55 protein-coding genes, 1 pseudogene and 1 riboswitch (2 of these 57 running past the window's edge) are annotated in these 56,478 nt (G+C 70.8%); of the genes and pseudogenes, 35 read left to right on the top strand and 21 right to left on the bottom strand.

All coding sequences use genetic code 11. The features are described 5' to 3' along the window. Positions 1-90, bottom strand: the start of a protein-coding gene (locus B9S57_RS29860) for an ABC transporter permease (protein WP_103760292.1). Its footprint begins 879 nt before the window's first position; 90 of the gene's 969 nt are visible here — the first part of the coding sequence; it begins with the start codon at positions 88-90; the stop codon falls past the left edge of the window. After that, the gene (locus tag B9S57_RS29855) at positions 87-1,031 is read right to left on the bottom strand and encodes an ABC transporter ATP-binding protein (protein ID WP_103760291.1); all 945 of its coding nucleotides are present in this window, start codon (positions 1,029-1,031) and stop codon (positions 87-89) included. Before B9S57_RS29855 ends, B9S57_RS29860 begins: the two co-directional genes overlap by 4 nt. A 147-nt stretch (positions 1,032-1,178) precedes the next feature. Here B9S57_RS29855 and B9S57_RS34770 point away from each other — a divergent pair, with 147 nt between their 5' ends. Then, complete coding sequence (locus tag B9S57_RS34770) at positions 1,179-1,316, top strand: hypothetical protein (RefSeq protein ID WP_181011530.1); 138 nt, start codon at positions 1,179-1,181, stop codon at positions 1,314-1,316. 284 nt (positions 1,317-1,600) lie between these two features. Then, positions 1,601-2,626, top strand: coding sequence for an NlpC/P60 family protein (locus B9S57_RS29850; RefSeq protein WP_103760290.1), 1,026 nt, complete (start codon positions 1,601-1,603; stop codon positions 2,624-2,626). Here B9S57_RS29850 and B9S57_RS36020 read toward each other — a convergent pair. The 4 genes and pseudogenes from B9S57_RS36020 to B9S57_RS36560 form a co-directional block, all read right to left on the bottom strand. Next, positions 2,575-2,898 (bottom strand): hypothetical protein, encoded by a 324-nt coding sequence (locus tag B9S57_RS36020; protein ID WP_258036698.1) that lies wholly within the window; start codon positions 2,896-2,898, stop codon positions 2,575-2,577. The two genes, B9S57_RS29850 and B9S57_RS36020, sit on opposite strands and share 52 nt — an antisense overlap. Before the next feature lie 31 nt (positions 2,899-2,929). Then, positions 2,930-3,076, bottom strand: a complete 147-nt coding sequence (locus B9S57_RS36015; protein ID WP_258036697.1) for a hypothetical protein — start codon at positions 3,074-3,076, stop codon at positions 2,930-2,932. 640 nt (positions 3,077-3,716) lie between these two features. Next, positions 3,717-3,860, bottom strand: a complete 144-nt coding sequence (locus B9S57_RS34765; protein ID WP_181011529.1) for a hypothetical protein — start codon at positions 3,858-3,860, stop codon at positions 3,717-3,719. Between the two features lie 70 nt (positions 3,861-3,930). Beyond that, positions 3,931-3,987 (bottom strand): annotated as a pseudogene (locus B9S57_RS36560) (hypothetical protein); the annotation flags it as partial. 197 nt (positions 3,988-4,184) lie between these two features. Here B9S57_RS36560 and B9S57_RS29835 point away from each other — a divergent pair. Both B9S57_RS29835 and B9S57_RS29830 read left to right on the top strand, forming a co-directional pair. Beyond that, positions 4,185-5,495, top strand: coding sequence for a hypothetical protein (locus B9S57_RS29835; RefSeq protein ID WP_103760289.1), 1,311 nt, complete (start codon positions 4,185-4,187; stop codon positions 5,493-5,495). A 43-nt stretch (positions 5,496-5,538) separates the two neighbouring features. Then, positions 5,539-6,183 (top strand): hypothetical protein, encoded by a 645-nt coding sequence (locus B9S57_RS29830; protein WP_103760288.1) that lies wholly within the window; start codon positions 5,539-5,541, stop codon positions 6,181-6,183. A 269-nt stretch (positions 6,184-6,452) separates the two neighbouring features. Here B9S57_RS29830 and B9S57_RS29825 read toward each other — a convergent pair whose 3' ends face one another. From B9S57_RS29825 to gcvT, 6 genes are all read right to left on the bottom strand, one after another. Then, positions 6,453-7,352 (bottom strand): nucleotidyl transferase AbiEii/AbiGii toxin family protein, encoded by a 900-nt coding sequence (locus B9S57_RS29825; protein ID WP_103760287.1) that lies wholly within the window; start codon positions 7,350-7,352, stop codon positions 6,453-6,455. Next, on the bottom strand, positions 7,352-7,966 hold the full coding sequence (locus tag B9S57_RS29820; protein WP_103760286.1) for a type IV toxin-antitoxin system AbiEi family antitoxin domain-containing protein: 615 nt from the start codon (positions 7,964-7,966) through the stop codon (positions 7,352-7,354). Before B9S57_RS29820 ends, B9S57_RS29825 begins: the two co-directional genes overlap by 1 nt. Before the next feature lie 570 nt (positions 7,967-8,536). Continuing rightward, a complete protein-coding gene (locus B9S57_RS29815) occupies positions 8,537-9,922 on the bottom strand; it encodes an L-serine ammonia-lyase (protein ID WP_103760285.1) in 1,386 nt (461 codons plus the stop codon). A gap of 156 nt (positions 9,923-10,078) precedes the next feature. Then, on the bottom strand, positions 10,079-11,338 hold the full coding sequence (gene glyA, locus B9S57_RS29810) for a serine hydroxymethyltransferase (protein ID WP_103760284.1): 1,260 nt from the start codon (positions 11,336-11,338) through the stop codon (positions 10,079-10,081). Positions 11,339-11,357: 19 nt separating this feature from the next. Further along, positions 11,358-11,735, bottom strand: a complete 378-nt coding sequence (gcvH, locus tag B9S57_RS29805) for a glycine cleavage system protein GcvH (protein WP_103760283.1) — start codon at positions 11,733-11,735, stop codon at positions 11,358-11,360. 89 nt (positions 11,736-11,824) lie between these two features. Beyond that, the gene (gene gcvT / locus B9S57_RS29800) at positions 11,825-12,952 is read right to left on the bottom strand and encodes a glycine cleavage system aminomethyltransferase GcvT (RefSeq protein ID WP_103760307.1); all 1,128 of its coding nucleotides are present in this window, start codon (positions 12,950-12,952) and stop codon (positions 11,825-11,827) included. Positions 12,953-13,119: 167 nt separating this feature from the next. After that, a riboswitch (glycine riboswitch) is annotated at positions 13,120-13,217 on the bottom strand. 174 nt (positions 13,218-13,391) lie between these two features. Here gcvT and B9S57_RS29795 point away from each other — a divergent pair. The 11 genes from B9S57_RS29795 to B9S57_RS29745 all read left to right on the top strand — a co-directional run bounded on the left by B9S57_RS29795 (position 13,392) and on the right by B9S57_RS29745 (position 25,303). Continuing rightward, on the top strand, positions 13,392-14,081 hold the full coding sequence (locus B9S57_RS29795) for an AAA family ATPase (RefSeq protein ID WP_103760282.1): 690 nt from the start codon (positions 13,392-13,394) through the stop codon (positions 14,079-14,081). A 218-nt stretch (positions 14,082-14,299) separates the two neighbouring features. Beyond that, entirely contained in the window at positions 14,300-15,073 is a 774-nt protein-coding gene (locus B9S57_RS29790) for an enhanced serine sensitivity protein SseB (RefSeq protein WP_103760281.1), read from the top strand. Between the two features lie 268 nt (positions 15,074-15,341). Beyond that, positions 15,342-16,094 carry an enhanced serine sensitivity protein SseB C-terminal domain-containing protein gene (locus tag B9S57_RS29785; protein WP_181011528.1) on the top strand — a complete coding sequence of 251 codons (753 nt, stop codon included), beginning with the start codon at positions 15,342-15,344 and terminating at the stop codon, positions 16,092-16,094. Positions 16,095-16,450: 356 nt separating this feature from the next. Then, positions 16,451-17,443, top strand: coding sequence for an ABC transporter permease (locus tag B9S57_RS29780; RefSeq protein ID WP_103760279.1), 993 nt, complete (start codon positions 16,451-16,453; stop codon positions 17,441-17,443). A gap of 44 nt (positions 17,444-17,487) precedes the next feature. After that, complete coding sequence (locus tag B9S57_RS29775; protein ID WP_103760278.1) at positions 17,488-19,248, top strand: ABC transporter substrate-binding protein; 1,761 nt, start codon at positions 17,488-17,490, stop codon at positions 19,246-19,248. 90 nt (positions 19,249-19,338) lie between these two features. After that, positions 19,339-20,328, top strand: coding sequence for an ABC transporter permease (locus B9S57_RS29770; protein ID WP_103760277.1), 990 nt, complete (start codon positions 19,339-19,341; stop codon positions 20,326-20,328). Next, on the top strand, positions 20,325-21,410 hold the full coding sequence (locus B9S57_RS29765; protein WP_103760276.1) for an ABC transporter ATP-binding protein: 1,086 nt from the start codon (positions 20,325-20,327) through the stop codon (positions 21,408-21,410). Before B9S57_RS29770 ends, B9S57_RS29765 begins: the two co-directional genes overlap by 4 nt. A gap of 14 nt (positions 21,411-21,424) precedes the next feature. Continuing rightward, the gene (locus B9S57_RS29760) at positions 21,425-22,702 is read left to right on the top strand and encodes an ABC transporter ATP-binding protein (protein WP_258036696.1); all 1,278 of its coding nucleotides are present in this window, start codon (positions 21,425-21,427) and stop codon (positions 22,700-22,702) included. A gap of 18 nt (positions 22,703-22,720) precedes the next feature. After that, positions 22,721-23,392 (top strand): trimeric intracellular cation channel family protein, encoded by a 672-nt coding sequence (locus tag B9S57_RS29755; protein WP_103760274.1) that lies wholly within the window; start codon positions 22,721-22,723, stop codon positions 23,390-23,392. 51 nt (positions 23,393-23,443) lie between these two features. Next, complete coding sequence (locus tag B9S57_RS29750) at positions 23,444-24,310, top strand: thioesterase family protein (protein ID WP_103760273.1); 867 nt, start codon at positions 23,444-23,446, stop codon at positions 24,308-24,310. Between the two features lie 21 nt (positions 24,311-24,331). Next, the gene (locus B9S57_RS29745) at positions 24,332-25,303 is read left to right on the top strand and encodes a YafY family protein (RefSeq protein WP_103760272.1); all 972 of its coding nucleotides are present in this window, start codon (positions 24,332-24,334) and stop codon (positions 25,301-25,303) included. Here the strand turns inward: B9S57_RS29745 and B9S57_RS29740 are convergent. Both B9S57_RS29740 and B9S57_RS29735 read right to left on the bottom strand, forming a co-directional pair. Next, positions 25,275-26,108 carry an alpha/beta fold hydrolase gene (locus B9S57_RS29740; RefSeq protein ID WP_103760271.1) on the bottom strand — a complete coding sequence of 278 codons (834 nt, stop codon included), beginning with the start codon at positions 26,106-26,108 and terminating at the stop codon, positions 25,275-25,277. The genes B9S57_RS29745 and B9S57_RS29740 overlap by 29 nt on opposite strands. A gap of 9 nt (positions 26,109-26,117) precedes the next feature. Next, positions 26,118-26,741, bottom strand: a complete 624-nt coding sequence (locus B9S57_RS29735; protein WP_103760270.1) for a TetR family transcriptional regulator — start codon at positions 26,739-26,741, stop codon at positions 26,118-26,120. 104 nt (positions 26,742-26,845) lie between these two features. Between B9S57_RS29735 and B9S57_RS34760 the strand changes: the two genes are divergently transcribed. Further along, positions 26,846-27,001 (top strand): hypothetical protein, encoded by a 156-nt coding sequence (locus B9S57_RS34760; protein WP_181011527.1) that lies wholly within the window; start codon positions 26,846-26,848, stop codon positions 26,999-27,001. A gap of 16 nt (positions 27,002-27,017) precedes the next feature. Further along, a complete protein-coding gene (locus tag B9S57_RS29730; protein WP_103760269.1) occupies positions 27,018-27,404 on the top strand; it encodes a hypothetical protein in 387 nt (128 codons plus the stop codon). Positions 27,405-27,440: 36 nt separating this feature from the next. Here B9S57_RS29730 and B9S57_RS29725 read toward each other — a convergent pair whose 3' ends face one another. Next, positions 27,441-28,034 (bottom strand): TetR/AcrR family transcriptional regulator, encoded by a 594-nt coding sequence (locus tag B9S57_RS29725; RefSeq protein ID WP_103760268.1) that lies wholly within the window; start codon positions 28,032-28,034, stop codon positions 27,441-27,443. A 484-nt stretch (positions 28,035-28,518) separates the two neighbouring features. On the opposite strand from B9S57_RS29725, the gene B9S57_RS29715 reads away from it, so the two are divergent. Next, positions 28,519-29,688 (top strand): cysteine desulfurase family protein, encoded by a 1,170-nt coding sequence (locus tag B9S57_RS29715; RefSeq protein ID WP_103760266.1) that lies wholly within the window; start codon positions 28,519-28,521, stop codon positions 29,686-29,688. On the opposite strand, the gene B9S57_RS29710 is transcribed toward B9S57_RS29715, so the two are convergent. Then, entirely contained in the window at positions 29,681-30,367 is a 687-nt protein-coding gene (locus B9S57_RS29710) for an N-acetylmuramoyl-L-alanine amidase (protein WP_103760265.1), read from the bottom strand. The genes B9S57_RS29715 and B9S57_RS29710 overlap by 8 nt on opposite strands. 61 nt (positions 30,368-30,428) lie before the next feature. Between B9S57_RS29710 and mnmA the strand changes: the two genes are divergently transcribed. Further along, the gene (mnmA, locus tag B9S57_RS29705) at positions 30,429-31,562 is read left to right on the top strand and encodes a tRNA 2-thiouridine(34) synthase MnmA (RefSeq protein WP_103760264.1); all 1,134 of its coding nucleotides are present in this window, start codon (positions 30,429-30,431) and stop codon (positions 31,560-31,562) included. 105 nt (positions 31,563-31,667) lie between these two features. Here mnmA and B9S57_RS29700 read toward each other — a convergent pair whose 3' ends face one another. Then, positions 31,668-32,468 (bottom strand): alpha/beta fold hydrolase, encoded by an 801-nt coding sequence (locus B9S57_RS29700; protein WP_103760263.1) that lies wholly within the window; start codon positions 32,466-32,468, stop codon positions 31,668-31,670. A gap of 61 nt (positions 32,469-32,529) precedes the next feature. Continuing rightward, positions 32,530-32,865: a DUF427 domain-containing protein gene (locus tag B9S57_RS29695; protein WP_103760262.1), complete on the bottom strand. Its 336-nt coding sequence runs from the start codon at positions 32,863-32,865 to the stop codon at positions 32,530-32,532. A 65-nt stretch (positions 32,866-32,930) separates the two neighbouring features. On the opposite strand from B9S57_RS29695, the gene B9S57_RS29690 reads away from it, so the two are divergent. The 15 genes from B9S57_RS29690 to B9S57_RS29625 all read left to right on the top strand — a co-directional run bounded on the left by B9S57_RS29690 (position 32,931) and on the right by B9S57_RS29625 (position 53,252). Beyond that, positions 32,931-33,470 (top strand): TIGR00730 family Rossman fold protein, encoded by a 540-nt coding sequence (locus tag B9S57_RS29690; RefSeq protein ID WP_103760261.1) that lies wholly within the window; start codon positions 32,931-32,933, stop codon positions 33,468-33,470. 15 nt (positions 33,471-33,485) lie between these two features. Beyond that, positions 33,486-34,175, top strand: coding sequence for an SDR family oxidoreductase (locus B9S57_RS29685; RefSeq protein WP_103760260.1), 690 nt, complete (start codon positions 33,486-33,488; stop codon positions 34,173-34,175). 83 nt (positions 34,176-34,258) lie between these two features. After that, positions 34,259-35,284 carry a methionine synthase gene (locus B9S57_RS29680; protein ID WP_103760259.1) on the top strand — a complete coding sequence of 342 codons (1,026 nt, stop codon included), beginning with the start codon at positions 34,259-34,261 and terminating at the stop codon, positions 35,282-35,284. A 39-nt stretch (positions 35,285-35,323) separates the two neighbouring features. After that, the gene (gene ligA / locus B9S57_RS29675) at positions 35,324-37,519 is read left to right on the top strand and encodes an NAD-dependent DNA ligase LigA (protein ID WP_103760258.1); all 2,196 of its coding nucleotides are present in this window, start codon (positions 35,324-35,326) and stop codon (positions 37,517-37,519) included. A gap of 316 nt (positions 37,520-37,835) precedes the next feature. Continuing rightward, the gene (locus B9S57_RS29670) at positions 37,836-39,971 is read left to right on the top strand and encodes a bifunctional diguanylate cyclase/phosphodiesterase (protein ID WP_103760257.1); all 2,136 of its coding nucleotides are present in this window, start codon (positions 37,836-37,838) and stop codon (positions 39,969-39,971) included. A 198-nt stretch (positions 39,972-40,169) separates the two neighbouring features. Next, positions 40,170-40,466 carry an Asp-tRNA(Asn)/Glu-tRNA(Gln) amidotransferase subunit GatC gene (gatC, locus tag B9S57_RS29665; RefSeq protein WP_014153935.1) on the top strand — a complete coding sequence of 99 codons (297 nt, stop codon included), beginning with the start codon at positions 40,170-40,172 and terminating at the stop codon, positions 40,464-40,466. 5 nt (positions 40,467-40,471) lie between these two features. Beyond that, on the top strand, positions 40,472-41,974 hold the full coding sequence (gatA, locus tag B9S57_RS29660; protein ID WP_103760256.1) for an Asp-tRNA(Asn)/Glu-tRNA(Gln) amidotransferase subunit GatA: 1,503 nt from the start codon (positions 40,472-40,474) through the stop codon (positions 41,972-41,974). Then, positions 41,971-42,213, top strand: a complete 243-nt coding sequence (locus B9S57_RS29655) for a hypothetical protein (RefSeq protein WP_014153933.1) — start codon at positions 41,971-41,973, stop codon at positions 42,211-42,213. The genes gatA and B9S57_RS29655 overlap by 4 nt, the downstream gene beginning before the upstream one ends. Positions 42,214-42,229: 16 nt before the next feature. Beyond that, positions 42,230-43,738 carry an Asp-tRNA(Asn)/Glu-tRNA(Gln) amidotransferase subunit GatB gene (gatB, locus tag B9S57_RS29650; protein ID WP_103760255.1) on the top strand — a complete coding sequence of 503 codons (1,509 nt, stop codon included), beginning with the start codon at positions 42,230-42,232 and terminating at the stop codon, positions 43,736-43,738. 180 nt (positions 43,739-43,918) lie between these two features. Then, positions 43,919-46,030: a phosphocholine-specific phospholipase C gene (locus B9S57_RS29645; protein WP_103760254.1), complete on the top strand. Its 2,112-nt coding sequence runs from the start codon at positions 43,919-43,921 to the stop codon at positions 46,028-46,030. 247 nt (positions 46,031-46,277) lie between these two features. Next, positions 46,278-48,497 (top strand): MMPL family transporter, encoded by a 2,220-nt coding sequence (locus B9S57_RS29640; protein ID WP_103760253.1) that lies wholly within the window; start codon positions 46,278-46,280, stop codon positions 48,495-48,497. Between the two features lie 28 nt (positions 48,498-48,525). After that, positions 48,526-49,080 (top strand): GNAT family N-acetyltransferase, encoded by a 555-nt coding sequence (locus B9S57_RS29635; protein ID WP_103760252.1) that lies wholly within the window; start codon positions 48,526-48,528, stop codon positions 49,078-49,080. Positions 49,081-49,130: 50 nt separating this feature from the next. After that, entirely contained in the window at positions 49,131-49,805 is a 675-nt protein-coding gene (locus B9S57_RS29630; protein WP_374935994.1) for a hypothetical protein, read from the top strand. A 181-nt stretch (positions 49,806-49,986) separates the two neighbouring features. After that, positions 49,987-50,160 (top strand): hypothetical protein, encoded by a 174-nt coding sequence (locus tag B9S57_RS34755; RefSeq protein ID WP_181011526.1) that lies wholly within the window; start codon positions 49,987-49,989, stop codon positions 50,158-50,160. A 2-nt stretch (positions 50,161-50,162) separates the two neighbouring features. After that, positions 50,163-53,252 carry a helix-turn-helix transcriptional regulator gene (locus B9S57_RS29625; protein ID WP_103760250.1) on the top strand — a complete coding sequence of 1,030 codons (3,090 nt, stop codon included), beginning with the start codon at positions 50,163-50,165 and terminating at the stop codon, positions 53,250-53,252. Between the two features lie 165 nt (positions 53,253-53,417). Here B9S57_RS29625 and B9S57_RS29620 read toward each other — a convergent pair whose 3' ends face one another. The 3 genes from B9S57_RS29620 to B9S57_RS29610 all read right to left on the bottom strand — a co-directional run bounded on the left by B9S57_RS29620 (position 53,418) and on the right by B9S57_RS29610 (position 55,944). Then, positions 53,418-53,645: a DUF6191 domain-containing protein gene (locus B9S57_RS29620; protein WP_103760249.1), complete on the bottom strand. Its 228-nt coding sequence runs from the start codon at positions 53,643-53,645 to the stop codon at positions 53,418-53,420. A 70-nt stretch (positions 53,646-53,715) separates the two neighbouring features. After that, the gene (locus B9S57_RS29615; RefSeq protein ID WP_103760248.1) at positions 53,716-54,894 is read right to left on the bottom strand and encodes a sorbosone dehydrogenase family protein; all 1,179 of its coding nucleotides are present in this window, start codon (positions 54,892-54,894) and stop codon (positions 53,716-53,718) included. A 93-nt stretch (positions 54,895-54,987) separates the two neighbouring features. Continuing rightward, a complete protein-coding gene (locus tag B9S57_RS29610) occupies positions 54,988-55,944 on the bottom strand; it encodes an aldo/keto reductase (protein ID WP_181011533.1) in 957 nt (318 codons plus the stop codon). 129 nt (positions 55,945-56,073) lie between these two features. Between B9S57_RS29610 and B9S57_RS29605 the strand changes: the two genes are divergently transcribed. Continuing rightward, positions 56,074-56,478, top strand: the 5' end (the start) of a protein-coding gene (locus B9S57_RS29605; RefSeq protein WP_103760246.1) for a 2-hydroxyacid dehydrogenase. It continues 546 nt past the right edge of the window; 405 of the gene's 951 nt are visible here — the first part of the coding sequence; the start codon lies at positions 56,074-56,076; its stop codon lies beyond the right edge, outside the window.

Genomic DNA, 56,478 nt, shown 5'->3' with positions numbered 1-56,478 from the left:
GTGCTGGCGCAGGACCAGCCAGGTCAGCCCGCGCAGCAGCCTCGGACGGGCCGTGCGAGCGGTCGGTGTACCGGTCAGGGTGGTGCTCATGCGGTCCGGTTCCCTTCGGTCTCGATGTCCGCGCCGGGTGTGTACAGCGCGGGCGCTTCCGGTGAGCGCAGATGCGCCAGCAGCACTTCCTCCAGGCTGGGCTCGGTCACCTGCCAGTCCCCCGACAGCGGGCCGGACGGCCGCACCATCGCCCGGAACTGCCGTCCCTGCACGCGCTTCTCGACGACCGTGTGGGCGGTCAGAGCGGCGGGCAGCTCCCCGTCCCTGGTCACCCCGGTCACCAGGGTGTGCGCGGGGACGAGGGCATCGGCGTCACCGGCCATCCGGATCCGGCCGTCGGCGAGGACCAGCAGGTAGTCGCACATGTCCTCCAGCTCGGCCAGGTTGTGGGAGGACATCACCACCGTGGTGCCGCGCTCGACGGCCTCCGCCATCAGCAGGGCGCCCATCTCGTCCCGGGCCAGCGGGTCGAGATCCGCCATCGGCTCGTCGAGCAGCAGCAGATCCGGCCGCTTGCCGAAGGCCAGCGCGAGGGCGACCCTGGTGCGCTGGCCGCCGGACAGCGCCCCCACCGAGGCGTTCATCGGCACCGAGCCCGAGCGTACGATGCGCTCCGCCGCCGCCGCGTCCCAGCCGGGGTTGAGCTCGGCGCCCATCCGCAGCGTCTCACCGACCGTGAACCGCTTGAACAAGGCCTTGTCCTGCCCGAGGAAGGCGAACCTCGGCATCACCCGGGGGTCGTCCACCGGCACCCCGAACACACGCAACTCGCCCTGACTGGAAGCCACCTGGCGGGACACCAGGCCCAGCAGGGTGCTCTTCCCCGCTCCGTTGGGCCCGACCAGGCCGCAGATCCGTCCGGTCGGCAGCCGGAAGGAGCAGTCGCGCAGCGCCCAGCCGCGTCGGTAGCGCTTCCCCAGTCCGCGGGCCTCCAGGGCCCACGCGCCCGGGCCGCCGCCCGGATTGCTCGTCTCCGCCACGCGCCTCGCCTCAATTCCATTAGTCAATTAATGGAATCATTGTCTTGGGGGGGTATGGCTGTCAAGCGCGGACTCCGGGGCCCGCGCCATGAAGGCCGCGAGCCCCGGAGTCCAGGTGCTTCCCGCCGGTTTCCTTCGGCCCGAGAGGTGCGCACACCCGTCCGCCACCAGGGCGTCCAGCCCCTGGCCGCCCGCCTGTTCTGCGATCAGAGGGCCGCACCGACCGTCGGCTCGGACCTCATGCACATCCTGGTGGAGATCGACGTCGTCGCCCTGCGCCGGTAGGTGCGCCGGGCCGGCGCGGTCCCGGCCCCGCTGCCGCAGGACGGTCCGTCAGTTCGCGGCTACGCGCCGTGTGGCGGGAGTAAAGAACTACCCAGGATGTCGACAATCTTCACCGAGACATTGAACTGGTCACAGGATGGTCACTAAGGTCGGCCCTCGAACCTTCGTACGGTTGATCGCCCATTCGGGGTGACGGCGAAGGAACCGCCGAGTCCGTGACGTGCGCGGCGCCGTGGCCTCTCCGAAGCCCGGTAGGCGGCTCTAGGAAGAAGGAGCTCGCCTCCGTGGCGTCCCACCGTCGTCCCAAGCAGCCGAGCCGCACCCGCGTGACCGTGCTCACCGCGACCGCCGCCGCGGCCGTGGCCCTGACCTCCCAGGCCGCCCACGCCGACCCCAAGCCGACCAAGAGCGAGGTCAAGGCGAAGGTCGACAAGCTCTACCACGAGGCCGAGGTCGCCACCGAGAAGGCGAACGGCGCCAAGGAGCAGCAGGACGAGCTCAAGAAGCAGGCCGACGCCCTCCAGGACAAGGTCGCCCGCGGCCAGGACGAGCTCAACACCCTGCGTGGCGAGCTGGGTTCGCTGGCCACCGCGCAGTACCGCTCCGGCGGTCTCGACCCGTCGGTCCAGCTGCTGCTCTCCTCGGACCCGGACAGCTTCCTCGACCAGGCCTCCGCGCTCGACCAGCTGACGGCCAAGCAGGCCGAGTCGCTGCAGAAGATCCAGGCGAAGCAGCGCACCCTCGCGCAGCAGCGCACGGAGGCGCAGGCCAAGCTCGCGGATCTGACCGAGGTCCGCACGACGCTTGGCGAGAACAAGAAGAAGTTCCAGGGCAAGCTCGCCGAGGCCCGGAAGCTGCTGAACACCCTCACCGCCGCCGAACGCGCCAAGATGGCCGAGCAGGAGCAGCGCGCCAGCCGTTCCGCGGGAGACCGGGTCGAACTCGGCAACGAGGTCCCGGCCTCCGCCCTCGGGGCGGCCGCGCTCGCCGCCGCCGACACACGGGTGGGCAAGCCCTACGTCCGCACGGCCACGGGCCCCGACTCCTTCGACTGTTCGGGCCTGACCATGTGGGCGTACGCCCAGGCGGGTGCCGGCATCACCCGCACCACGTACACCCAGATCAACGAGGGCACCCGCATCGGCCGCGGTCAGCTGAAGCCGGGTGACCTGGTCTTCTTCAACAACACCTCGCACGTGGGCCTCTACGCGGGCAACAACACCGTGCTGCACGCGCCGTACCCGGGCGCCCACGTCCGCTACGAGTCGATGAACACCATCGGCAGCTTCCAGGCCGCGGTACGCATCTGACCGGGCGGTGCCCGCGCTGCGAGGTCGGTGATCGCGGCGCTGAGGGGCTTCAGCTCGATGCCACGGTATGTGGCGGTGGCAGTCAGTGCTGCGGCCGGTTCTTCGCCGTTGAGATTGTTGAGCGTCAGCAGGCCGTAGAGGTCCGCGTCATCCCTCTCTCGGGTGTTGAGATCGCCGAGCGAGATGGCGGTGGTGAGCCCGGGAGTGACGGGGGCGCCGAAGCTGATGTCCAGTTGGAGCTTGAGACGCTCACGGGCGATCGATGCGGCCATGGACAGCCGTACGCCGTGATACTCGTCCTCCTCACGGATGGGTACGGTTCTGAGCGTGGCGGAGTCGTATGCGGACGCCGTCGTCGACCTCAGCGGTGGCGATCGCGGCGATTCTGCGGATGATCTCGGCTTCGTCGCCGGAGAACGCGCGGCCAAGGATGTCGATGTCACGGGTCATCCGGCGGGCGCCGAACTGGGCGAGCAGAAGGCCGCCTTGAGGATGACGTGCTCGCGGCCGAGGGGGGATGCTGCCAGGCGGTAGAGGAATCGTTCGAGTACGTACTCGACCGTGACCTCGTCCGTTGAACGGCCGAAGGCCCTGACAGCGCTGAAAGATATAGACGCGCTGGTCAGGGCCCACCACCTCAGCACTCGATGATGTTCACCGCGAGCCCGCCGTGCGCGGTCTCCTTGTACTTCACGCTCATGTCGGCCGCTTTTGATCAAGGGTGTGACCTGCGGGTTTGGCGTAAGCAGGTCCGACCGGCGTCACGCCAGGGGCTTTTCAGGGACTTTCATGCCGACAGTTGCCCACAGAAGTCCGGAGTAGGTGCACGTGAGCGGGTTGGTAGGGCGCCGGTGTGTCTCCCCCTACTGGCGCCAAACGGTCATAGGGGTATGTGCTGCTCATTCCGGGATCCGAGGACCAACGCGAACGGTGGTGCGCTGGTAGGTATACAGGTCGGCCCCTTCCTGCCCGATCGGCGAGACCCTGTAGGCGGCATTGCCCATGCACCATGTTTCACGGGCATTCGGCCCACAGCACATGCCCCGTCCGCGCTACTGAACTTGAATGTGTGATGTCGGCTTGACCCTGGTCAGCTGCCTATGGTCAGGCCGGTGCCCATGAGGCAGCCGTCGATGAGGTGCGGTCGGTACTGGGTCTTCTTGAGACTGCGCTTCACGGCGGCGGCGAGCTGGTCGAGGTTCGCGGCGGCGAGGTTGCCGATGGTCCGTTTCACGAGAGACCAGATGCCTTCCTGCCTCCACCGACCGCTCGCTCACCCTCAGCGCGGCCGCGATCTCCCTGTTCTTCCTGCCATCCTCGAAACGGCCGACCGCCTCCAGCCGGATCCGTTCCCTCGCCACCCTCTTGGCATCGGTCAAGCCGCCGCCCTGCGCGTATCTCACACCACACAGCTACCGACCCGGCTCAGCCGCCGTCAGGCGAACGACCCGACATCACCCAATCAAGTTCAGTAGCCGATCTGCCCTGCTGCGCCCTGCAATTCCTGCGGCTCGAGAACGACCACGCCGATGAATGGCTCGGACTGGAGAAACGGGACATGCGCGCCTGGGCCGGCGTCCTGTCGCTGTCGCTGCTCGACGACGCGGGTCGGCTGGACGACCTCGAACCAGACCGGTGGAGTGCCTGGGTGGGCGCAATCGCTGACCCGTGGTACGTCCTCTCGTCCACGACATGGGCGCTGCTGCTCCAGAGGGCGGCCGTCAATGACCCCCAGGGCCTTGCTCGTGCGATCGGGACAGCTGCCAGGGCGCAACTGGCCCACGGCGTACAACCATTGGTTCTGGAACGCATCGAGGCGACCTGGACCTTGGTCGTCACCGAGATATGGGAAGAGTTCCTGGCGGCGCTGTCCGCTGCCCTCCTGCCCGACTTCCGCTCGGCGGGTGCGTGGTCGGTGGCCGCGGAGGCATTCGAGAAGGGAGAGGAGGCTCGGGCGGCGCTGGTTCGTACGTGGTCCGGACTCCTCGCCAGCCTTCTTACCGTGGAGAACACCCTCGCACGGTCTGTCGCCGAGTTCGCACTCATGGCAGTGGAGCGGGACGGCGAAGCCGGGGATCTCGAGCTCCCGGTGCTCGTCGCCTGCGTTCTGGTGGAGGTCGACGGCTTCGAGGCGTGGACCGGTCTCAGAGAGCTCATTGACGCATCGGCCCGCTTCAGCCGGGATCTCGCTCTGAAATGCGCAGGGCGCTCCGAGCGTGGGCATGTCGAGGTACACGCAGATGAAGAGGGGCTGAGCGCGCTCTATCGGTGGCTGAACACGGTCTTCCCTCAGGACCGGAACAGCCGACCGCTCGGGGTACATACCGTGACTCCCGAAATGGAGGCGCTGGACTGGCGTGAGGCGTTGCCCGGGACGCTGAGCCGCCGCGGCACTCCGGAGGCGGTCGACCAGCTGAAGGCGCTGGCGGCCGAGTTTCCCGCGCGCTTGAACCTGCGAGCCGCGCTGGTGTCGGCACGGGCCAACTGCCTTGCGGCGACGTGGACTCCAGTCGACCTCGACGAGGTCGTCGCCCTCCTGGCCGGGGTCGCCGCCTCGTCTGAGTCCACGCTCGTCGAAGCCCGACTCGTCGACGTGTTGGAAGCCTTCCAGGACATGGGCAGCCATGAATTCCGTGGGGGGATCGTGCGGGACATGCAGCGGCTCATGAATGCGGACCGACTCCTGCCCATCGCGGACCACAACATGGCGCGTGATCATCTGCGAGCGATCGCCGGGTATGCCTACGGCGCGGGCGGCCCGGAGGCCCGGCTCGCCCTGCTCGCGGCACTGGAACAAGCCCGTCCCGATGAGGAAGCTGTGGAACGCCTCAGGGATCTGCTCGCGGTGCGCGAGAGCTGGTTGGCTTGAAACGCCGACCGGGTGGAACGAGTGGTGGCAACGGGGATGAGGAATGGAATTTCTACGCGATATCGGCACGTCACTGCTTGCCAGCGCTCTCTTCTTGGCGCTGGTATGGGCATTCTCGAAGACTGCCCGTCGCCTTATGCGTGGCCTTGCTGCCCATCTACTGCACCTGGATGTGGAAGAGGTCTTCGCCAACAGTCGAGATGCGGCACACGACATCAAGCGGGAACTGGGTCGGGCGAGGGAGGTGTCCGTTCTGACAGGCCGCGGTTCTGAACTACAGCGCGACTTGTTCGAGGAGCTGTTCCTTCGCTGTCGGGCTCGCCGCTCCCGCTGCCGCATACTGCTGCCGAGACTTGATGTTCCCGCAGGTGAGCCGGACTGGATCACCGACCGGGAGGAGGAGATCCAGGTCTTCGACTCCGCTTTCGGCGCCGGTCTGCTGCGCCGCCAGATCGCGGCGACCTACGACTACCTTGCTCCGCTCACGGTGGAGGGACACCTCGAAGCACGTGGTTATGGCGTTCCACACATCGGCCGGATCATCGCAACCGAACGGGTCGTCTATCTGACTCCGTACTCGGCGGACCGGCATGGCAGGGAATCTCCCGTGATCAAATACCGGCGTGGAGAGACATATGATGTCCTGCTGCGTCTGATTGACAAGTTGTGGGTGGGCGGGCCGGCCTGACCGCCTGGCCGAATGGGTACTCCTTGCTTCCTGCTCGCGCCCGCAGCCTCCTTGCCTTGGCCGCCGGGCTCCGGGCACATTGTTCCGAACCCACGTAGCCCCGGTTCGTGACGTGGGCCTACGGATGGGAAGTTCCCGCATTCCCTGGCGTCACGAGCGACCGGGCATCCACCACTCCGTGTGTCGGGCGCACCTCCGACAATCAGTGACGGGATGTCATTGACGCTTCGGGGTATGGGGCATCTCCTGCGGTTTGTGAGGGAGTCGGATCACGTCCACGTACTGGCTGAGCTGTTCCAACTACGTGTGGCGGCGGTGCCTGCGAGCAGTGGGTCCGCGAATGCGATGACTAGGCCGACCACGTCAGTGAAGAGATTCGGATAGCCGGCCGAGGAAGGTCCCTGTCGGCGGCGCCAGGCGGCGTAGGAGGATTGGCGGCGCTCGGCGAGGTCGGTGATCGCTGCGCTGAGGGGCTTCAGCTCTATGCCGCGGTGTGTGGCGGTGGCGGTCAGCGCTGCGGCCAGCTCTTCGCCGTTGAGACTGTTGAGTGTAAGGAGGCGGTAGAGGTCTGCGTAGTCGCGGTCGCGGGTGTTGAGGTCGCCGAGCGAGACGGCGGTGGAGAGCTTTTCGGCGATGACGGTGGCGATCGGGTAGCCGAGGAGCTGGAAGCTCTCTGTGGTGAGCTGCTGCCGGTAGTTGATCGTCCGGGGGTTTGGGGTGACAGGGTCGCCGAAGCTGACATCCAGTTGAAGTTTGAGTCGGGCCCGGGCGATGGATGCAGTCATGGACAAGCGAAGGCCGTGGTACTCGTCCTCCTCGCGGATGGCGATGCTCTTGAGCGTTGCGGGGTCGAAGACCACTCCGTCGTCGATCTCGGTGGCGGCGATGCCTGCGATCCTGCGGATGATCTCGGCTTCGTCGCCTGGGAACGCGCGGCCGAGGATGTCGATGTCGCGGGTCATCCGGCGTGCGCCGAACTGGGCGAGCAGCAGGCCGCCCTTGAGGACGAAGTGTTCCTGGCCCAGGGGCGATGCGGCCAAGCGGTAGAGGAACCGTTCCAGGACGTACTCGACCATGATCTCGTCCGTGGACCGGTTGTTGCGGCGGGCCAGATTGCGCAGGTCGTTGTAGACGCGGCCGGCGGTGGTGCCGCGTGTTGGGTTGGTCATCAGGCGAGCACCGCCTCTACGGCGGGGCGGATGACGGAGAGTGCGCCCAGCTCGCGCGCGACGTGCTGGAGTTCGCTGACCCCGCCACGTCCGTTCCGGCGCAGGTATCGGCTGAGTGCTGACAGGGCCAAGGTCTCGCCAATGCGGTTGCGGTGGCGCATCGCGTCGACGACGCTGCGGGCCGCGTCGTACACGGGGATGGTCTCTCCTGGGGCCGCTTCGAATCGTTCGACGCCGAGAGCGAAGGTCTTCGAGGTGTACTGCGCCACTACTGTCGGCGGGTAGGAAATCGTGGGGCGGCGTGAACCGCGCGGCACGGCGATGTGTACTGCTGCGGGGATGTCGTCGATCAGCTCATGCAGGGCCAGGGCGGACTCACCGCACACGACAGCGCGAGGAGCGCGAGAGCACACGGCCAGCAGATCGGCGTGCGCGGTCTCCGGGGCGTCTGACCGCCGGTACACCCCACGGGACAGTTCGTCTATCTCGCCTTCCGCGACCAAGGACGCCAGATCGCGGGGGGAGAGCAGGGCCTGACGTGCCTGCGCTGTCGTGAACGTGGGGGAGAGGCCTGCCAGGCGTTGCTCCAAGCGAGAGTTTTCCGCAGCACTCATGTATCGAATGGTACCCCTTCGCTGGAATCAGGGGATCGATTTAATGCATCCTCGTAGCGGCCGACGGATAGCCGTCCGTCGACGGTCCGGCGTGGTTAAGGTGTGGACGGGCGCCTTGGGCGGGGGCTCGGTGTCGTGGATCGGCGTACCTCACGAGTCCCAGCGAGGCGTTTGCACGGAGGCACTGCATGGCACTCCGAGTCACGATCGCTCGCAGACTCGCCATGGGCAGGTTGCTGGTTCGAATCTGCAGGCGGCCTCGTGGGAGGACCACAGGGTTCGCCGCACTGCGGCGCGGCGAACATCGCGTCTACCCTGCCGCCTCGGAGGCGGGCCATCGCAGTGTCGAGGTTCCGCGATGAGCCACCGGGCGGCTTGCCCGAGGGACATCCGTCGCTGAGCGCATGCCACGAACCCCCAGGCCAGAGGCCTGCCCCGTGGGATTTCCCAGGGACTTTTCAGGGACTTTCACGCCTGTCCCAGGGAGAATCCAGGGACTTTCCGCCGAGTAAGCAGGGAAGGCCCTGACAGCGCTGAAAGATGCGAACATGCTGGTCAGGGCCCACTTCCCTAGCACTCGATGATGTTCACCGCGAGCCCGCCGCGCGCGGTCTCCTTGTACTTCACGCTCATGTCGGCCCCGGTCTCCTTCATGGTCTTGATGACCTTGTCCAGGGAGACCTTGTGGCTGCCGTCGCCGCGCAGGGCCATCTTCGCCGCCGTGACCGCCTTGACCGCCGCCATGCCGTTGCGCTCGATGCAGGGGATCTGGACGAGGCCGCCGACCGGGTCGCAGGTCAGGCCCAGGTTGTGCTCCATGCCGATCTCGGCGGCGTTCTCCACCTGCTCGGGGGAGCCGCCCAGGACCTCGGCCAGGGCGCCCGCCGCCATGGAGCAGGCGGAGCCGACCTCGCCCTGGCAGCCGACCTCGGCGCCGGAGATGGAGGCGTTCTCCTTGAACAGCATGCCGATCGCGCCGGCGGCCAGGAGGAAGCGGACGACGCCGTCCTCCTTCTCGGCCTCGGTGCAGCCGTCCGCCGCGAAGTTCATCCAGTAGTGCAGGACGGCGGGGATGATGCCCGCCGCGCCGTTGGTCGGGGCGGTGACCACGCGGCCCCCGGCGGCGTTCTCCTCGTTGACGGCCATGGCGTAGAGGGTGATCCACTCCATCGCGTGCGCCAGGGGGGCGCCCTCGGCGCGCAGCTGCCGCGCGGAGTTCGCGGCGCGACGGCGGACCTTCAGGCCGCCGGGCAGGATGCCCTCGGTGGTCATGCCGCGCGCGATGCAGGCCTCCATGACGCGCCAGATCTCCAGCAGGCCGGCCCGGATCTCGTCCTCCGTGCGCCAGGCCTTCTCGTTCTCCAGCATCAGGGAGGAGATGGACAGACCGGTCTCCCCGGCGAGCCGCAGCAGCTCGTCACCGGTGCGGAAGGGGTGCTTGAGGACCGTGTCGTCCGGGATGATCGGGTTCTCGCCGGCCACCGCGTCCTCGTCGACGACGAAGCCGCCGCCCACCGAGTAGTACGTCTTCTCCAGCAGCGGGGCGCCGTCACGGTCGTACGCGAGGACGGTCATCCCGTTGGCGTGGTACGGCAGGGCCTTGCGCCGGTGCAGGACCAGCTGCTCATCGGCGTCGAACGGTATGTCGTGTACGCCGAGCAGGTTGATGCGCCCCGTGGAGCGGATCTCCTCGACGCGGGCGTCCGCGCCCTCGATGTCGACGGTGCGGGGCGACTCGCCCTCCAGGCCCAGCAGGACGGCCTTGGGCGTGCCGTGCCCGTGGCCCGTCGCGCCGAGCGAGCCGTAGAGCTCGGCACGTACCGACGCGGTGTGGACCAGCAGCCCCTCGTTCTTGAGGCGGCGGGCGAACATGCGGGCCGCGCGCATCGGGCCGACCGTGTGGGAACTGGACGGGCCGATGCCGACCGAGAAGAGGTCGAAGACCGAGAGGGCCACGGGAGTACTCCTAAGGCGTTGGTGGACGTCGTTGTCCGCCGGGTGGTGCGGGACGGGCCGGATGGGCCCGGGTGCGCGGGGCAAAGGGATGGGGGCACCGCGCGCACTCTGTTCAGTGTGCGCGGTGCCCCCACCCGGCGTGCAAATCGCGGGTGACTACTTGACGCCGGGGTACAGCGGGAACTTCCCGGCCAGCGCGGCCACGCGGGCCTTGAGGGCCTCCGCGTCGTACGCGGGCTTCAGCGCGGCCGCGATGATCTCGGCGACCTCGGTGAAGTCCTCGGCACCGAAGCCGCGGGTGGCGAGCGCCGGCGTGCCGATGCGCAGGCCCGAGGTGACCATCGGGGGCCGCGGGTCGTTCGGGATGGCGTTCCGGTTGACCGTGATGCCCAGCTCGTGGAGCCGGTCCTCGGCCTGCTGGCCGTCCAGCTCCGAGTTGCGCAGGTCGACCAGGACCAGGTGGACGTCGGTGCCGCCGGAGAGGACGGAGACGCCCACCTCGGTGACGTCCGGCTGCACAAGGCGCTCGGCGAGGATGCGGGCGCCGTCCAGGGTGCGCTGCTGGCGCTCCTTGAACTCGTCGGTGGCCGCGACCTTGAAGGAGACGGCCTTGGCCGCGATCACGTGCTCCAGCGGGCCACCCTGCTGACCGGGGAAGACCGCGGAGTTGATCTTCTTGGCGAGCTCCTGCGTCGACAGGATGACACCGCCGCGCGGGCCGCCGAGGGTCTTGTGCGTGGTGGTCGTGACGACGTGGGCGTGCGGCACCGGGTTGGGGTGCAGGCCCGCGGCGACCAGGCCCGCGAAGTGGGCCATGTCGACCATCAGGTACGCGCCGACCTCGTCCGCGATGCGGCGGAAGGCGGCGAAGTCCAGCTGGCGGGGGTAGGCGGACCAGCCGGCCACGATGAGCTTCGGCTTCGACTCCTTGGCCAGGCGCTCGACCTCGGCCATGTCCACGACGCCGGTGTCGTCGACGTGGTACGGGACCACGTTGTAGAGCTTGCCGGAGAAGTTGATCTTCATGCCGTGGGTCAGGTGACCGCCGTGGGCCAGGTTCAGACCCATGATCGTGTCGCCCGGCTTCAGCAGTGCGAACATCGCGGCGGCGTTGGCCTGCGCACCCGAGTGCGGCTGGACGTTCGCTGCCTCGGCGCCGAAGAGCGCCTTGACGCGGTCGATCGCGATCTGCTCGACCACGTCGACGTGCTCGCAGCCACCGTAGTAGCGCCGGCCGGGGTAGCCCTCGGCGTACTTGTTGGTGAGGACGGAGCCCTGCGCCTCCATGACCGCGACCGGAGCGAAGTTCTCCGAGGCGATCATCTCGAGGGTGGACTGCTGACGGTGGAGCTCGGCGTCGACGGCGGCGGCGACGTCCGGGTCCAGCTCGTGGAGGGAGGAGTTGAGAAGCGACATCAGTTAAGTCCCTAAGGTCTCAGTTGCCGGAGAACGCGGTGTACTCGTCGGCGGAGAGAAGGTCCTTCGGTTCCTCCGCCACGCGCACCTTGAACAGCCAGCCGCCCTCGAAGGGAGCGGAGTTCACCAGCGACGGGTCGTCCACGACGTCCTGGTTCGCCGCGGTCACCTCGCCGGTCACCGGCGAGTACAGGTCGCTGACCGACTTGGTCGACTCCAGCTCCCCGCAGGTCTCGCCCGCGGTCACCGTGTCACCGACCTCCGGGAGCTGGGCGTAGACGACGTCACCGAGCGCGTTGGCCGCGAACTCGGTGATACCGACCGCGGCCACGCCGTCCTCGAGGGCCGACAGCCACTCGTGCTCCTTGCTGTACCGCAGCTGCTGGGGGTTGCTCATGACCTGAATTCTCCTGTACGCGGGGGAGTGCTGATGAACGGTGGTCTTACGGTGTGAGACACGACTGCGTCACGTGCGCGGCGGCCGTGTCACTTCCGGCGCTTGTAGAAGGGCAGCGCCACGACCTCGTACGGCTCGTGCGTGCCCCGGATGTCGACCCCGACACCCTCGGTTCCGGGCGCGGCGTGCGCCGCGTCCACGTAGGCCATGGCGATCGGCTTGCCCAGGGTGGGCGACGGAGCACCGGAGGTGACCTCGCCGACGACCTCCCCGCCGACGACGACGGGGAACCCCGCGCGCGGCACGCGGCGCCCCTCGGCGACCAGGCCGACGAGCTTGCGGGGCGGGGCGGACTCCGCGCGCGCGGAGGCGGCCGTGAGCGCCTCGCGGCCGACGAAGTCACCCTCCTTCTCGAACTTCACGACCCTGCCCAGGCCCGCGTCGAAGGGCGTCAGCTCGGTGGTCAGCTCGTGCCCGTACAGCGGCATGCCCGCCTCCAGGCGGAGCGTGTCGCGGCAGGAGAGCCCGCAGGGGATCAGTCCGTAGGGCGCGCCGGCCTCGGTGAGGGCCTTCCACAGCTGCTCGGCGTGGGCGGGGGCCACGAAGAGCTCAAAGCCGTCCTCGCCGGTGTAGCCGGTACGGGCGATGAGCGCGGGGACACCGGCGACCGTCCCGGGGAGACCCGCGTAGTACTTCAGTCCGTCCAGGTCGGCGTCGGTGACCGACTTCAGTACGGCGGGGGAGTCGGGTCCCTGGACGGCGAGCAGCGCGTACGCCTCGCGGTCGTCCCGCACCTCGGCCTCGAAGCCACCGGAGCGGGCGGTCAGCGTGTCCAGCACGATCTGCGCGTTGCCCGCGTTCGCGACGACCATGTAGTCGGTCTCGCCGAGCCGGTAGACGATCAGGTCGTCCACGATGCCGCCGTCCTCCTGGACGATCATCGTGTAGCGGGCCCGGCCCACACCGACGGTGGCGATGTTGCCGACCAGCGCGTAGCTCAGGAAGGCCGCCGCCTGCGGTCCGGTGACGGTGATCTCGCCCATGTGCGACAGGTCGAACAGCCCGGCCCGGGTGCGTACGGCGTGGTGCTCGTCACGCTCACTGGCGTAGCGCAGCGGCATGTCCCAGCCGGCGAAGTCGGTCATGGTCGCGCCCAGGGACCGATGCAGGGCATCGAGGGCGGTGCGGCGGGGTTCGGCGCTCGGGGCAGTGCTCATGGACATGGCTCCAGGGCATGACGACAGGGGGTGGTTCCCTCCCCATCTGTCATCGGAACCTGAGAGGTTCGCCGAGAGCCCCTGAAAGGGTCCTGACGGAGTCGGTCCCGTCAGGGTCGGCTTGCACCTTGGGTGGAGCCGCGCAGCGGCCCGCTTTTCAGATCTGCCTCATCCACGCGGTACGGGGCCTGAGAGATTCAAGGGAGGAACTTGCTCCTTCGGCGCCCGGTGCACACGGTGACCGGGACTCTCCCGCGCGGATTCAAACGGCCGGTATGCAGTTGGCGGGGTCATCATCGCACGCATTGGAGGAGAGTGGGGTGTCCCGGTCCGTCCGGACGCGGGGAGCGACACGTACGGGCGGAAGCGGTTGTGCCGCATTACCTTTTCTTTACACTTCTTGGGGCAGGTCAGTGGGTGAATCGGCAGGGGGAGGACGATGACGTTGCAGCGCTACGCGAGCAGCGCGGGGGCGGCACGCGGTGCGATGCCCCGGCAGTCGGGCGTACCCGCCCGCGAGCTGACGGAGGTGCGCCCACCGGTGGTGCGTGACCTGCGGGGCGAGGGCGGCCGCGGGACGTGCGGACTGGACTTCGAGGCCGGTGACGTGGTGGTGGTCTCCGGGCTTCCCGGCAGCGGGAAGTCGACGCTGATCCGCCGCGCGGTCCAGGGGTACGCCATCGACTCCCAGGACACCAGGGACCGCTGGGCGGCCGTCCTGCCCCGCTTACTCCCCTACGCGCTCTACCGCCCCCTGGTGCGCGTCGCCCACTACGCCGGCCTCCGGCAGGCCCTGAGGTCCGGCGGGTCCGTCGTCGTCCACGACTGCGGCACGCAGGCCTGGGTGCGGCGCTGGCTGGCGCGCGAGGCCGGGCGCCGGGGCGGCTCGCTGCACCTGGTCCTGCTCGACGTCACCCCCCGGGTGGCCCGGCAGGGGCAGCGGGAGCGGGGGCGCGGAGTCTCCGGATACGCCTTCGCCCGGCACCGGCGCGCGGTCGGCCGGCTGCTGCGCGACACCGAGAGCGGTCTGCTGCCGCCGGGGTGTGCCTCGGCGGTCCTGCTCGACCGGGAGACCGCGGCGGCGATCGACCGGATCTCCTTCCCCGGACCGCGCCACCCGCAGGAGTAGCGGCCACGGGGCGTGGCGGACGGATCCGGGAGGCGGGAAGGCGTGATCCCGGGCGTCATCGTTCGCATACGCACAGTTCGCATCTCGCCCGCCGGCTGTCCGGAATCTGGACGGTGCGGTGGGCCCGTGCCCCGCTCCCGCCTGCGGCAGTGCCCCCGTGGCGCGAGCCGGTCTAAGGTTTCAGCCGCACCGCATGGCGAGAGAGGGACACAGACACCGTGGACATTCCGGCTCAGGCACAGGCCCCGTATCCGTCCGGGGGATGGCCGGCCAACGAGCTCGAAGAGGCGCTCGGCGCTTCGCTCGGCGTGCCCGGCGCGGGCGGGCGGCTCGTGGAGGTGCTCGGCCGCAGCCAGGTCTGGGTGCCGCTGCCGAACGGCGGCGGGCCCGACAGCCCCGGCCTCGACCTGCCCACCCTCGACATCGAGGGCGGCGCCTACGTCCCCGTCTTCAGCTCCGAGGCGCAGTACCTCCAGTGCGTCGGCTCCCATCTCTCCTTCACCGTCGCGCCCGCGCGCGAGTTCGCCCGCGGGCTCCCCCCGCAGCTCGGCATCGCGGTCAATCCGGGCGGCGTGGTCGGGATACCCCTGCCGCCGCCCGCCGTCGCGGAGCTCTGCCGGGCGGGGCGCACCCCCCTGGACGGTCCGGCGAGCGGGGGCCGGGTGCGGCTGTGCGAGCCGGACTGGAAGGAGGACCCCGTCGACTTCCTCTCCGCGGTGTCCGCCGAATTCCAGGGGACCGGCCTGGTGACCACGGCGCGCCGGGTGCTGGCCAGTATCGAGGGCGACAGTCCCGCCCTCTTCGTCGGCGTCGAGCTGGCCGTCGTGGACGCCACGGCCCAGAGCGTCCCGCTGGACGCGCTGGGCCGCGCGCTGGGCCGGGTCCAGGTGCCCTGGCCGGTCAACCTCCTCCTGCTGGACGTGGCACAGGACCCGGTGGGGGACTGGATGCTGGAGAAGGTGCGCCCGTTCTATCTGCGCGACGGGCACTGAGAGCGGGACCGCACCGACACGTGGCGTCAAGCCGGTGTCAGGGGCGGCGCATAAGCTGGTTGGATGACGAGGCCGCCCCGTGTGCCCGGGAGCGGCCCACAGCACCGTGAGGCACGCGGGAACAGCGGATCGAAGAGGGGCGGGACCCAGGGTGAGTGCGTCAGGCACGGGGGCGGCCGATGGGGTATCCCCTGCTCATGGGGGTCCCCCCGCTCAAGCGAAGCCGAGAGTGGGGGAGGAGTCGAGAGCTCGGGGAAAGGTCGAGCACGTGCTGCGCCAGGTGACCCCCGGGCGCCTCGACACCTACGAGGCGCTGCTGCGGTCCCTGGCGGACGGCCAGGTCTGGATGCTGCTCTGGCACGGCACGGCGGGCTCCCCCGACGCCCAGTACGGCAACATGGAGATCGACGGCCTGGGTTACGCCCCGTGCGTGACCTCCGCCGAGGAACTCGCGGCGAGCGGCTGGAACAGGGCCCATGAGGTCACCACCGGCCGCGACATCGCCCGCGCCCTCTTCCCCGACCGCTGGGGCATCTGGCTCAACCCGCACGCCCCCGGCGGCGGGGTCGGCATCCCCTGGCTGGACCTGCGGCGCATCGCCACCGGCCTCGACCGGATGCCCGCCGGGCCGCTGCGCCTGAGCGAACCCGCCGTCGAGATCCCGCAGTTCTACGCCCTGCTGTCGCAGAACGCCCACCGCACCCCCGCCGTCCGCGCGCTGCGGCGCGCCTGGGTGCAGCCCGCGCTCGGCGTCCCGTACCTCGCGATCGGGCTCGACCTGTACGACACCGGCCGGCCTTCGGTCGACGCGGTCCGCGCGATGATGCGGCAGTCGATCGGCGTGGTCCCCGACGGCCTGCCGGTCTCCACGGTCTCGATGTCCGACGAGTACGACCCGGTCGCGATGTGGCTGCACGCCAACGCCCGGCCGTTCTACGACCGCGAGGCGCACGCTCCGGCCCCCGGTGCGACCGGCTACGGCTATCCGCCGGCCACCGGTCAGCCTCCGCGCGCGTACTGAGAGGGCGTCACTCGCGTCCGGGCGCGCGAGGCAATAAGCCACCTGTTCCACGCTGTTGGGCGTCATGTCCGCTATAGCGGATTAGCGACCGAGAGGTCCGCTCAATGGGCACGGCTGTCCGGATAACGGAAGCCCCTTGGCAGCATCACGTTTGAGCAAACATTCCCCGTCAGGTCTGGCGGGTGATCGCAAAGTGGTTGAAGACTCCCTACAGCAGGTGCTCCATGCCCGGCGTATCCCTCTTTCAAACAGGGTTCGTTCGGTTGCGCACCGCCACATGAATCACGTGTTGATACGAGCCGCTACAGCGGCGGTCACAGGCCGGCCACCGTCGGCCGAGAGGGGTCTCCAGCGCAATGACGGCACCGATCGAGACCACCGGGGCTGAAGTGCAGCCCGAAACGGTGCTGGAAGGCGCCGGGCGCAAGGAGATCGAGGGCCGTTCGCTCGGCCGGATCGCCTGGACGCGCTTCAAGCGGGACAAGGCCGCGATGGCCGGTGGCATCGTTGTCGTGCTGCTGATCCTCACGGCGGTGCTCTCCAAGCCGCTGCAGTCGCTCCTCGGACTCGACCCCAACGCGTTCAACCAGAGCCTGGTGGACCCGGTCCTGCTGGCGCCCAAGGGCGACTTCGGCGGCATGAGCTGGGACCACCCGCTCGGTGTCGAGCCGCAGACCGGACGCGACATCCTGGCGCGCATCCTCGAAGGCTCCTGGGTCTCCCTCGTGGTGGCCGTCGGCTCCACGCTCCTGTCCGTCGTCATCGGCGTCGTCATGGGCGTCGTGGCCGGCTTCTACGGCGGCTGGGTGGACAGCTTCATCAGCCGCCTGATGGACACCTTCCTCGCCTTCCCGCTGCTGCTCTTCGCGATCTCCATCTCCGCCTCCCTGCAGGGCGAAGCGTTCGGGATGGAAGGACTCACCCTGCGGATCGCGGTCCTGATCTTCGTGATCGGCTTCTTCAGCTGGCCCTACATCGGCCGTATCGTCCGTGCGCAGACCCTGTCGCTGCGTGAGCGGGAGTTCGTCGAGGCGGCCAAGTCGCTCGGCGCGCGCGGTCCGTTCATCCTCTTCCGCGAACTGCTGCCCAATCTCATCGCGCCGATCCTGGTCTACGCGACGCTGCTGATCCCCACGAACATCCTCTTCGAGGCATCCCTGTCCTTCCTCGGTGTGGGTATCGCGCCGCCGCAGGCGTCCTGGGGCGGCATGCTCACGCAGGCGGTCGACCTCTACGAGGTGGACCCGATGTTCATGGTCATCCCCGGCATGGCGATCTTCCTCACCGTGCTGGCCTTCAATCTGCTGGGGGACGGGCTGCGTGACGCACTCGACCCTCGTGGCAAGTAATCGCGGCAGTGCCGCACCGGACTAGCGAGGGGGCTTTCCTCAGCATGCAGAACAGAAAGACAGCAGCGGCCATTGCCGTGGCCGTAGCGGTGTCGCTCGGCGCGTCGGCGTGCAGCAGCAGTGACTCGGGTGGTGACAGCAACGGCGGTGGGGGCAACGCCAAGGCGGACGCCGCGCTGTCGAGCATCGTCAACGCCTCCGACAAGAAGGGGGGGACGGTCACGTACGAGCACTCCAGCGGACCGGACTCCCTGGACCCGGGCAACACGTACTACGGCTGGGTGCAGAACTTCTCCCGTCTGTACGCCCGTTCCCTGGTGACCTTCAAGCCGGCCGCCGGCAAGGAGAGCCTGCAGGTCGTCCCCGACCTCGCCACGGGCCTCGGCAAGGCCAGCGCGGACGCCAAGACCTGGACCTACACGATCCGCAAGGGCGTGAAGTTCGAGGACGGCACCGAGATCACCTCGAAGGACGTCAAGTACGCCGTCGAGCGCTCCAACTTCGCGCCGGAGGCCCTGTCCAACGGCCCGACGTACTTCAAGGCGTACCTCGAGGGCGGCGACAAGTACAAGGGTCCGTACAAGGACAAGTCCGCCGAGGGCCTCAAGTCCATCGAGACCCCGGACGACTACACGATCGTCTTCAAGCTGAACAAGCCGTTCGCCGACATGGACTACCTGGCCGCGTTCTCGCAGACCGCGCCGATCCAGCAGAAGGCCGACACGGGCGCCAGCTACGTCCAGAAGATGGTCTCCTCGGGCCCGTACAAGTTCTCGGCGTACGACGAGAGCAAGGGTGCGACGCTCGTCCGGAACCCGGAGTGGGACCCGAAGACGGACCCGATCCGCAAGGCGCTCCCGGACAAGATCGAGCTGAAGCTCAACGTCAACCCCACCACGGTCGACGACCACCTCCTCAACGACGTGACCACCGCTGACATCGCGGGCACGGGTCTGCAGTCCAAGACCCAGCCCAAGGTCCTGGTCAAGTCCGCCGAGAAGGCCAAGACGGACAACCCGTACGCCGGCGCCCTGCAGTACATGGCGCTGAACGTCAACGTGAAGCCGTTCGACAACATCGAGTGCCGCAAGGCCGTTCAGTACGCGGTCGACAAGCAGAGCCTGATCGACTCGATCGGTGGCTCGGTCAAGGGCGATCCGGCCAGCACGGTCATCCCGCCGACCGTCGCCGGTTACAAGAAGTTCGACCTGTACCCGACCGAGGGCAGCAAGGGCGACGCCGCGAAGGCCAAGGAGCACCTGACCAAGTGCGGTAAGCCCAACGGCTTCAAGACCACGCTGACGGCCCGCTCGGACCGTCCCGACGAGATCACCGCCGCCACGCAGCTCCAGGGCAGCCTGAAGGCGATCGGCATCACCGCCGAGATCAAGCAGTTCCCGTCGGACAAGTACTTCACCGACTTCGCCGGCGTCCCCGAGTGGGTCCACAAGAACAACGCGGGCATGATGATGATGCAGTGGGGCGCCGACTGGCCGACCGGCTTCGGCTTCCTCGACCAGATCGTCAACGGCTCGGCCATCAAGCCCTCGGGCGGCACGAACCTGATGGAGCTCGACGACAAGGGTGTCAACGAGGCCCTCGTCAACGGCATCGGCACGGTGGACACCACGGCGCGCAACGCCGCCTGGGGCGAGGTCGACCAGAAGGTCATGGAGAACGCCTCCCTCGTCCCGCTCGTCTACCGCAAGAACCTGCTCTACCGCCCGGACTCCGCGGCGAACGTCACGGTCACGGACGCGTACCTCGGTATGTACGACTACGTGTTGATGACCTCGACCAAGTAACACCTGTTCCTCGACAGCATCCCCTGAAAGGCAGGTGAAGGCGCCGGGCCGGCGGGCGTACCCCGTCCGCCCGCCCGGCGCCGCACGGCTGTGGCTGCGTACATCATTCGACGCGTATTCGCCGCGGTGTTGCTGCTGCTGGTGGTCAGCGCAGTCACGTTCGCGATCTTCTTCCTCGTTCCCCGGCTCGGCGGCCAGACCGTCGACTCGATGGCCGCCCAGTACGTCGGGAAGAGTCCCGATCCCGACGTCATCGCCGCGGTCAAGAAGAACCTGGGGCTCGACCAGCCCCTCTATCTGCAGTACTGGCACTTCGTCAAGGGCATCGTCGTCGGCGCCGAATACCAGTTCGGACCCGAGCCGGTCACCTGCCACGCGCCGTGCTTCGGCTACTCCTTCAAGACCCACACCGAGATCTGGCCGCAGATCACCGACCGCATCCCGGTCACGCTGTCGCTGGCCGTCGGTGCGGCCGTCCTCTGGGTGATCTCCGGTGTCGCGACCGGTGTGGTGTCCGCCCTGAAGCGGGGATCGGTCTTCGACCGCCTCTCCATGGGCGTGGCCCTCGCGGGTGTCTCGCTGCCGATGTTCTTCACCGGCCTCGCCGTGCTGGCGCTGTTCGGCAACGGTGACTACGTGCCCTTCACCCAGAACCCGGCCGAGTGGGCCGGGGCCCTGGTGCTCCCCTGGTGCACGCTCGCCCTCCTCTACTCGGCGCTCTACGCCCGGCTCACCCGAGCGGGGATGCTGGAGACGATGAGCGAGGACTACATCAGAACCGCCCGGGCCAAGGGGCTCAAGGAGCGCAAGGTCGTCGTCAAGCACGGACTCCGCTCGGCGCTCACCCCCCTCATCACCATCTTCGGCATGGACTTCGCGCTCCTGCTCGGCGGCGCGGTCATCACCGAACGGGTCTTCTCCTTCCAGGGCATGGGCGCCATGGCCATCGAAGGCGTGACCAAGGCCGACCTGCCCAAGGTGATGGGCGTGACGCTCGTCGCCGCCTTCTTCATCGTCATCTGCAACCTGCTGGTGGACCTCGTGTACGCCGCGATCGACCCCCGGGTGAGGCTCTCATGAGCGACGCAATCAAGAAGGACTCCCCGGTGGCGGACGTTCCGGCCCCGCGGTCCGGCGACGACCGGGAATTCCTGTCCGTGCGCAACCTCAGCGTCCACTTCGACACCGACGACGGCCTGGTCAAGTCCGTCGACGGCGTCAGCTTCGACCTGAAGGCCGGCCAGACCCTCGGCATCGTCGGCGAGTCCGGCTCCGGCAAGTCCGTGACCTCGCTGGGGATCATGGGCCTGCACACCTCGGAGCGCGCACGGATCGGCGGGGAGATCTGGCTCGACGGCGAGGAGCTCATCGGCGCCGGCCCCGAGCGCGTACGGAAGCTCCGCGGCCAGAAGATGGCCATGATCTTCCAGGACCCGCTGTCGGCCATGCACCCCTACTACAGCATCGGCGCGCAGATCGTCGAAGCCCACCGGGTCCACAACAAGGCCGACAAGAAGACCGCGAAGAAGCGCGCGATCGAGATGCTCGACCGTGTCGGGATCCCCGAGCCGCACCGTCGCTACGACGATTACCCGCACCAGTTCTCCGGCGGCATGCGCCAGCGTGCGATGATCGCGATGGCCCTGGTCAACAACCCGCAGCTGCTCATCGCCGACGAGCCGACGACCGCCCTCGACGTCACCGTCCAGGCGCAGATCCTCGACCTCATCCGCGATCTCCAGAAGGAGTTCGGCTCCGCGGTCGTCATGATCACCCACGACCTCGGCGTCGTCGCCGAGATCGCGGACCACCTGCTCGTGATGTACGCGGGACGCTGCATCGAGCGCGGCAGCGCCGAGAAGGTGTTCTACGAGCCTCAGCACCCCTACACCTGGGGGCTGCTCGGCTCGATGCCGCGGATCGACCGGGAGCAGACCGAGCGGCTCATCCCCGTCAAGGGCTCGCCGCCCAGCCTCATCAACGTCCCGTCGGGCTGCGCCTTCCACCCGCGCTGCCCGTACGCCGACGTCCCGAAGGACAACATCACCCGCACCGAGCGTCCTGAGCTGCAGCTGGTCAGCGACGGGCACTACTCCGCGTGCCACATGTCGCGTGAGCAGCGCGACCGGATCTGGACCGAAGAGATTGCGCCGAAGCTGTGACTGATCGAGACAAGATGACTCCCGCGTCTCCCGCGGCCGGGTCGGACGGGTCCGGGTCCGAGCCGCTCCTCAAGGTCGAAGGCCTGGTCAAGCACTTCCCGATCACCAAGGGTGTGCTGCGGCGCAAGGTAGGGGCGGTCCGGGCCGTGGACGGGCTCACCTTCGACGTGCGCCCCGGGGAGACCCTCGGCGTCGTCGGCGAGTCCGGCTGCGGCAAGTCGACCATGGGACGGCTGGTGACCCGCCTGCTGGAACCGACGGGCGGCACGGTCGAGTTCCAGGGGCGCGACATCACGCACATGTCGGCCGGACGGCTGCGGCCGATGCGGCGCGACATCCAGATGATCTTCCAGGACCCGTACGGCTCGCTGAACCCGCGCCACACGGTCGGCGGGATCGTCGGCACCCCCTTCCGGCTCCAGGGCGTGAAGCCCGAGGGCGGCGTGAAGGCGGAGGTGCAGCGGCTGCTGGAGCTCGTGGGGCTCAACCCCGAGCACTACAACCGCTATCCGCACGAGTTCTCCGGCGGCCAGCGCCAGCGCATCGGAATCGCCCGGGCACTCGCGCTGAAGCCGAAGCTCGTCGTCGCGGACGAGCCGGTCTCGGCGCTGGACGTGTCGATCCAGGCCCAGGTGGTGAACCTGCTGGACGACCTCCAGGACGAGCTCGGCCTCACCTACATGATCATCGCCCACGACCTGTCGGTCATCCGTCACGTCTCGGACCGGATCGCGGTCATGTACCTGGGCAAGATCGTCGAGTTGGCGGACCGCTCGTCGCTGTACGCGGCGCCCATGCACCCGTACACCAAGGCGCTCATGTCCGCGGTGCCGGTGCCGGACCCGCGTCGGCGGGGCGCGAAGAGCGAGCGCATCCTGCTCAAGGGCGACGTCCCGTCGCCGATCTCGCCGCCGAGCGGTTGCCGCTTCCACACCAGGTGCTGGAAGGCGACGCAGATCTGCGGGACGACCGAGCCGCCCCTGCTCCAGCTGAAGACCGGGCACCAGGTGGCCTGCCACCACCCGGAGAACGGCGATGACCAGGCGCCGGGGGACGCGCCGCTCGTCGTGGACGTCATCACGGTGAAGTCGACGGGTGCCGCGGAGCCGGCCGGGAAGTCCGCCGCCCCCGTGGAGCCGGAGGCAGCTGCCGAGCCGGTCGCGTCGGAGGAGCCCGCCGCGTCGGACGAGGCTGTTGCCTCGGACGAGGCTGTCGCGTCGGCCGAGCCCGGCCAGCGCGGTGAGGCTTCCGCCGCACCGTCCACGACCGCGGAGGATGAGCCGAAGGGGTAGTACCGGCACAATTGCCCGGTGCTCATCGAACTCTTCACCCCCTCCGTCCAGCATGCGCTCGACATCGTCGGAATCTTCGTCTTCGCGATCTCGGGCGCCCTGCTCGCCGTACGCAAGAACTTCGATGTCTTCGGCATCGCGGTCCTCGCCGAGGTGACAGCGCTGGGCGGAGGGATCTTCCGTGACGTGATGATCGGCGCGATCCCTCCCGCGGCCTTCACCGACCTCGGGTACTTCCTTCCCCCGCTGGTCGCCGCCGGCCTGGTCTTCTTCCTGCATCCGCACGTGGAGCGCATCCAGGTCGGCGTCAACGTCTTCGACGCCGCGGGGCTGGGGCTCTTCTGCGTGTCCGGCACGATCAAGGCGTACGAGTACGGCCTCGGCCTCACCTCCTCGGCTGTTCTCGGTCTGGCCACCGCGGTCGGCGGCGGTGTGCTGCGCGACGTCCTCGCCAACGAGGTGCCCTCGCTGCTGCGCTGGGACCGCGACCTGTATGCCGTGCCCGCGATCGTCGGCGCCGTCATGGTGGTCCTCTGCATCCGGTTCGACGTCCTCAACGCCTACACCAGCGGCACGGCGGTGATCACCGCGTTCGTCCTGCGGCTGCTGGCCATGCGCTTCCACTGGCGGGCCCCGCGCGCCTACAACAGGCGGTCGGCCACGGAGGAGGAGAGCCCGGCCGTCATCTGACGACAACAAAAAGCTACCGCTCAGTAATACGATCGGTGTACGGTGCATGCCATGGCACAGGCAGCAGCGCAGGAGTCGCGGGCAGTACGGGCGACCATCGGTGACAGCGAGTTCGACCGCGACACCGCGGTCACACTCCGGGAGGAAGGCGTCTACGACGCGGAGCTCTCCGCGGGGTGGACGATCATCCACGCGGTCAACGGCGGCTACCTGCTGGCCATGCTGGGCCGGGCGCTGGGCGAGGCGCTCCCGCACCCCGACCCCTTCTCGGTCTCGGCCCACTACCTCACGGCCTCCGTGCCCGGCCCCGCCGTGATCCGCACCCAGGTCGTCCGCACCGGCCGGACCCTGTCCACCGGCGAGGCCTCGCTCTTCCAGTACGCGCAGGACGGCTCGGAGGTCGAGCGCATCCGGGTGCTGGCCACCTACGGCGACCTGGACGGCCTGACCGGCGAGATCCGCACGACCGCCCGTCCTCCGGCGATCCCGCCCCTGGACCGGTGCCTCGGCGCGAGTGACGGGACGGCGCCGATCCCCGGCAGCTCCGCCATCACCGAGCGGCTCGACATCAAGCTCGACCCGGCGACGGTCGGCTGGGCCGTGGGCGCGCCCTCGGGCAAGGGGGAGATGCGGGGCTGGTTCGGGCTCGCGGACGGCCGCGACGCCGATCCGCTCTCGCTGCTGCTCACCGTCGACGCCCTGCCGCCGACCTCCTTCGAGCTGGGGCTGAAAGGCTGGACGCCCACCGTCGAGCTCACCACCCACATCCGCTGCCGCCCGGCCCCCGGACCGCTGCGCGTCTCCATCACCACCCGCAACCTCGCGGGCGGCTTCCTGGAGGAGGACGCGGACGTCTGGGACAGCTCCGACCGTCTCGTCGCCCAGTCCCGCCAGCTGGCCCGCGCACCGCGCGGCTGACCTCCGCGTCATCATGGTGCGGTGAAGTCCGACCGGCTGCTCTCCGTCCTGCTGCTCCTCCAGACCCGCGGTCTGGTCCCCGCCGCCGAGCTGGCCGAGCGCCTCGAAGTCTCCGTACGCACCATCTACCGGGACGTCGAGGCGCTCTCCGCCTCCGGGGTGCCCGTCTACACCGAACGCGGGCGGAACGGCGGGATCGCGCTGCTGCCGGGATTCCGCACCGACGTCACCGGGCTCACCGCCGACGAGGCGCGCGCCCTGTTCGTCCTCGCGGCGCAGGGGGCCCACGCGGCGCTCGGGCTGGACGCCGCGCTCGGTTCCGCGCTGCGGAAGGTGATGGCCGCCCTCCCGGCCCCGCACCGGCCCGTCGCGGAACGGACCAGCCGCCGCATCCTGGTGGACCCGGTCCGCTGGATGAGTGGACCGCGGGCGGCCGTCGACGTGGGTGAGCTGCACGATGCGGTCTTCGCCGACCGGAGGCTGCTGCTGCACTACCGGCACAGCGGTACGGACACCCCGCGCGTCTACACCGTCGACCCGTACGGCCTCGTCGTGAAGGCGGGCGTCTGGTACCTGACCGCCGACCTGGACGGCGCACCACGGCTCTTCCGCGCGGACCGGGTGCGGCGGGCGGTCCTCACGGGGGAGCCCGTGGTGCGCAGGGACGGCGTGGAGCCCGCCGAGGTCTGGGAGGAGCTGCGCCGTCAGGTCGAGGAGCGGCCGGGGGACGTACGGCTGCGGGTGCGCGTCCACCGCTCCCGCCTGGACCTCTTCGTGCGACTCCACGCGGGCGTGCTGACCGGCAGGCCGGAGCCGGAGGAGGGGTCCGGAGGGGAGTGGCTGCTGGCCGGGCTGGCCGTGCCCGAGCTCGCGTGGGCGCGTTCCCTGCTCTCCTTCGGCCCGCATCTCGAAGTGCTGGCGCCCCCCGAGGCCCGCCGCGTGCTCGCCGGGGCCGCGGCCGCCGTCACGGAGCTGTACGCAGGAAACGGGTGAGCGCCGCGGTGAGTTCGGCGGGCGCGTCCTCCTGGACGAGGTGGCCGGCTCCCTCGATCAGGCGCAGTTCGGCGCCGGGGATCATCCCGGCCAGCTCATGGCCGCGGGCGACCGGGATCCAGGTGTCGTCCGTGCCCCAGCAGATCAGCACGGGCAGGTCCAGCTCTCCGTAGCGGTGCTGGACCTCGTCGGTGTACCGCTGGTCGTTCTGGGTGATCTGCCGGTAGAACGCGGGCTGCCCGGCCTCGGTGCACCAGGGGTCGACGAGCCGGTCCAGCACCGCCGGGTGCAGGCCCCGGTGGCTGGCCGAGCCGACGTACTCGGTGACCAGCGCCCGGTGGAGGTCCGGCGGCAGCTCCCCGAAGACCTCGGCCCGGCCGCCGAGCAGCCGGTAGGCGGGTGAGCCCCACGGGGCCAGCGCCACCGGGTCGACGAGGGCCAGGCGCCGGTAGCGGGCGCCGTGCAGGAGGCGGGCGCGCAGGGCGACGCAGCCTCCGAAGTCATGGGCGGCCACGGCCGGTTCCTCCAGCCCCCAGTGGTCCAGGAGCTCGGTGAGCACCACGGCCTGGGCGCGCAGCGACACGTCCTGGCCGGCGTACTGCGCGGAGGCGCCGTACCCCGGCAGGTCCCAGACGTACACCCGGTGGTCCTGCGCCAGCCCCCGGGCGATGCCCCGCCAGACGTACGAGGAGAAGGGGGTGCCGTGCACCAGGACCAGGGGAGGGGCGTCCTTTGGGCCCAGTGCCGCCCAGCGCACCTCGCCCGAGGAGCCGGTGAAGGTCCGGTCCAGCGTCCAGTCGCTCATGACGCGACCCTACGGCCTGTCCAGCCAGTGGGTCCGGCCCAGGGTGACCAGGCGCAGCCGGCGCCGCGCCACCCGGACGACCTCCCGCTCGCCCTCCGGTCCGGCGTCCAGCAGCGCCGACGCGGTGAGCACCATGTGGTCGACGTACAGCCCGCCCAGCATCAGCAGGTCCTCCCGCTCCCACCCCTCCGCCCCCGGCTCCGCGCCGAGAACATGGGCGACCTCCTCCGCGAAGCCGCGCAGCTGGGCGGCGATGGCTTCGCGCACCGGGCCGACACCGCCGTGCTGCTCGCGGGCGATGAAGCGGAAGTGCGCCGGCTGTGCGGTGACATGACGGGCTATCAGCCCGACGCTGCGGTCGAGCCGCTCCTCGCTGTCCCCGGTGTCGGCGAGGATCGCGCCGATCATGCCGTGCAGGCTCCCCAGGGTCTCCTCGACGAGTGCGACGCCCAGGGCCGCCGTGCCGTCGAAGTGGCGGTAGAAGGCGGTGGGGGCCACTCCCACGGCCCGTGTCACCTCGCGCAGGCCCAGGCTGCTGAGGCTCTGGTGCTCCAGCAGCTCCAGTGCCGCGTCGAGCAGCGCCTGACGCGTCTTCAGCTTCTGGGCCTGGCGGATGCCGATGGTGTGACTCATGCCATTCAGTAAACAACCGTTCTCCGAGACTTGGAAGGGGTGCAGGGTCTAGACTCATAAGTCAGTGAACAGTCGTGCTCTCAAAGCTCGCAGAAAGGCCGGACATGTTCGTGCTCGTCGCCGCCCTGCTCCTGCTGGGGGTTGTCCTCGGAGCGGTTGCGCACCTCCCGCTCCCCGTGACCCTGGCCGCCGCCGCCGTGATCGGCCTCTGGCTGGCGGTCTTCGCTGCCCGTGAACGTCTCGCCCGCCGCACCCGCTGAGGAAGGAGTCCACGTCATGGCACTCACCACCGCACTCACCACCGCACGCGCCGCTGCGCGTGACGCCCGTTCCGCCGACGCCCGTTCCGCCGACGCCGGTTCTCTCGGCGCCGGTTCCACCAGTACGCCGTCCGCCCGCACGCCGTCACCCGGTGCCCGGCCGGTCACCCGGGAGGCCGACGGGCTCGCCGTCGCCTCCTTCGTGCTGGGGCTGCTCGGCCTCCTGGTGATGAACATCGTGCTCGGGCCGGTCGCCATCGTGATGGCGCTGCTCGCCCTCGCCCGCTCCACCGCCCGGCGCGGCCGCGCCCTGCTCGGACTGGGCCTCGGGATCGCGGACCTGGTCGTCCTCGCCGTCCTGGTCACGGCCAACGGCACGGTCTCCTGGAGCCTCGCCGGCTGAGTGGGTCCTGGCCGCGCGGGTCCGCCCTTTCCGGGGCTACGCCCGGACCGACCGCCAGATCTGCTCCGGGAGGAGGCGCGCCGCCTCGTCGAGGTCGACGTCGTCGATACCCGACAGCGACCGGCGGGCGACGGCGACGACGGGACCCAGGACCAGGGACTCGATCAACGGCAGCGGGAGGGGGGCGAGCTCCCCGGAGTCCACGTACAGGGCCACCCAGCTCCCCATCGCCGAGACCCTGGCCTCCTGCGCGTCGCGGAGTTCCTTTCCCTGCGCCATGCCCTTGCGGTCGGCGAGCGGGGAGTGCAGCAGCAGCGCGGGGCCGGGATGCTCCCGGACGAACGCCAGGTAGGCGTCCACGACGCCGGCGATTCCCGCGCGCGCGGTGCCCGCGCCCTGCATGGCCTCGGCCAGTCCGCCCAGCAGCCTGCCCAGCCAGCGGTGACCGAGGGTGCCGATCAGGCCGTCGAGGCTGCCGAAGTGGTGGTAGAGACTGCCCAGGCTGACGCCGCTGGCCCGGATGACGGCGTTGACCGTGAGCCCCTGCTCGCCCGACTCGACGAACACGCGCAGCGCGGCGTCCAGGAGCAGGTCGGACGTGACTTCCCCGCGAAGCTGCTTGGGGCTCATCGAGTGGCCGTCCCTGTGGGTCGTGCGGCGGAGGGTTTCCGCGGTGATTTTTCTAGAGTGTTTTTCTGGAAAGTGCTTCCGCTTCCAGTATCCACCGGTCGGACTTCCCGCGGAAAGGACAGGGCACGTCACGGGGGAGGCGGTGCGGGAGTGGGGGATCCGGCAGGCAGTGGGCCAGGCCCCCGGAGGCGGAGGATCCTCGGCAGACCGGGGGATTCCACTCGCGGGCCGGCTCGGCCCGAGCGTCATGGGGCGCGTGTTCCCGGCGGTTCACCAGGGGTGTGACGTCGCCGTCGAACAGGTGCTGCCCTCGCTCGCGGGAGAGGCGTCGCGACGGTGGGCCGCCTCGGGACCCGAGCGCCGCTCCTGACCGTCCGCGACCCCGCCCCGGAGGCGGCCGGCACCGGCCGGAGACGCCCGCGCGGCCCGTGGTGCGATGCGCCCGGCACGCGCCGCCCCCCGGGCTCGTAGAATCGTCACCACCATGGCTTACCTCGACCACGCCGCGACCACGCCGATGCTTCCGGAGGCGATCGCGGCGATGACCGCGCAGCTCGCCGTCACCGGTAACGCGTCCTCCCTGCACGCTGCCGGGCGCCGTGCCCGCCGTACCGTCGAGGAGTCCAGAGAGACCCTCGCCGACGCGCTCGGCGCGCGCCCCAGCGAGGTGGTCCTGACCTCCGGCGGCACCGAGGCGGACAACCTCGCCGTGAAGGGGCTCTACTGGGCACGTCGCGACGCCGACGCCCGGCGCACCCGTGTCCTCGCCAGCCCGGTGGAGCACCACGCGGTCCTCGACGCGGTGGACTGGCTGGCCGAGCACGAGGGCGCCACCGTCGAGTACCTCCCGGTCGACGCCCATGGACGGGTGCACCCGGAGGCACTCCGCGAGGCGCTCGCCCGGGACCCCGACGACGTGGCGCTGGTCACCGTGATGTGGGCCAACAACGAGATCGGCACCATCATGCCGATACGTGAACTGGCAGAAGTGGCAGACGAGTTCGGTGTCCCCATGCACGCCGACGCGGTGCAGGCGTTCGGGCAGCTGGAAGTCGACTTCGCCCGCTCCGGGCTGGCCGCGATGACGGTGAGCGCACACAAGATCGGCGGCCCGTTCGGCATCGGCGCGCTGCTGCTCGGGCGCGACCACACCCCCGTACCGGTCCTGCACGGCGGCGGACAGGAGCGCCATGTGCGCTCCGGCACCCTCGACGTACCCGCCGTGGCGGCCTTCGCCGTGGCGGGGCGGCATGCCGCCGACCGACGCGAGGACTTCGCCCGTGAGATCGGCGCGCTCAGGGACGAACTGGCCGCGGCCGTCCTGAAGGCCGTCCCCGACGCGCTCCTCGGCGGCGACCCCGCCCCCGGCGGGCGGCTGCCCGTCAACGCGCATTTCACCTTCCCCGGGTGCGAGGGGGACTCCCTCCTGCTGCTGCTCGACGCCCAGGGCATCGAGTGCTCCACCGGCTCCGCGTGCACCGCGGGCATCGCGCAGCCCAGCCATGTGCTGCTGGCCACGGGCACCGACCCCGCCCTGGCACGCGGCACGCTGCGTTTCTCGCTCGGCCACACCTCCACGGCCCGGGACGTCGAGGAGGTCGCCAAGGCGATCGGTCCCGCCGTCGAGCGGGCCAGGACGGCGGGGCTCAGCTAGCGAGTGCCCCGGACGTGGAGGCCGCGCGCACCAGCTTCATGTAGCGGGGCCAGTCCCAGTGCGGTCCGGGATCGGTGTGGTCCGTGCCGGGCACCTCCACATGACCGATGATGTGCTCACGGTCCATCGGGATGCCGTACCGCCTGCATATCGAGGCCGTCAGCCGTGCGGACGACTCGTACATCTCGGCCGTGAAGTCCTGCGGGCGGTCGACGAAACCCACGTGCTCGATGCCGACGCTGCGTTCGTTGAACGAGCGGTTGCCCGCGTGGTACGCCACGTCCAGCTCACGGATCATCTGGGTCACCCGGCCGTCCTGCCGCACGATGTAGTGCGTCGCCGCCCGGTGGGCCGGGTCCTGGAAGACCTTGACCGCGCTCGCGTAGCTGCCCTGGGTGACATGGATGATCACCCGGTCCACGCCGTAGTCGTCGGGGCGGTCGGCGCGGCGCCAGTTCCCCTCGGAGGCCGCGATCCACCGGGCCGGGGTGTAGTCGAGCTCTCCCGGCTTGCGCGGCTTCTCCACGCCCGGCACCCGCCACCACACGCGCCGGATCTCCTCCGCGGCCAGCACGGCCGTGCCCGCCGCCGCGACACCGCCACCGATCAGCAGCGAGCGCCGACTGATGCCCTGACCGGGTCTTTTACCCGATCCGCCGGCACTCCCGTTGTTCCCCATGTGCTCATCAACGCTTATCGGCGAGCATTCCGTTCCCGGCGCCCCGTACTCTGGTGGAGCTATGACTCAGACCTCCCAGCGCCCCCTCCGTGTGCTCGCCGCCATGTCGGGCGGAGTCGACTCCGCCGTCGCGGCGGCCCGAGCCGCCGAGGCAGGCCACGACGTGACCGGTGTGCACCTCGCCCTCTCCGCGAACCCGCAGTCCTTCCGTACGGGCGCCCGCGGCTGTTGCACCATCGAGGACTCCCGGGACGCCCGCCGCGCGGCGGACGTCATCGGCATCCCGTTCTACGTCTGGGACCTGGCGGAACGCTTCCGTGAGGACGTCGTGGACGACTTCGTCGCGGAGTACGAGGCGGGTCGCACCCCCAACCCCTGCCTGCGCTGCAACGAGAAGATCAAGTTCGCCGCGCTGCTCGACAAGGCGCTGGCGCTCGGCTTCGACGCCGTGTGCACGGGCCACTACGCCACCGTCGTACTGAACGACGACGGCACCCGGGAGATGCACCGCGCCTCGGACATGGCCAAGGACCAGAGCTACGTCCTGGGCGTCCTGGACGAGAAGCAGCTCGCCCACGCCATGTTCCCGCTCGGTGACACCCTCACCACGAAGGACGAGATCAGGGCCGAGGCCGAGCGGCGGGGCCTCGCGGTCGCCAAGAAGCCCGACAGCCACGACATCTGCTTCATCGCCGACGGCGACACCCAGGGCTTCCTGGCAGGCCGCCTCGGCGGCCCCGCCGAGGGCGACATCCTCGACGAGGACGGCGCGAAGGTCGGCACCCACGAGGGCGCCTTCGGCTTCACCATCGGCCAGCGCAAGGGCCTGCGCATCGGCCACCCCGCCCCCGACGGCAAGCCGCGCTACGTCCTGGACATCTCCCCGGTGAACAACACCGTGACGGTCGGCCCGGTCGAAGCCCTCGACGTCACCGCCCTGACCGCCATCAAGCCCCGCTGGTGCGGCACCCCGCCGTCCGGCCCCGGCACGTACACCGCCCAGCTCCGCGCCCACGGCGGCGAGACCGAGGTGACCGCGGAGCTCGTCGACGCCACCCTGTCGGTCACCTTCACCGAACCGGTCCGGGGCGTCGCCCCCGGCCAGGCGGTGGTGCTGTACGACGGCACGCGGGTCGTGGGCTCGGCGACGATCGCGACGACGGTCCGCAAGGAGAGGGCGACGGCGGGCGGTTGAGGGCCGGGTCTGTCCCTCCCCTCCCCTCCACCCGTCCTCCACGGGATGCCGCGTACGCCCCGCCGCGGCGTCCGACCCCTGTACGGACGCGGCGGCGCGGCGGGCTCAGGTCGGCCGGCCGGCGAACACGTCCCTGGCGAAGAAGTCCGCCAGGACCGGCGCGATCGCATGGGGTGCCAGCTCGCGGGTCTGCCCGGTCAGTGTGCGGTGCCTGGCCCGGGGGACGGCGGCCGCGAGCGCGAGGCTCGTCTCCTGGGCCTGCGCGGTGCTGAAGCCGCCGGTCACCACCAGGGTGCGTGCCGTGACCGAGGCGAATCGCGCCGCGGGGACCGAACCGTCCCCCAGCAGCGCGTCGTCGTAGGCGAGGGTGTGCGCCACCGCCTCCAGGCCGGACCACAGCGGGGCCCGGCGCATCCGGGCGATCGTCTCCTGCGGCACTCCCGTCCGGGACAGGTACAGCTCGACGGCGCCGCCCCGGTCCCCGGCCGCCAGGAGCCGGTGCAGCTGCGCCGTGCAGCGCGACGTGTGGAGCAGTCCGGTGGCCCCCGGGGTGTACGGCGGCTCGTAGACCGCGAGCAGGTCCACCGGCAGCCCCGCGGCGTTCGCCTCCAGGGCCAGCGCCCCGCCCGACAGCATGCCGAACAGCGAGACGCGTCCGCCCGCGGCCGCCGCGACGGCCGCCAGGTCCTCGATCTCACGGCGGAGCGCGTACGGTCCGCCGTCGCCGCTGGTGCCGCGCCCCCGGCGGTCGTACGTGACGACCGTGAAGCGCGACGCAAGCAGAGCGGCCAGCGGCGCCTCGTCCGCCGCGGTGCTCAGGGCCCCGCCGACGAGGATCACCGGCGGCCCGTCACCGCGGCGGCGATACGCGATCGACGTGCCGTCGCGGGAGAGAGTCTTGTCCATGTGAGGGTGGACTGCCGCGCCTCACGGAACTCATCGCCGCACCGGGAAGTATTTCTGACGGTCAGCCGGGGACGACCTCCGTGGCGTAGAAGCAGAAGTGGTCCTTGATCGCGGCGACTTGGTCCAAGGGCTCCGGGTAGGCCCAGACGAGGTCCTCGGCACCGGGCAGCGACCAGTACGACGCGTCCCCCTTGAAGGGGCAGTGCGTACGTGTGTCCGAGGGGGTCAGCAGCTCGGTGCGGACGTCCTCGGGCGGCAGGTAGTAGCGGTCGGGGCAGCCCGTCTCGCGCAGCACCAGCGGGTGGCGGCTCTCGGCGATCACCTGCCCGTCGTGCACCGCGCGTACGTGCGCGGCGCCGGGTCCGACGGTGATGGTGTGTCCAGTGGTGGAGGTCATATCCACTTCAGCCGTCCGGCAGGGCTGTTTCTTCCCGGGGCCCGCGCCGGTCGTACCGTGGCCTCATGAACATCTGCGTCTTCCTCTCCGCCGCCGACCTCGACGACCGCTACACCGTGCCCGCCCGCGAATTCGCCGAACTGCTGGGCAGGGCCGGGCACACCCTCGTCTGGGGAGGGTCGGAGAGCGGCCTCATGAAGGTCGTCGCCGACGGTGTGCAGGAGTCCGGCGGGCGGCTCGTCGGGGTGTCGGTGGACTTCCTGGCGGCGAAGGCGCGGACGAACGCCGACGAGATGGTGATCGCCAAGGACCTGGCCGAGCGCAAGGCGCTGCTCCTGGAGAGGTCCGACGCCATCGTGATCATGGTGGGCGGCACGGGCACGCTCGACGAGGCGACGGAGATCCTGGAGCTGAAGAAGCACGGCAAGCACGGCAAGACCGTCGTCCTGCTGAACACCGCCGGCTTCTACGACGGGCTGCACCAGCAGTTCCTGCGCATGGAGGACGAGGGATTCCTCCCGCTCCCGCTCACCGAACTGGTCTTCTTCGCCAAGGACGGAGTCGGCGCGCTCGCCCACCTGGAGGAGTCGGCCGGCCTGCAGTGATGCGAGCATGAGTCCATGCCTACTCATCTCATCACCGGCGCCGGTTCCGGCATCGGCGCGGCCGTCGCGCGCCGCCTGCTGGAGCGCGGCGACGAACTCGTGCTCCTGGCGAGGGACGCGGGACGCGCCAAGGAACTGGCCGCGCTCCACCCCGGCGCCCGCACCCTCGTCGGCGACCTCGGCAACCCCGACCGGCTCTCCTGGGCGTTCGGGCAGCAGGCGATGCCCGAACGCCTCGACTCGCTGCTGCACATCGCGGGGGTCGTCGAACTCGGCACGGTCGGCGACCTCACCCCCAAGGCCTGGCACTTCCAGCTCAACGCCAACCTCGTCTCCCCGGCCGAGCTGACACGCCTGCTCCTGCCCCAACTGCGCGTCGCCCAGGGGCAGGTCGTCTTCGTGAACTCCGGTGCCGGACTCGCGGCCCACGCCGAATGGGGCGCGTACGCCGCGAGCAAGCACGGGCTCAAGGCGCTCGCCGACTCGCTGCGCCACGAGGAGCACGGCAACGGGGTCAGGGTCACCAGCGTCTATCCCGGCCGCACCGCCAGCCCGATGCAGGCCAAGGTCCACCAGCAGGAGGGCAAGGAGTACGACGCCTCCCGCTGGATCGACCCGGAGTCGGTGGCCACCACGATCCTGCTCGCGCTCGATCTGCCCCGGGACGCCGAGATCAACGACCTGACGGTCCGCCCCGGCCGCTGAGACCCCCGGCGCCGGGGGACCGGCCCGAGGGGCACGCCCCCGGCCCGCCGGGAGCCCGCCCACCGGACCCGTAGGCTTTCCGCGTGAGTGAGAAGAGCGGGTTCAGCGCGAGTGCAGCCACCGGGATCGGGTCCATGCCGGGGGGAGACGCACGGGAGGCGGCCAAGACCGTCACCGGGTCCTTCGCCGACGGCCGGGGCATGCCGCATCTGGCGGAGCTGCCCGCGCGGGGTCCCGGCGCGGACATGACCGGGCGGACCGTCGGCCTGCTCGTCGAGATGTACGGCCATGTCGAACCCAGCGGCTGGCGGATCAGCGACCGCCCGGGCCGCGACACCCGCCGGGCGCGCTCCTGGCTCGGCGAGGACCTCGACGCGCTGGAGGAGTTCACCCAGGGCTACGAGGGACTGCTCAAGGTCCAGGCCATGGGCCCGTGGACCCTTGCCGCCGGGCTGGAACTGCGGGGCGGCGAGGCCATGCTCGGCGACCCGGGGGCCTGCCGTGACCTGGCGGGCTCGCTGGCGGAGGGACTGCGCTCCCACCTCGCCGAGGTACGGCGCAGGGTCCCCGGTGCCGACGTGGTCCTCCAGCTCGACGAACCCTCCCTGACCGCCGTCCTCCAGGGGCGGGTCAGGTCGGCGAGCGGCTACCGCACCTACCGCGCCGTGGACCGTCAGATCGTCGAGGGAACCCTGCGCGAGCTCCTCGCGGTCAACGGCACAGGGCTCACCGCCGTCCACTCGTGCGCCCCCGAGGTGCCCTTCGCGCTGCTGCGCCGTGCCGGGGCCGGCGCCGTCTCCTTCGACTTCTCCCTGCTCACCGAGCGTGAGGAGGAGGCGATCGGGGAGGCCGCCGAGGGCGGCACCCAGCTCTTCCTCGGCGTGGTTCCCGGTCTCGACGCCGCCTCGACCGCATTGTCGGACCCGGGCGGTAGCGTCAAGGAGGTCAGGACGTTGTGGAGCAGGCTGGGGCTGAATCCGGGGACTCTCGGTGAATCGGTCGTGATCACCCCGTCCTGCGGGCTGGCGGGAGCGTCACCCGCGTACGCGCGCGCTGCGCTCGCCCACTGCGCCCGTGCGGCGAAGTCGCTCGCGGACAACCCTGAGTAACGGGTCGTGGAGTCAACGGGGCAAAGGGAGGAACAGGCGATGGCCGGCGAACAGCAGGGGCAGCAGCTGACCGGAGTACCGGCGGAGGTGCGGGAACGCCACGCGCTCCTCGCCGAGCAGATCGAGGAGCACCGCTTCCGGTACTACGTGAAGGACCAGCCGGTCGTCGACGACGCCGAGTTCGACCGGCAGATGCGCGCACTGGAGGCGATCGAGGACGAGCACCCCGAGCTGCGCACCCCCGACTCGCCGACGCAGAAGGTCGCGGGGCCCTACACCACGGAATTCACCTCGGTCGAGCACCGGGAGCGCCTGCTCTCCCTGGACAACGCCTTCGACGACGAGGAGCTCGCGGCCTGGGCCGAGCGCGTCGCCAGGGACGTGGGCGGGGGCGGATACCACTTCCTGTGCGAGCTCAAGGTGGACGGCCTCGCCGTCAACCTCACCTACGAGCACGGCAGGCTGACCCGCGCGGCGACCCGCGGCGACGGCCGGACGGGGGAGGACATCACCCCCAACGTCCGTACGATCGGTGAGATCCCGCTCCGCCTCAAGGGCGACCGCGTTCCCGAGCTCGTCGAGATCCGCGGCGAGGTCTTCTTCCCCATGGAGGCCTTCGAAGGGCTCAACGCCCGGCTGGTCGAGGCCGGCGACAAACCCTTCGCCAACCCGCGCAACGCCGCTGCGGGATCCCTGCGGCAGAAGGACCCCAAGGTCACCGCCACCCGCCCGCTGCACATGGTGGTGCACGGCATCGGCGCTCGTGCGGGCTTCGACATCGACCGGCTCACCCAGGCCTACGACCTGCTGAGGGAGTGGGGCCTGCCGACCGCCGAGCACAACAAGGTGGTCGGGTCCCTCGCCGAGGTGCGGGAGTTCATCGCCTACTTCGGTGAGAACCGCCAGTCCGTCGAGCACGAGATCGACGGCGTCGTCATCAAGCTCGACGAGATCCCCCTCCAGGGCAGGCTGGGCTCCACCTCGCGCGCCCCCCGCTGGGCGATCGCCTGGAAGTACGCCCCGCAGGAGGTCAACACCAAGCTGGTCAACATCCGTGTCGGCGTCGGGCGCACCGGCCGGGTCACGCCCTACGCCCAGGTCGAGCCGGTCGAGGTGGCGGGCTCGGAGGTCGAGTTCGCCACCCTGCACAACCAGAGCGTGGTGAAGTCCAAGGGGGTCCTCATCGGCGACATGGTGGTGCTCCGCAAGGCGGGCGACGTCATCCCGGAGATCCTCGGGCCGGTCGTCGACCTGCGCGACGGCGCCGAGCGGGAGTTCGTCATGCCGTCCGAATGCCCGGAGTGCGGGACGGCGCTGCGCCCCATGAAGGAGGGCGACATCGACCTCCGCTGCCCCAACGCCCGTTCCTGCCCGGCACAGTTGCGTGAGCGCCTGGCCTACCTCGCTGGCCGCAAGTGTCTCGACATCGACCACTTCGGCTATGTGGCCGCCGCGGCCCTGACCAAGCCGCTGGAGCCCGCCGAGCCGCCCCTGCTGGACGAGGGGGACCTCTTCGGGCTGACGGTGGAGCAGCTGCTGCCCATCCGCGCCTACGTCCTGGACACGGACAGCGGTCTGCCCAAGCGCGACCCGAAGACCGGCGAGGAGAAGATCGCCACGGTCTTCGCCAACCAGCAGGGCGAGCCGAGGAAGAACGCCCTCGCCATGCTGGAAGGCATCGCGGCGGCCAGACAGGCCCCGCTCGCCCGGATCCTCACCGGGCTCTCCATCCGGCACGTGGGGCCGGTGGCCGCCGTCGAGCTGGCCCGGCAGTTCCGGTCCGTCGACCGGATCGACGAGGCGTCCGAGGAGGAGCTGGCCGCCGCGGACGGGGTGGGGCCGATCATCGCCGCCTCCGTCAAGCAGTGGTTCGCCGAGGACTGGCACCGCGAGATCCTGCGCAAGTGGCGGGAGGCCGGGGTCCGGATGGAGGACGAGGGCGCCGGCGACGACGAGGGCCCGAGGCCCCTGGAAGGGCTCACCGTCGTGGTCACCGGCACGCTGGCGACGCACACCAGGGACGGCGCGAAGGACGCCCTCCAGAGCCGCGGGGCGAAGGTCACCGGATCCGTCTCGAAGAAGACCTCGTTCGTGGTGGTGGGCGACAACCCGGGCTCCAAGTACGACAAGGCGATGCAGCTGAAGGTCCCCGTTCTCGACGAGGACGGCTTCGCCGTGCTGCTCGAGGAGGGGCCGGATGCGGCCAGGGAGGCCGCTGTTCCCGCCGAGGCCTGATCGAGGCGCGATCGAGACGCCGTTCGGCGCGTGACCGGGGCCGGGAGGGGAAGTAAGCGGGCGAGGCCGACGGGAGCGGGGCCCGGGGACCCGTTCCGGCCCGCGGACGTCACCCGTTCGGCGCATATCAGACCGAGGGGGGCGTCAGGTCCGCATTCGGGCAAGACCTGCAGAGCGCTGCCCGCGGCGGCCCTCGGCGGCCTACTGTTGAACGAGCACCTGCCGTGCCCGGCCGCGTGGTGGGATTCGGGTCGTGGTGGCATGGGAGCGGGGGCCACCGTGGGACATCGGCACCGCCGGCTGTGAGAGGGACGGAATGGAACCGACCGAGAGCGCCGCAACGGTGTCGCGGCTGCAAGGTTTCGTGGGCCTCACGTCAAAAGTGGGCGCCGTCGTCGTGGCGGTCGCCACGGTGCAGCTCGCGACCGGGTTCTACCGGACGGTCGACGACGGACACGCGCTCTTCCCCGCCGGCACCGCGGGCTGGTCGCTCGCCGTGCTCACCGGGATCATCGTGGGGCACCTCGTCGCGCTCGGACGCGACCGGTGGTGGGGCGGTACCGGCTCCGGTGCCGCCCTCACCCTTTCCGTATTACTGCTCTACGGATGGGTGGCCGCCGGACTGGTCAGCCTCGTCGTGGTGGTGCTCGTGGGCACCGCCAGGCGCCACCGGTGGTGGCAGGGACTGCTGCACGGGGCGGTGGACATACTCGGCGTGGGGGCGGCCGCGCTCGTCCTCTCCGCCTTCGGTGACGTGCCGACGGTCGAGACGCCCTGGCGGCCACTCCACTGGGGCATCGACGCCTTACCGGAAGTACTGCTCGCCGCCGGTACGTATCTCCTCGTGACCCGTGTCCTGCTCTGGTACGCCAGGGCCTCCCAGAGCGGCGGGCTGCCGACGATCGCCCGCACCGCTCTGCTGCGCCAGGGGCTCCTCGCCGTCGCCCTGCTCGGTATCGCGCCGCTGATCTGCGTGGTGGCGTCGGCCATGCCCGTGCTGCTGCCGCTCTTCGCCGTCCCGCTGATCGCCCTGGACTCCACGCTCTGGATCGCCCGCGCCAGGGCCGAGGAGCAACTGCGGGACCCGCTGACCGGCCTGCCCAACCGTCAGTGGCTCCTGGAGAGGACGTGGACGGCGCTGGAGGAGGCCGACGGCACCGGCACCCGCTCCGCCCTCGTCCTCATCGACCTCGACCGCTTCCGGGCCGTCAACGACACCCTCGGTCACCTGGCCGGGGACCGGCTCCTGCTCCAGATCGCGGAGCGGCTGCGGCTCGCCCTGCCGCGGGGCGCGGAGGCCGCGCGGCTGGGAGGGGACGAGTTCGCCGTGCTGCTGCCGACCGCGGACTCGACCACCAGCGCCCAGCGCGTCGCACGCCACCTGGTCGCCGCGCTCTCCTCGCCCCTCGACCTCGACGGGCTCACCCTGGTGCTGGAGGCGAGTGCGGGCGTCGCCGTGCACCCCGACCACGCGCTGGACGCCGAAGGGCTGCTCAGGCGGGCGGACGTGGCCATGTACCAGGCCAAGCGCGACCGTACGGGTGTGGAGGTGTACGAGTCGAAGCGGGACAGCAACACCCCGGACCGGCTCGGTCTGCTCGGTGACCTGCGCCGCGCCCTGGACGCCCAGGAGGTGGAACTCCACTACCAGCCGAAGGTCCGCTTCGACGGTCAGGTGGCCGGTCTCGAGGCGCTCGTACGCTGGGTGCACCCCGAGCGCGGCCGGGTCCCCCCGGACGAGTTCATCGCGATCGCGGAATCCTCCGGCCTGATGCCGCACCTCACCGAGTACGTGCTGGAGACGGCGCTGGCCCAGGTGGCCCGGTGGCGGGCGCAGGGCCTGTTCGTCCCCGTCGCCGTCAACGTCTCGCCCCGCGACGTCCACACCCCCGGGTTCGCGGGCAGCGTCGCGGCTCGCCTCGCCCGGCACGGTGTTCCGGCCGGTGCGCTGCAACTGGAGATAACCGAGCACGTCCTGCTCGAGGACCCGCAGCGGGCCGCCGACACCCTGGCCGGACTGACCGGACACGGGGTGAAGATGTCCCTCGACGACTTCGGTACCGGCTACTCATCCCTCGTGCACCTGCGGAAGCTCCCCGTCAGCGAACTCAAGATCGACCGCTCGTTCGTGGCACGGCTGGCCGTGGACAACGAGGACGCGGAGATCGTCCGCTGCACCATCGACCTGGCCCACTCGCTGGGGCTGATCGTCGTCGCCGAGGGCGTCGAGGACGACGAGACCTGGGAGCGGCTGCGCGACCTGCACTGCGACGCGGTGCAGGGGTGGCTCGTCGCCGCCGCGATGCCGCCGCAGGAGACGACCGCCTGGCTGCGGGCCCGGGGCGAGCACGGCTGGCGGCGCCCATCGGAGCTGCAGGTCCCGGAGGCCGCGCCCGAACTGGACCACAGGCCCGCCGGGCGCGCACTGAACCCGGGCCCGGCCACGGCCTGAGGACTCACGGCCGTGGCTTGTGGACGCTCGGGCCACCGCCGGATGGTGCACGGGCCTTGGCGCGAGGGTGCACGGGCAGGCGGGCCGTGGCCGTTTTGTCCTCAATCGGTGAGCGGACCGCAGCCGCTCGCCGCGGAGGCCTCCGGCGACCCCATAGGATTGGGCCAAAACCACACACCAAACCCTGAGGATCGCTGCATGCCTGGCATCACGCGCGAGGAGGTCGCCCACCTCGCCCGGCTGGCGCGTCTGGAGCTGAAGGGCGAAGAGCTCGAGCACTTCGCCGGTCAGCTCGACGACATCATCGGCGCGGTCGCCCGCGTCTCCGAGGTCGCCGACCAAGACGTACCGCCGACCTCCCACCCGCTGCCGCTGACGAACGTCATGCGCGCGGACGAGGTCCGTCCGTCGCTCACCCCCGAGCAGGCGCTCTCCGGCGCCCCGGCCCAGGAGCAGCAGCGTTTCAAGGTGCCGCAGATCCTGGGGGAGGACTAACAGCCATGACGGACATCAGCACCATCATCACGCTCACCGCGGCCCAGACCGCCGCGAAGATCGCCTCCGGCGAGCTGACGGCCGTCGAGGTCACCGAGGCCCACCTGGCCCGGATCGACGCCGTCGACGAGAAGGTCCACGCCTTCCTGCACGTAGACCGCGAGGGCGCGCTCGCGCAGGCCCGCGCCGTCGACGCCAAGCGGGAGGCGGGTGAGAAGCTCGGCCCGCTGGCCGGCGTCCCGCTCGCGCTCAAGGACATCTTCACCACCCGGGACATGCCGACCACCGTCGGTTCCAAGATCCTTCAGGGGTGGGTCCCGCCGTACGACGCGACCCTCACCACGAAGCTGAAGGCGGCCGACGTCGTCATCCTCGGCAAGACCAACATGGACGAGTTCGCCATGGGGTCCTCCACCGAGAACAGCGCCTACGGACCGACCGGCAACCCCTGGGACCTCACCCGCATCCCGGGCGGTTCCGGCGGTGGCTCCGCCGCCGCGCTGGCCTCCTTCGAGGCGCCGCTGGCCATCGGCACGGACACCGGCGGTTCCATCCGCCAGCCCGCCGCCGTCACCGGCACCGTCGGCGTCAAGCCCACCTACGGAGGCGTCTCCCGCTACGGCATGGTCGCCTTCTCCTCCTCCCTCGACCAGGGCGGACCCTGCGCCCGTACGGTCCTGGACGCGGCGCTGCTGCACGAGGTGATCGCCGGACACGACCCGATGGACTCGACGTCCATCGACGCACCGGTCCCGCCGGTCGTCGAGGCAGCGCGGGGCGGCTCCGTCCAGGGCATGCGCGTCGGTGTCGTCAAGCAGTTCGCGGGCGAGGGCTACCAGGCCGGCGTCGTCCAGCGGTTCAACGAGTCCGTCGAACTGCTGAAGTCCCTCGGCGCCACGATCGTCGAGCTGGACTGCCCGTCCTTCGACCTCGCCCTCTCGGCGTACTACCTGATCGCGCCGTCCGAGTGCTCCTCGAACCTCGCCCGGTTCGACGCCATGCGCTACGGGCTGCGGGTCGGCGACGACGGCACGCGCTCCGCCGAGGACGTCACCGCCCTCACCCGTGAGGCCGGCTTCGGCGACGAGGTCAAGCGCCGCATCATCCTCGGTACGTACGCGCTCAGCTCCGGCTACTACGACGCGTACTACGGCTCGGCGCAGAAGGTCCGCACCCTCATCACCCAGGACTTCGAGAAGGCGTTCGAGCTGGTGGACGTCATCGTCTCGCCGACGACGCCCACCACCGCCTTCCCGATCGGCGAGCGCGCCGACGACCCGATGGCGATGTACCTCGCGGACCTGTGCACCATTCCGACCAACCTCGCCGGCAACTCCGCCATGTCGCTTCCCTGCGGCCTGGCCCCGGAGGACGGCCTGCCGGTCGGGCTGCAGATCATCGCCCCCGCCATGAAGGACGACCGGCTGTACAAGGTCGGAGCCGCCGTCGAGGCCGCCTTCGTGGAAAGGTGGGGACACCCGCTGCTTGAGGAGGCTCCGTCGCTATGAGTGCAATGGCTAAGAAGGCCAAGAACTTCAAGAAGTCCAAGACCGGCGCTTACGTGTCCATGGGTACCACCGCCTTCGGTGCGCTCAGCGTCTACAAGCAGGTGAAGATGGCCCGCCAGGACAACGACACCCTCCGGCTGATCGACGCCGCCGTCTCGGCCGCCGCGATCGTCACCGGTCTGGCGATCCTCTACCGCGAACTCAAGCGTCTCGGCGACGACGACGTCCTGCTGGGCTGAGAGGGAAAGTTTCACCGTGACTGTCATTGACCTGGAGTCGTACGAGGACGCCCTCGCGACGTACGACCCCGTCATGGGCCTCGAGGTCCATGTCGAGCTGGGCACCAAGACCAAGATGTTCTGCGGCTGCTCCACCGAGCTCAAGCAGGACGCCAACTCGCAGACCTGCCCGGTCTGCCTCGGACTGCCGGGCGCGCTCCCGGTCGTCAACGAGATCGGCGTCGAGTCCGCCATCAAGATCGGGCTCGCGCTGAACTGCGAGATCGCCGAGTGGTGCCGCTTCGCCCGGAAGAACTACTTTTATCCGGACATGCCGAAGAACTTCCAGACCTCCCAGTACGACGAGCCGATCGCCTTCGACGGCTATCTGGACGTCCAGCTGGAGGACGGCGAGATCTTCCGCGTGCAGATCGAGCGCGCGCACATGGAGGAGGACACCGGCAAGTCGACGCACGTCGGCGGTGCCACCGGCCGCATCCACGGCGCCTCCCACTCGCTGCTCGACTACAACCGCGCGGGCATCCCGCTCATCGAGATCGTCACCAAGCCGATCGAGGGAGCGGGCGCCCGCGCCCCCGAGGTCGCCAAGGCGTACGTCGCCGAGCTCCGCGAGCTCATCAAGGCGCTCGGCGTCTCGGAGGCCCGGATGGAGATGGGCCAGATGCGCTGCGACGTCAACCTGTCGCTGCGTCCGCACGGCCGTGAGGCGTTCGGTACCCGCTCCGAGACGAAGAACGTCAACTCGCTGCGCTCGGTCGAGCGGGCCGCGCGCTTCGAGATCCAGCGCCACGCCGCGGTGCTGAACTCCGGCGGGACGATCGTGCAGGAGACCCGGCACTTCCACGAGGAGGACGGCTCCACCACGGCCGGCCGCATCAAGGACAACGCCGAGGACTACCGCTACTTCCCCGAGCCGGACCTGGTGCCGGTGGCCCCTGCCCGCGACTGGGTCGAGGAGCTCCGCAAGGGGCTCCCCGAGCTGCCCCGGCTGCGCCGCAAGCGGCTGAAGGAGGAGTGGGGTGTCAGCGAGCACGACATGCAGTCCATCCTCAACGCCGGCGCGGTCGACCTGATCGTCGCCACGTCGGACGCGGGTGCCCCCTCCGACCAGGCCCGCAAGTGGTGGATGGGCGAGCTCGCCCGTAACGCCAACGAGACCGGCCGCAGCCTGGACGAGCTGCCGGTCACCCCGGTGCAGGTCGCCCGGGTGGCGGAGCTCGTCGCCTCCGGCGACCTCAACGACAAGCTGGCGCGCCAGGTCCTCGAGGGCGTCCTCGCGGGCGAGGGCGACCCGGACACCGTCGTCGAGAAGCGCGGCCTGAAGGTCGTCTCGGACGAGGGCGCGCTGTCCACGGCCGTCGACGAGGCCATCGCGGGCAACGCGGCGATCGCCGACAAGATCCGCGGGGGCAAGGTCGCCGCGGCCGGTGCGCTCGTCGGCGCGGTCATGAAGGCCACCCGAGGCCAGGCGGACGCGGCGCGTGTGCGCGAGCTGATCCTGGAGAAGCTCGGCGTCGAGGGCTGATCCCCGGCACGTCCGAGGGGCGGTGCACCCGTTGACCGGGTGCACCGCCCCTTTCGCGTCCCGCGCCGGCCGGCGGCGCCGCACCGGTGCGGACGTTCACCGCCAGGCCCCGCCGCGGTCTTCCCGCAGCCATCCGGCCTGACTAGTTTCCCGCCGTAGATACGGAATCGGGAGGCTCACTTGACCACGGACATGTCACGACGGCGGCTCTTCGCGCTCGGCGGCGGTGCGCTCGGCGCCGCAGCGGCGGGATCGTTCCTGCCGCCATCGCTCCAGGCGGCCATCGCCGCGCAGCCCGTCGGCGGGAAAGCCGCTGGTGACGGGCTGGACGCCGTCGAGCATGTGGTGATCCTCATGCAGGAGAACCGTTCCTTCGACCACTACTTCGGGACGCTGCGCGGGGTGCGCGGCTTCGCCGACCGCAATGCGATCGAACTCCCCTCCGGTACGCCCGTCTTCGAGCAGCCCGGGCCGGCGGGGACCACCGTCCTGCCCTTCCCCGTACGCGGGGCCGCCGAGGCCCAGCAGAAGGACCTGCAGTACATCGGTGCCCTCGACCACTCCTGGAGCGGCGGCGCCAAGGCCTGGGCCGGCGGCTGGATGAACGGCTGGATCACCGCGAAGTCGGCCGCGACCATGGCCTACTACGACCGCCGGGACATCCCGCTGCACTACGAGCTCGCCGACACCTTCACCGTCTGCGACGCCTACCACTCCTCGATCCACACCTCCACCAGCCCGAACCGCAACCACCTGTGGAGCGGGAGGACGGGTGACGAGGCGGACGGCAGGCGGGCCGTGGGCAACGACGCCTACGACGAGGGCACCCACCCCGGATACGGCTGGGGCACCTACGCCGAACGGCTGGAGAAGGCCGGGCGGAGCTGGAAGACGTACACCGAGTGGGAGAACTTCACCGACAACCAGATCGAGTTCTTCACCACCTTCAAGGCACTCGCCCGCAAGGCGCTGGTGAACACCGGCGGGCACACCTACATGGAGTCCTTCTACGCGGCGGTGCGCGACGCCCAGGAGGCGGACGAGCGCGAGCGGCTGCTCGCCCTGCTCGACGAAGGCGTCGCCGCCCTGACGCCGGCCGAGCGCAGCCTCTTCGAGCGGGGGCTCCGCCGGGTCGGGACGGGAACGCTCGCCGACGCTTTCGCCCAGGACGTGGCGGAGGGGACACTGCCCGAGGTCTCCTACCTGGTCCCGTCGGCCGTGGACTCGGAGCATCCGAGCGTCTCCTCGCCGGTGCACAGCGCGACGATCGTCTACAAGATCCTGGACGCGCTCGGCCGGAACCCCGACGTCTGGCGGCGCACGGTCGTCCTCATCACCTACGACGAGAACGACGGCTTCTTCGACCACGTGCCGCCGCCCGTCGCCCCCGCCGAGGTGACCGAGGAGCAGTGGGAAGGCAGACCGACGGGGCTCGGGGTGCGGGTGCCGCTCCTGGTCGTCTCGCCCTGGACGGTCGGCGGCCACGTCTGCTCCGAGGTCTTCGACCACACCTCCGTGATCCGCCTCCTGGAGCGCTGGACGGGGGTGAAGGAGCCCAACATCGGCGACTGGCGCCGCCAGGTCACCGGCGACCTCACCTCCGCCTTCGACTTCACCCGCGCCCGGCGGCAGCCGGAGTCGGAGCGTCCCGCCGCGATTCCGCCGTTCGGCGGACGCTGGCAGCCGAGGCCCCCGGCCGTCCAGCGCATGCCCGTCCAGGAGCCGGGCAGCCGCCCGGCCAGGCCCCTGCCGTACCAGCCCGACGCGGAGGCGAGGCGGGTGGGCGGGGAGCTGCGGGTGGCCCTCAGCAACACCGGCAGGTCCTCCGCGCACTTCGCGCTCTACCCCTACGCGCAGGAGTTCCCGGCCCCGCAGCACCAGGACGTCGGCAGCACCGGTCGCTGGACGGTGCCCCTGACGGGTGAGGGGTACCGCTTCACGGTCACCGGCCCGAACGGCTTCCGGCGGGAGTTCGAAGGGCCGGCCGACGGCATCGCCGAGGTGGCCTCCCGCATCGACGCCCGCGAGCGCGACCTGCACCTCACACTGCGCAACAACGGCCGGCGGACACTGACCTACACCGTCAGGCCGCTCGGCTACGTCGACGAGGACGACCTGCGGGACTGGAGCCGCACGGTCAGGGTCAAGCCCGGGCGCAGCCGCACCCTCGTGCACTCCGCGGCCGACGCCCACGGCTGGTACGACCTCCTGGTGACGGCCGACGGCGAGGGCTCCTTCCGGCGCCGGCTGATGGGGCACATCGAGAACGGCAGGGCGAGCGTCACCGGCTGAGCGGGCGACTCCTCGCGGAGCGGCACGTCCGGCCGGACGTGCCGCTCCGCGAGGGCACGGCGACGGCGGCCTCCGGGGGCCGGGGTGCGGCCGCACGTGAGCGGAGCAATGGTGTGACCCTGGACACGAATGAGGCCCAGGATCACGGTTGGCTGTCAGAGTGACTGTTCTCAGGTCATGTGAGGTTTTCCATGAGTTGTCCCATGAACTTCGGATAAATCTCCACGAACCCTCAGGAGCGCCTCCGTTGGCCGCCATCGCACGCTGGTGTCTCAGGCACCGCCTCGCCGCCGTCCTCATCTGGCTGTGCGCCCTCGGGGGCGCGGCCGCCGCGGCGGGGTTCGCGGGCTCCGCGTACTCCAACGACTACGAGGTACCGGGCACCGAGTCGGGCCGCGCGGGAGAACTCCTCCAGGCAGGGTTCAAGGACCTCGGCGGCGACACCGGCACGGTCGTCTGGCACACCCCCGGCTCCACCGTCCGCGACGCCGGAGTCGAGCGGACGATGACCAGGACACTGCACACGATCGGCGCGCTGCCCGGGGTCGGCGACGTCGCCGGCCCCTACGGGACATCGGCCCAGGGACAGATCAGCGCGGACGGGAGGACCGCCTACGCCACGGTCACCTTCACCCACCGGGCCGGCGAGATCCCGCCGGAGCAGGCGCGGGCCCTGGTCGACACCGCCCGGGCCGCGGCGGGCGACGGGCTCCAGGTCGAGACCGGCGGTACCGCCGCCGCGCTGACCGAAGCGCCCTCCGTCCATCTCAGCGAGGCCGTCGGAGTGGTCGTCGCCGGGGCCGTCCTCTTCCTCGCCTTCGGTTCGCTCGCCGCCAGCCTGCTGCCCGTCGCCACCGCCCTCGTCTCCGTCGGTACGGCCTACGCCGGTATCGTGCTCCTCGGACACGTCATGACCGTCGCCGACTTCGCGCCGATGCTGGGCATGCTCGTCGGGCTCGGCGTCGGCATCGACTACGCCCTCTTCATCGTCACCCGGCACCGCCGGGGACTCCGGCGCGGCCTGTCCGTCGCCGAAGCGGCGCAGAACGCCGTCGCGACGACCGGGCGTGCCGTCGTCTTCGCCGGAGCCACCGTCTGCGTCGCGCTGCTGGGCATGCTGGTCCTGCGGCTCGGCTTCCTCGACGGGGTGGCGATCGCCGCCTGCCTCACCGTGGTGCTGACCGTCGCCGCCTCGGTGACCCTGCTGCCCGCACTCCTCTCCTTCATAGGCATGAGGGCCCTGAGCCGGCGTGAACGCCGGCGGCTCGCCGAGCACGGTCCGCAGCGGGACCGCACGACCGGCTTCGCGGCCCGCTGGTCGGCCTTCGTCGAGCGGCACCCGCGCCTGCTCGGCGCGGCGGCCGCCGCCGTCATGGCCCTGCTCGCGGTGCCCACCCTCTCCCTGCACCTGGGCACGTCCGACCAGGGCAACAGTCCCGCCGGGACGACCACCCGGCAGGCGTACGACCTCCTGGCCGACGGCTTCGGGCCCGGCGTCAACGGACCCCTGACGGTGGCCGCCCACCTGGACGGTGCGGACGACCGGCTCGCCCTGGACGGCCTGCCCTCCGTGCTGCGGGGTACCGACGGCGTCGCGTCGGTGACTCCGGTGACGTACAACGGCAGCGGCGACACCGGGTTCATCACCGTCGTCCCGGAGTCCGCGCCGCAGTCGCAGCGGACCAGCGACCTCGTCGACCGGCTGCGGCAGGACGTCCTGCCGCCCGTGGGGGACACCACCTCGCTCCGGATCCACGTGGGCGGGGTGACGGCGAGCTACGACGACTTCGCGGAGATCATCATCGGCAAGCTGCCGCTCTTCGTCGGGGTGGTCGTCGCGCTCGGCTGCCTGCTCCTGCTGCTGGCGTTCCGCTCTCTCGCCGTTCCCCTCAAGGCCGCCGTGATGAACGTGGCCGCGGTCGCCGCCTCCTTCGGCGTCGTCGTCGCGGTCTTCCAGTGGGGCTGGGGGAGCGAGCTCCTGGGGCTCGGCAGTGCGGGGCCCGTCGAGCCCTTCCTTCCCGTGATCATGGTCTCGGTGCTCTTCGGGCTGTCGATGGACTACCAGGTCTTCCTCGTCGGCCGGATGTACGAGGAGTGGCTGGAGACCGGGGACAACCGCCGGTCCGTGCGGGTGGGGCTCACCGAGACCGGCCGGGTGATCAACTCGGCCGCGGTGATCATGATCTCGGTCTTCCTCGCCTTCGTGCTCAGCGGCGACCGTGTCATAGCGATGTTCGGCATCGCGCTGGCCGCCGCCGTCGCACTCGACGCCTTCGTCCTGCGCACCCTGCTCGTGCCGGCCCTGATGCACCTGCTCGGCGGCGCGAACTGGTGGCTGCCGGCGCGGCTGGACAGGCTGCTCCCCCGCATCAGCATCGAGCTGCCGGACCGCACCGCACCGCGTGCGAAGATTCCGGGGGAGCGCGCCGACGACGCCGGCCGGCCGGCCGAGCAGCGCGTTCGCTGAGGCATCACGAGGACCGAGGAGAGCCACTGTGTTCACGGTGTCACTGGGCGAGGACGGGGCGGAGCTCCGCCCGCTGGAGCCCTGGCAGGCGGAGGAGTTCCTCGCCCACATGGACCGGGCGCGCGCCCTGGTCGACCCCTGGATCCCGTTCGCCGCCGCAGCCACGGACCTGGCCTCCGCACGGGCGCTGCTCCAGCGGTACGCGGACAAGCAGGCGGCCGACACCGGACGGCTCCACGGCATCTGGCTGGACGGCACCCTGGTCGGCGGCGTCCTCTTCCGGATATTCGAGGCGGAGAACGGCAACTGCGAGATCGGCTGCTGGCTGGAGGCCGCCGCGGAGGGCCGGGGCCTGGTCACCCGCGCGTCCCGGGCCCTGATCGACTGGGCCGTCGACGTGCGCGGCATGCACCGGGTGGAGTGGGTCGCCTCCTCCGCCAACAAGCGCAGCGTCGCGGTGGCCGAGCGGCTGGGCATGACCCGCGAAGGCGTCCTGCGCGAGGCCTACCCGTACCGCGGCACGCGTCACGACGAGGAGATCTGGGCCGTCCTGGCGCCCGAATGGCGTACCGCACGGGGCTGAGGCGCGCAGTGTTAAGGAGGTTCTCATCCGGGCCCCCTAGCGTGCGGCGCATGAAGACCTCCCCCACCCCCCCGACCACTGGCGACACCGAGGAGAAGAAGGCGGCGGACGTGACCGCCGCCGCACCTGACGTGACGACGAAGGCCGGCCCCACCGAGGACGCCGTGCCGGACGGCGTCGCACCGGGTGTGACGCCGTCGGACGTGACCGCGATGGACGTGGCCGCGACGGACGCGGCGGCGGAGGACGCGGCCACGGAGGACGGCCTGGAGGCCGACCTGGAGCCCGACCCCTTCGCCGAGGCGGAGGCCGCGGCGGCCTCCGGGGTCGGCACCGGAGCCGCGGCCCTCGTGTCCGCAGGACTCGGCATCGTCTCGCTCTCGGGCGCGTGGACCGGCCGCGTCGCCGCGGAGCGCGAGACCCTGATCGGCCAGATCAAGACCTCCGGCGGCGGCAGCGCCGCCCAGCAGATCTCCGAGATCTACGGTGACGCCTGGCACAGCACGGCCCTCGTCAACGGGCTCTTCGCGCTGCTCGCGCTGATCGTCGGCGTCTTCGTGCTGGTCCGCCCGGCCTTCGGCACCCCCTCGCTCCGCCCGCAGGCGGGCTGGGTCCGCTCCGTCGCCGTCGCGGGCATCGCGCTCGGCGTGCTCGGCGTACTGATCTCCGTGGGCATGTACTTCGACCTCTTCGTCGCCATGCCGTCCGCCGCCGCAGGAGGCTGAGGCCTCACGAGCCCGGCATGATCCAGACGAGAGGCCCTAAGGCATCCCCCACCCGGGCCTAAGGACCCCCACCCGCCGAGATGCGGCACACGCCCGATGTGGCGGCACCCCCTGGCAGACGAGAGTGGGGGCACGGCAAGAAGCCGTGCCCCCACTCTCGTTTCTCATCAGGGAGAACACCATGTACGAGTACGAACTCCACCGGATCGCCTCCGCCGAGCTGATCCGCCTGGCCCAGGAGCGGCGCACCGTCCGTCAGGCGGTGCTCGCCCGCCGCGCCCTGCGCCGTGCCGGACGGGACGACACCGAGGGGCAGGTGGGAAAGAACCGGAGCTGGTTCGTCCACGCCGCGTGACGATGGACGTCCTGCGTAAAACGGTGGCCGGGGTGTCGTACGCGTATGCGATGCTCGGCGGCGTGGAGACCAACACCGTCAGCCCCGTCTTCGTCGGCCGGACCGGGGAGCTCGCCGCGCTCACCGACACGCTCGCCCGTGCCGCCGCCGGAGAGCCCCAGGCCATGCTCCTCGGCGGCGAGGCGGGCGTCGGCAAGACCCGGCTGGTCGAGGAGTTCCTCGCGGCGGCCCGCCGCCGCGAGGCCGTCGTCGCGGTCGGCGGGTGCGTGGAGATCGGGGCCGACGGCCTGCCCTACGCCCCGTTCGCCACGGCGCTCCGGGCCCTGCGCCGCGCACTGCCGGACGAACTGGCCGAGGCACTGGCCGGGCAGGAGGGCGAGCTCGCCCGGCTGCTGCCCGAACTGGGCGAGGCCGACCGCGCGGCCAACGACGAACACGGCACCGCCCGGCTCTTCGAACTCGCGGCCCGGCTGCTGGAACGCATCTCGGCGACCCGGACGGTCGTCCTCGTCCTGGAGGACCTGCACTGGGCCGACGCCTCCACGCGGCACCTGCTCGCCTACCTCTTCCGCGCCCTGCGCAACGGCAGGCTCGTCGTGATCGCCACGTACCGCGCGGACGACGTCCACCGCCGCCACCCCCTGCGCCCGCTCCTCGCCGAGCTGGACCGCCTCCGTACCGTCCGCCGGGTCGAGATCGACCGCTTCAGCCGCGCCGAGGTCGGCCGGCAGCTCACCGGGATCCTCGCCATGGTCCCGGACCCCTCCCTGGTCGACGACATCTTCGAACGCTCCGACGGCAACGCCTTCTTCGTCGAGGAGCTCGCCCGGAGCGTGGAGTGCTGCGGCGACAGTTCCGGGCTCTCCGACTCGCTGCGCGATCTCCTCCTCGTACGCGTCGAGGCCCTTCCCGACGACGCCCAGCGCATCGCCCGGATCATCGCCGAAGGCGGCTCCACGGTCGAGCACCCGCTCCTCGCCGCCGTCGCCGGCCTCGCCGAGGACGACCTCGACGAAGCGCTGCGGGCCGCCGTCGGCGCCAACCTGCTGCTGCCTGCCCCCGACACCGACGGATACCGCTTCCGGCACTCCCTGGTCCGCGAGGCCGTCAGTGACGACCTGCTCCCCGGCGAACGAACCCGCCTCAACCGCCGCTACGCCGAAGCGCTGGAGGCCGACCCCTCGCTCGTGCGCGCCGACGAGCGCGCCGCACGCCTCGCCAGCTACTGGTACGCCGCGCACGACGCGGTCAGAGCCCTGCCCGCCGTGCTCCGGGCAGCCGTTGAGGCCAGACGGCGTTACGCGTACAACGAGCAACTCCGGCTGCTGGAACGAGCCATGGAGCTCTGGGACGACGTCCCCGACGAGGTGCGCGCCACCCTGCGGCCCCTCGACCACGCCGAGGCCTACCCGGGCTGCGGCTGCGAGCCGGGCGACCCGCTGCGCTATCTCGACCTGATGGCCGAGGCCACGGTGGCCGCCCGCTTCGGCGGTGACCGCGAACGGGCCCTGCACATAGCGAAGAAGGCCCTGCGCATCCTGGACGGAGACGGGGACCCGCTGCGCGCGGCGTGGTTCTGGGTGCAGCGCTCCCTCCTCATGCAGAGCCTCTCCCGGGGCGACGGCCGGCAGGAACTGGCCACCGCCGAGGACCTGGTGCGGGGACTGCGGCCGTCCGTGGTGCACGCCGACGTCCTCGCCGCCGTCGCGAGCTGGGGCGCCCTGCACCGGCCGGGGCCCGAGACCCTCGTGGCGGCCGACCGGGCGGTGGAGTACGCACGGCTCGTCGGCGAGGAGTCCATCGAACTGCACGCCAGGCTCACCCGGGGCTGGCTCACCATCGACGCGGGCGACGTCGAGGAGGGCGTCGCCGAGATGTACGCCGTCCGCGACCGTGCCGAGGAACTGCACCTGGTGGGCGTCATGAGCCGCGCCGCCGTCAACCTGCCCTCATCGCTCGAATCCTGCGGCCGCTCCCTGGAGGCGGTGGCGGCCGCCGACCACGGCATCCGGATCTGCCACAGCCACGGGGTCCCCGAGTCCGAGGCCTGGACACGGGCCAACCAGGCACAGTCGTACTACTCGCTGGGGTACTGGAAGGAGAGCCGGGCCGCCGCGGAGGCCGCGGCCCCGCTGGCCCGGTCCCGCAAGTCGAACGCCCTGGTGGCCGCCCGCCGCACCGACCTGGCCCTGGCCACCGGGAACTTCGAGGAGGCCGAGGAGCAACTGGCCCTGAACCGACGCCATCTCGGCCACGACCCGCAGCCGCAGCACCTGATCTGCCCCGTCCGGCACTCCATGGTCCTCGCGGCCCGCAAGGGCATGCTCTCCGAGGCGCGGGCCGCGTTCGAGGCGCAGTCCGACATCGGGCTGCCGCCGGGAACCCAGCGGTACTCCCTGCCGCTGCTCCACGCCGCCGCCGCGATCGAGGCCGACGCCCGCGGGCTGCCCGCCACGGATCCAGGACGGCCGGCGATCCTGGAGCGGATACGCGGCCACCTCAGGCCACTGCCCATGCTGGTGCCCGTCTGGGCCGCCTACGGGCTGCTGATCGAGGCGGAACTGGCCCGGGCGGAAGGGGCGGACACCCCGGACCACTGGTGCCGGGCCGCCACGGCCTTCGCCCCGCTCCAGCGCCCCTACGAACTGGCCCAGATCCGCCACCACCAGGCGGAGGCGATCCTCACCGCCTCGGGCGACCGGACACCGGCGGCGGGACTTCTCCGCGAGGCCCACGCCGTGGCGCTACGGCTCGGCGCCCGGCCACTCGTGGAGAGCATCGAGCTGCTGGCCGGCCGCGCACGGATCGTGCTCGCCGCCCCGGACGCCGCCGCCGGGCACGAGGCCGACCAGCCTGCCGAGCCGGTCCCGGCGGTGGACGCGATCGAGTCGTTCGGGCTGACGTCACGGGAGCAGGAGGTGCACCGTCTGGTCGCGGCGGGATACACCAACCGCCGGATCGCGGAGGAGCTCTACATCTCCCCGAAGACGGCGAGCGTGCACGTCTCCAACATCCTCGCCAAGCTGGGCGTCTCCAGCCGGGGAGAGGCCGCCGCGCTCGCGCACCGCTTCCGGCTGTACGTGGCCGCATGAGACGCCCGTCCGGACCGGTCCGGAGCAGAGCGGCGTGAGACGCCCCGCCGGCCCGGGCCCGAGCGGTGGAGCCGTCTGCCCATGCCCGCCGGGCCCCGTCCGGACCGGCTGAGCCACCTGCCCTGCCGGGCCCGACCCGGTGGCGTGGCGGATCCGGGAGGTGCCTCAAGCGCCGGGAGGGAGCTGTCCCCGTGATTCCTCGCCCGCCCCGGGCCGGCCCTCCGCGGCCCCCGGTGCCGGGCGGTGGACCGTCACCTTTCCCGAGGTGAGGTCTATCGGGCCCCGCGCGGGGTCACCGACTCCCAGATCCACCCGGCTCAGCTCCAGCCGCTTTTGCTCCTCGGCCGTGTGCTTACGGCCCGGAGCGAACAGCTCCTCGAAGAAGTTGAACACCTGCTGTGCTCCCTCCGACTTCGTCCTGCCGGACCCGGTGGCCGGACCTGAGCGGACCTCCGGCTGCCGACTACCGCACCTTCAACAGCAGGATCCGGTCGTCGCCCGACGTGGGACTCCCGCGGCCGTCCGTGTTGCTCGTGACCAGCCACAGCATGTCGCCGCCCGCGGCGAGCACCGTGCGCAGACGGCCGTACTTCCCTTCCAGGAACGCCTGGGGAGCCGCCAGAGGTTCCCCGTCGGCCTTGCCCGACAGGGGGATGCGCCAGAGCCGCTCGCCCCCGAGCCCCGCCATCCAGATCGACCCCTGGACGTACGCGATGCCGCTGGGTGAGGCCTCGGAGGTCTTCCACTGGGCGACCGGGTCGACGAATCCGGACTCCCCCTTCCTGCCCTCGACGTCGGGCCAGCCGTAATTCCTGCCCGGCTCGATCCGATTGAGCTCGTCCCAGGTGTTCTGGCCGAATTCCGCCGCCCAGAGCTGCTTGCGGCCGTCCCAGGCCAGACCCTGCACATTGCGGTGCCCGTACGAATAGACCAGCGAGTCGGCCTCGGGATTGCCGTGCACCGGCTCGCCGTCGGGCGTCATCCGGAGGATCTTGCCCGCAGGCGACGACGTGTCCTGGGCGAGACCCGTGTCACCCGTCTCGCCCGTGCCCGCGTACAGCATGCGGTCGGGTCCGAACGCGATCCGCCCGCCGTTGTGGACGGCCCCCTTGGGAATGCCCCGCAGGATGGTGTCCGGGGCACCCAACTGCTGGCCGGCAGGCTTCTTCTCGTCGTACTGGAGGCGGACGATGCGGTTGTCCGACTCGGTGGTGAAGTAGGCGTAGACCAGATGGTCCGCGCCGTAGGTCGGGGCGACGGCGAGGCCGAGCAGACCGCCCTCGCCCTCCGGTGCGACCCCCGGCACCGAGCCCAGCAGGGTCTTCTTGCCGCTCTCCCCGTCGATCCGGGTGATGGTCGCCTCGTCACGCGAGGAGACCAGCAGGTCGCCCCCGGGCAGGGCCGCGAGACCCCAGGGAGAGGCGAGCCCCTCGGTCAGGGTCTTCACCACCTCGACGGAGCCCTTGGCCGGCGGCAGGTCCGCCGAGGGGCTCGCCGAGGCCGGGGGAGCCGATGCGGCGCCCGCGGACGAGGAGGCGCGCCCGCCGGCCGCCGGGCCGTCGCCGGACGAGCAGGCGGACAGCAGGAGGGAGGCCGAGGCGAGCAGGGCCACCACCCCCTTGCGCAGAGCGGGAGTTCGCACAGCACCGATCCTTTCGACGGTCGCACCACTACTGTTCCTACACCGCAGCTCCGTCGCGGGTTCCCGGTCTCCGCCCATTCTCCCGCCGGGCGGTCAGTCCCACGACCCGCGGGCCGGCGGGAGTGCGGCGATCTCGGCCAGATCCCGGTCGGTGAGCGCCAGCCCCGCCGCTCCCGCGTTCTCCACGGCCCACCGCTCCCGTTTCGCACCGGGCACGGGCACCACATGGCGCCCCTGCCGCAGGACCCAGGCGAGGGCCACCTGCGCCGGTGTGGCGCCGTGCCGCTCCGCGACCCTGCGGAGCCCCGCCACCACCGGCTGGTTGGCCGCCATCATCTCCGCGGTGAAGCGGGGGTGCCTCGCCCGGGGATCGTCCCGTTCGAAGCCCTGGCCCGGCTTGAGGGTCCCCGTGAGATAACCGCTGCCCAGCGGCATCGCCGCCAGCACGCCCACCCCCCGGGCCGCGCACCACGGCAGCAGGTCCTCCAGAGCCTGGGGCGACCACACGGAGAGCTCCGCCTCGACCGCGCTGACGGGGAAGACCTGCTGCATCCGCTCCAGTTGCCTGATGGTCCCGTCGTGCATCCGCGCCCCCGGCCCGCGACCGGCGCGGGCACCCACCGCGCAGAGCCCCAGCGACCGCACCTTGCCCGCGGTCACCAGATCAGCCATGGCGCCCCAGGTCTCCTCCACCGGAATCTCGGGATCCGCCCGGTGCAGCTGGTAGAGATCGATCACGTCGGTCTGGAGGCGCCGCAGCGAGGCGTCACAGGCCCGGCGTACATAACCCGGACGGCCGTTGGCCACGATGTGCTGATCGCCGACCAGCAGACCGCACTTGGTGGAGAGGAAGGCCTCGGAGCGGCGCCCCTTGAGCGCCCGCCCGACGAGCAGCTCGTTGGTGAACGGTCCGTACATGTCGGCGGTGTCGAGGAGTCGGACGCCCGCGTCCAGCGCGGCGTGCACGGTCCGCACCGAGCGGTCACCGCGCTGCTGCGACGTGTTGTAGGCCCAGCTCATCGGCATACAGCCCAGCCCGACCGCGCCCACGGACAGCGCCGCCGCACCGATAGTCCTGCGCTCCAACTCCCCGAACCCTCCCTCGGTCCCGTGATCACGGGGCCCCAGCACCCCAAAGTAACCTCTGCGGTCCCGGGGCCTTCGCATAGCCTCCTGACCATGACTTCTGCATCCACCACCGACGTATGGCTCCCGTTCGCCGCCGATGAGGTCGACGGCCTCCCCGAGGGTCTCAACTACCGTTTCTGGGACGGAGGCCGGGAGTACCCGGCGGACCCCTCCGACTGCGCCTTCTACGTCGTCCCGTACATGAAGGGACCGGAGGTCGCGGTCCGTCCCCTGAAGGGGATGCACGCGGTCCAGGTCGTCCAGACCCTCTCCGCCGGCATCGACCACGTGGAGCCCGGGCTCGGTCTGCTGCCCGCGGGGGTGCGGCTGTGCAACGCCAAGGGGGTGCACGAGGCCTCGACCGCCGAGCTCGCCCTGGCTCTGGTCCTCGCCTCGCTCCGCGGGTTCCCGGGCTTCGTGCACGGCCAGGACAAGGAGGAGTGGCGGTCCGGCTTC

It is taken from the genome of Streptomyces sp. SM10 (assembly GCF_002910915.1).
Taxonomy (GTDB): domain Bacteria; phylum Actinomycetota; class Actinomycetes; order Streptomycetales; family Streptomycetaceae; genus Streptomyces.
Note: the sequence above shows the minus strand (reverse complement) of the source record. Positions and strands in the feature narration are given on the sequence as shown.

Coding starts and splice junctions, on each gene's coding strand:
- B9S57_RS29685 (WP_103760260.1), top strand. CDS start 33,486: ATGCCTACTCATCTCATCACCGGCGCCGGTTCCGGCATCGGCGCGGCC.
- B9S57_RS34760 (WP_181011527.1), top strand. CDS start 26,846: ATGTTCGTGCTCGTCGCCGCCCTGCTCCTGCTGGGGGTTGTCCTCGGA.
- B9S57_RS29670 (WP_103760257.1), top strand. CDS start 37,836: ATGGAACCGACCGAGAGCGCCGCAACGGTGTCGCGGCTGCAAGGTTTC.
- B9S57_RS29780 (WP_103760279.1), top strand. CDS start 16,451: ATGACGGCACCGATCGAGACCACCGGGGCTGAAGTGCAGCCCGAAACG.
- B9S57_RS29725 (WP_103760268.1), bottom strand. CDS start 28,034: ATGAGCCCCAAGCAGCTTCGCGGGGAAGTCACGTCCGACCTGCTCCTG.
- B9S57_RS29625 (WP_103760250.1), top strand. CDS start 50,163: ATGGACGTCCTGCGTAAAACGGTGGCCGGGGTGTCGTACGCGTATGCG.
- B9S57_RS29760 (WP_258036696.1), top strand. CDS start 21,425: ATGACTCCCGCGTCTCCCGCGGCCGGGTCGGACGGGTCCGGGTCCGAG.
- B9S57_RS29730 (WP_103760269.1), top strand. CDS start 27,018: ATGGCACTCACCACCGCACTCACCACCGCACGCGCCGCTGCGCGTGAC.
- ligA (WP_103760258.1), top strand. CDS start 35,324: ATGGCCGGCGAACAGCAGGGGCAGCAGCTGACCGGAGTACCGGCGGAG.
- B9S57_RS29765 (WP_103760276.1), top strand. CDS start 20,325: ATGAGCGACGCAATCAAGAAGGACTCCCCGGTGGCGGACGTTCCGGCC.
- glyA (WP_103760284.1), bottom strand. CDS start 11,338: ATGTCGCTTCTCAACTCCTCCCTCCACGAGCTGGACCCGGACGTCGCC.
- B9S57_RS29690 (WP_103760261.1), top strand. CDS start 32,931: ATGAACATCTGCGTCTTCCTCTCCGCCGCCGACCTCGACGACCGCTAC.
- gcvH (WP_103760283.1), bottom strand. CDS start 11,735: ATGAGCAACCCCCAGCAGCTGCGGTACAGCAAGGAGCACGAGTGGCTG.
- B9S57_RS29750 (WP_103760273.1), top strand. CDS start 23,444: ATGGCACAGGCAGCAGCGCAGGAGTCGCGGGCAGTACGGGCGACCATC.
- B9S57_RS29655 (WP_014153933.1), top strand. CDS start 41,971: ATGAGTGCAATGGCTAAGAAGGCCAAGAACTTCAAGAAGTCCAAGACC.
- B9S57_RS36015 (WP_258036697.1), bottom strand. CDS start 3,076: ATGACCCGTGACATCGACATCCTTGGCCGCGCGTTCTCCGGCGACGAA.
- B9S57_RS34755 (WP_181011526.1), top strand. CDS start 49,987: ATGTACGAGTACGAACTCCACCGGATCGCCTCCGCCGAGCTGATCCGC.
- B9S57_RS29710 (WP_103760265.1), bottom strand. CDS start 30,367: ATGGGGAACAACGGGAGTGCCGGCGGATCGGGTAAAAGACCCGGTCAG.
- B9S57_RS29820 (WP_103760286.1), bottom strand. CDS start 7,966: ATGAGTGCTGCGGAAAACTCTCGCTTGGAGCAACGCCTGGCAGGCCTC.
- B9S57_RS29830 (WP_103760288.1), top strand. CDS start 5,539: ATGGAATTTCTACGCGATATCGGCACGTCACTGCTTGCCAGCGCTCTC.
- B9S57_RS29825 (WP_103760287.1), bottom strand. CDS start 7,352: ATGACCAACCCAACACGCGGCACCACCGCCGGCCGCGTCTACAACGAC.
- B9S57_RS29735 (WP_103760270.1), bottom strand. CDS start 26,741: ATGAGTCACACCATCGGCATCCGCCAGGCCCAGAAGCTGAAGACGCGT.
- gcvT (WP_103760307.1), bottom strand. CDS start 12,952: ATGAGCACTGCCCCGAGCGCCGAACCCCGCCGCACCGCCCTCGATGCC.
- B9S57_RS36020 (WP_258036698.1), bottom strand. CDS start 2,898: ATGGCCGCATCGATCGCCCGTGAGCGTCTCAAGCTCCAACTGGACATC.
- B9S57_RS29775 (WP_103760278.1), top strand. CDS start 17,488: ATGCAGAACAGAAAGACAGCAGCGGCCATTGCCGTGGCCGTAGCGGTG.
- B9S57_RS29715 (WP_103760266.1), top strand. CDS start 28,519: ATGGCTTACCTCGACCACGCCGCGACCACGCCGATGCTTCCGGAGGCG.
- B9S57_RS29700 (WP_103760263.1), bottom strand. CDS start 32,468: ATGGACAAGACTCTCTCCCGCGACGGCACGTCGATCGCGTATCGCCGC.
- B9S57_RS29740 (WP_103760271.1), bottom strand. CDS start 26,108: ATGAGCGACTGGACGCTGGACCGGACCTTCACCGGCTCCTCGGGCGAG.
- gatC (WP_014153935.1), top strand. CDS start 40,170: ATGCCTGGCATCACGCGCGAGGAGGTCGCCCACCTCGCCCGGCTGGCG.
- B9S57_RS29795 (WP_103760282.1), top strand. CDS start 13,392: ATGACGTTGCAGCGCTACGCGAGCAGCGCGGGGGCGGCACGCGGTGCG.
- B9S57_RS29630 (WP_374935994.1), top strand. CDS start 49,131: ATGAAGACCTCCCCCACCCCCCCGACCACTGGCGACACCGAGGAGAAG.
- mnmA (WP_103760264.1), top strand. CDS start 30,429: ATGACTCAGACCTCCCAGCGCCCCCTCCGTGTGCTCGCCGCCATGTCG.
- B9S57_RS29835 (WP_103760289.1), top strand. CDS start 4,185: ATGCGCGCCTGGGCCGGCGTCCTGTCGCTGTCGCTGCTCGACGACGCG.
- gatA (WP_103760256.1), top strand. CDS start 40,472: ATGACGGACATCAGCACCATCATCACGCTCACCGCGGCCCAGACCGCC.
- B9S57_RS29695 (WP_103760262.1), bottom strand. CDS start 32,865: ATGACCTCCACCACTGGACACACCATCACCGTCGGACCCGGCGCCGCG.